This window comes from Pseudonocardia sp. 73-21 (genome assembly GCF_001899645.1).
Lineage (GTDB): Bacteria > Actinomycetota > Actinomycetes > Mycobacteriales > Pseudonocardiaceae > Pseudonocardia.
Map to the genome: position 1 here is coordinate 59,033 of NZ_MKVV01000111.1, position 56,502 is coordinate 115,534.

Annotated in this window: 56 protein-coding genes and 2 pseudogenes (2 of these 58 only partly in view); 35 read left to right on the forward strand and 23 right to left on the reverse strand. The window is 73.5% G+C overall.

Translation table 11 applies throughout. From position 1 onward, the window contains the following. The 3 genes in view from BGP03_RS35070 to mftE are tightly spaced (each overlapping or abutting the next) and all read left to right on the forward strand, a layout consistent with a single transcriptional unit that may run on beyond the window. Positions 1-743, forward strand: partial view of a mycofactocin system FadH/OYE family oxidoreductase 1 gene (locus tag BGP03_RS35070; RefSeq protein ID WP_298801039.1) — the final stretch only. It extends 1,252 nt beyond the left edge of the window; only the last 743 of its 1,995 coding nucleotides appear in the window; its start codon lies off the left edge, out of view; it ends in the stop codon at positions 741-743. Then, on the forward strand, positions 743-2,635 hold the full coding sequence (locus BGP03_RS35075) for a mycofactocin system FadH/OYE family oxidoreductase 2 (RefSeq protein WP_298801038.1): 1,893 nt from the start codon (positions 743-745) through the stop codon (positions 2,633-2,635). The genes BGP03_RS35070 and BGP03_RS35075 overlap by 1 nt, the downstream gene beginning before the upstream one ends. Beyond that, a complete protein-coding gene (gene mftE / locus BGP03_RS35080; RefSeq protein WP_298801037.1) occupies positions 2,632-3,330 on the forward strand; it encodes a mycofactocin biosynthesis peptidyl-dipeptidase MftE in 699 nt (232 codons plus the stop codon). Before BGP03_RS35075 ends, mftE begins: the two co-directional genes overlap by 4 nt. 103 nt (positions 3,331-3,433) lie before the next feature. On the opposite strand, the gene BGP03_RS35085 is transcribed toward mftE, so the two are convergent. After that, positions 3,434-4,576 (reverse strand): alkaline phosphatase family protein, encoded by a 1,143-nt coding sequence (locus tag BGP03_RS35085; RefSeq protein WP_298801036.1) that lies wholly within the window; start codon positions 4,574-4,576, stop codon positions 3,434-3,436. Between the two features lie 259 nt (positions 4,577-4,835). Here BGP03_RS35085 and mftF point away from each other — a divergent pair, with 259 nt between their 5' ends. From mftF to BGP03_RS35110, 5 genes are all read left to right on the forward strand, one after another. Next, positions 4,836-6,260 carry a mycofactocin biosynthesis glycosyltransferase MftF gene (gene mftF, locus BGP03_RS35090; protein WP_298801035.1) on the forward strand — a complete coding sequence of 475 codons (1,425 nt, stop codon included), beginning with the start codon at positions 4,836-4,838 and terminating at the stop codon, positions 6,258-6,260. A 232-nt stretch (positions 6,261-6,492) separates the two neighbouring features. Further along, positions 6,493-7,011 carry a (2Fe-2S)-binding protein gene (locus BGP03_RS35095; RefSeq protein WP_296373043.1) on the forward strand — a complete coding sequence of 173 codons (519 nt, stop codon included), beginning with the start codon at positions 6,493-6,495 and terminating at the stop codon, positions 7,009-7,011. After that, the gene (locus BGP03_RS35100; protein ID WP_296373045.1) at positions 7,012-9,498 is read left to right on the forward strand and encodes a xanthine dehydrogenase family protein molybdopterin-binding subunit; all 2,487 of its coding nucleotides are present in this window, start codon (positions 7,012-7,014) and stop codon (positions 9,496-9,498) included. Then, a complete protein-coding gene (locus BGP03_RS35105; RefSeq protein ID WP_296373047.1) occupies positions 9,495-10,346 on the forward strand; it encodes a xanthine dehydrogenase family protein subunit M in 852 nt (283 codons plus the stop codon). The genes BGP03_RS35100 and BGP03_RS35105 overlap by 4 nt, the downstream gene beginning before the upstream one ends. Before the next feature lie 75 nt (positions 10,347-10,421). Continuing rightward, a complete protein-coding gene (locus tag BGP03_RS35110) occupies positions 10,422-11,168 on the forward strand; it encodes an SRPBCC family protein (RefSeq protein WP_298801034.1) in 747 nt (248 codons plus the stop codon). Positions 11,169-11,277: 109 nt separating this feature from the next. Here BGP03_RS35110 and BGP03_RS35115 read toward each other — a convergent pair whose 3' ends face one another. Both BGP03_RS35115 and BGP03_RS35120 read right to left on the reverse strand, forming a co-directional pair. Further along, positions 11,278-11,919 (reverse strand): alpha-ketoglutarate-dependent dioxygenase AlkB, encoded by a 642-nt coding sequence (locus BGP03_RS35115; RefSeq protein WP_298801033.1) that lies wholly within the window; start codon positions 11,917-11,919, stop codon positions 11,278-11,280. After that, positions 11,919-12,578: pseudogene (locus BGP03_RS35120) on the reverse strand (2OG-Fe(II) oxygenase). Before BGP03_RS35120 ends, BGP03_RS35115 begins: the two are co-directional and overlap by 1 nt. A 321-nt stretch (positions 12,579-12,899) precedes the next feature. Here BGP03_RS35120 and BGP03_RS35125 point away from each other — a divergent pair. Then, positions 12,900-13,892 (forward strand): P1 family peptidase, encoded by a 993-nt coding sequence (locus BGP03_RS35125; protein WP_298801032.1) that lies wholly within the window; start codon positions 12,900-12,902, stop codon positions 13,890-13,892. A gap of 123 nt (positions 13,893-14,015) precedes the next feature. Here BGP03_RS35125 and BGP03_RS35130 read toward each other — a convergent pair whose 3' ends face one another. Further along, positions 14,016-14,630, reverse strand: a complete 615-nt coding sequence (locus BGP03_RS35130) for a QsdR family transcriptional regulator (protein WP_296373057.1) — start codon at positions 14,628-14,630, stop codon at positions 14,016-14,018. A 115-nt stretch (positions 14,631-14,745) separates the two neighbouring features. On the opposite strand from BGP03_RS35130, the gene BGP03_RS35135 reads away from it, so the two are divergent. Then, positions 14,746-15,807, forward strand: a complete 1,062-nt coding sequence (locus BGP03_RS35135) for an alpha/beta hydrolase fold domain-containing protein (RefSeq protein ID WP_298801031.1) — start codon at positions 14,746-14,748, stop codon at positions 15,805-15,807. A gap of 102 nt (positions 15,808-15,909) precedes the next feature. On the opposite strand, the gene BGP03_RS35140 is transcribed toward BGP03_RS35135, so the two are convergent. From BGP03_RS35140 to BGP03_RS35150, 3 genes are all read right to left on the reverse strand, one after another. Beyond that, positions 15,910-16,170 carry a MoaD/ThiS family protein gene (locus tag BGP03_RS35140; RefSeq protein ID WP_296373061.1) on the reverse strand — a complete coding sequence of 87 codons (261 nt, stop codon included), beginning with the start codon at positions 16,168-16,170 and terminating at the stop codon, positions 15,910-15,912. Positions 16,171-16,175: 5 nt separating this feature from the next. Continuing rightward, on the reverse strand, positions 16,176-17,237 hold the full coding sequence (gene moaA, locus BGP03_RS35145) for a GTP 3',8-cyclase MoaA (protein WP_296373063.1): 1,062 nt from the start codon (positions 17,235-17,237) through the stop codon (positions 16,176-16,178). Positions 17,238-17,374: 137 nt separating this feature from the next. Next, positions 17,375-18,592 (reverse strand): acyl-CoA dehydrogenase family protein, encoded by a 1,218-nt coding sequence (locus BGP03_RS35150; protein WP_296373065.1) that lies wholly within the window; start codon positions 18,590-18,592, stop codon positions 17,375-17,377. 148 nt (positions 18,593-18,740) lie between these two features. Between BGP03_RS35150 and BGP03_RS35155 the strand changes: the two genes are divergently transcribed. The 5 genes from BGP03_RS35155 (at position 18,741) to BGP03_RS35175 (ending at position 23,234) form a co-directional block, all read left to right on the forward strand. After that, positions 18,741-19,145 (forward strand): TOBE domain-containing protein, encoded by a 405-nt coding sequence (locus tag BGP03_RS35155; protein WP_296373068.1) that lies wholly within the window; start codon positions 18,741-18,743, stop codon positions 19,143-19,145. After that, positions 19,145-19,933, forward strand: a complete 789-nt coding sequence (modA, locus tag BGP03_RS35160; RefSeq protein ID WP_298801064.1) for a molybdate ABC transporter substrate-binding protein — start codon at positions 19,145-19,147, stop codon at positions 19,931-19,933. Before BGP03_RS35155 ends, modA begins: the two co-directional genes overlap by 1 nt. Continuing rightward, positions 19,930-20,763, forward strand: a complete 834-nt coding sequence (locus BGP03_RS35165; protein WP_298801029.1) for an ABC transporter permease — start codon at positions 19,930-19,932, stop codon at positions 20,761-20,763. The genes modA and BGP03_RS35165 overlap by 4 nt, the downstream gene beginning before the upstream one ends. Then, entirely contained in the window at positions 20,760-21,854 is a 1,095-nt protein-coding gene (locus tag BGP03_RS35170; RefSeq protein ID WP_298801028.1) for an ATP-binding cassette domain-containing protein, read from the forward strand. The genes BGP03_RS35165 and BGP03_RS35170 overlap by 4 nt, the downstream gene beginning before the upstream one ends. 219 nt (positions 21,855-22,073) lie before the next feature. Next, positions 22,074-23,234 carry a S8 family peptidase gene (locus BGP03_RS35175; protein ID WP_296373074.1) on the forward strand — a complete coding sequence of 387 codons (1,161 nt, stop codon included), beginning with the start codon at positions 22,074-22,076 and terminating at the stop codon, positions 23,232-23,234. Between the two features lie 127 nt (positions 23,235-23,361). Here the strand turns inward: BGP03_RS35175 and BGP03_RS35180 are convergent, their stop codons facing one another. The 8 genes from BGP03_RS35180 to serS form a co-directional block, all read right to left on the reverse strand. Next, positions 23,362-23,886: a DUF3558 family protein gene (locus tag BGP03_RS35180; RefSeq protein WP_296373077.1), complete on the reverse strand. Its 525-nt coding sequence runs from the start codon at positions 23,884-23,886 to the stop codon at positions 23,362-23,364. A gap of 30 nt (positions 23,887-23,916) precedes the next feature. After that, positions 23,917-24,504: an aldehyde dehydrogenase family protein gene (locus tag BGP03_RS35185; RefSeq protein ID WP_296373079.1), complete on the reverse strand. Its 588-nt coding sequence runs from the start codon at positions 24,502-24,504 to the stop codon at positions 23,917-23,919. A gap of 182 nt (positions 24,505-24,686) precedes the next feature. Further along, positions 24,687-24,953 (reverse strand): ferredoxin, encoded by a 267-nt coding sequence (locus BGP03_RS35190; protein ID WP_298801027.1) that lies wholly within the window; start codon positions 24,951-24,953, stop codon positions 24,687-24,689. Continuing rightward, entirely contained in the window at positions 24,950-26,236 is a 1,287-nt protein-coding gene (locus tag BGP03_RS35195; RefSeq protein ID WP_298801025.1) for an NADH-ubiquinone oxidoreductase-F iron-sulfur binding region domain-containing protein, read from the reverse strand. The genes BGP03_RS35190 and BGP03_RS35195 overlap by 4 nt, the downstream gene beginning before the upstream one ends. Continuing rightward, positions 26,233-26,787 carry a ferric reductase-like transmembrane domain-containing protein gene (locus tag BGP03_RS35200; RefSeq protein WP_298801024.1) on the reverse strand — a complete coding sequence of 185 codons (555 nt, stop codon included), beginning with the start codon at positions 26,785-26,787 and terminating at the stop codon, positions 26,233-26,235. The genes BGP03_RS35195 and BGP03_RS35200 overlap by 4 nt, the downstream gene beginning before the upstream one ends. An 11-nt stretch (positions 26,788-26,798) precedes the next feature. Beyond that, positions 26,799-27,737, reverse strand: a complete 939-nt coding sequence (locus tag BGP03_RS35205) for an FAD:protein FMN transferase (protein ID WP_298801023.1) — start codon at positions 27,735-27,737, stop codon at positions 26,799-26,801. Further along, entirely contained in the window at positions 27,734-28,237 is a 504-nt protein-coding gene (locus BGP03_RS35210; RefSeq protein WP_296373087.1) for a hypothetical protein, read from the reverse strand. The genes BGP03_RS35205 and BGP03_RS35210 overlap by 4 nt, the downstream gene beginning before the upstream one ends. A gap of 204 nt (positions 28,238-28,441) precedes the next feature. After that, entirely contained in the window at positions 28,442-29,707 is a 1,266-nt protein-coding gene (serS, locus tag BGP03_RS35215) for a serine--tRNA ligase (RefSeq protein ID WP_296373089.1), read from the reverse strand. Positions 29,708-29,791: 84 nt separating this feature from the next. Here serS and BGP03_RS35220 point away from each other — a divergent pair, with 84 nt between their 5' ends. Beyond that, on the forward strand, positions 29,792-31,459 hold the full coding sequence (locus BGP03_RS35220) for an AMP-binding protein (protein WP_298801021.1): 1,668 nt from the start codon (positions 29,792-29,794) through the stop codon (positions 31,457-31,459). A 321-nt stretch (positions 31,460-31,780) separates the two neighbouring features. Beyond that, positions 31,781-32,167, forward strand: coding sequence for a cold-shock protein (locus BGP03_RS35225; RefSeq protein WP_296373093.1), 387 nt, complete (start codon positions 31,781-31,783; stop codon positions 32,165-32,167). Between the two features lie 4 nt (positions 32,168-32,171). Here the strand turns inward: BGP03_RS35225 and BGP03_RS35230 are convergent, their stop codons facing one another. From BGP03_RS35230 to BGP03_RS35240, 3 genes are all read right to left on the reverse strand, one after another. Continuing rightward, a complete protein-coding gene (locus BGP03_RS35230) occupies positions 32,172-32,648 on the reverse strand; it encodes a DUF2771 family protein (protein ID WP_296373095.1) in 477 nt (158 codons plus the stop codon). 23 nt (positions 32,649-32,671) lie between these two features. Continuing rightward, the gene (locus tag BGP03_RS35235; protein WP_296373097.1) at positions 32,672-34,336 is read right to left on the reverse strand and encodes an MFS transporter; all 1,665 of its coding nucleotides are present in this window, start codon (positions 34,334-34,336) and stop codon (positions 32,672-32,674) included. 132 nt (positions 34,337-34,468) lie between these two features. Beyond that, positions 34,469-35,233, reverse strand: coding sequence for a glutaminyl-peptide cyclotransferase (locus BGP03_RS35240; RefSeq protein WP_296373099.1), 765 nt, complete (start codon positions 35,231-35,233; stop codon positions 34,469-34,471). A 27-nt stretch (positions 35,234-35,260) separates the two neighbouring features. Between BGP03_RS35240 and BGP03_RS35245 the strand changes: the two genes are divergently transcribed. The 7 genes from BGP03_RS35245 to BGP03_RS35275 all read left to right on the forward strand — a co-directional run bounded on the left by BGP03_RS35245 (position 35,261) and on the right by BGP03_RS35275 (position 44,174). Further along, on the forward strand, positions 35,261-36,049 hold the full coding sequence (locus BGP03_RS35245) for a DUF3027 domain-containing protein (RefSeq protein WP_298801020.1): 789 nt from the start codon (positions 35,261-35,263) through the stop codon (positions 36,047-36,049). Then, positions 36,046-38,895, forward strand: coding sequence for a hypothetical protein (locus tag BGP03_RS35250; RefSeq protein ID WP_296373102.1), 2,850 nt, complete (start codon positions 36,046-36,048; stop codon positions 38,893-38,895). The genes BGP03_RS35245 and BGP03_RS35250 overlap by 4 nt, the downstream gene beginning before the upstream one ends. Before the next feature lie 31 nt (positions 38,896-38,926). After that, on the forward strand, positions 38,927-40,246 hold the full coding sequence (mshA, locus tag BGP03_RS35255) for a D-inositol-3-phosphate glycosyltransferase (RefSeq protein WP_298801019.1): 1,320 nt from the start codon (positions 38,927-38,929) through the stop codon (positions 40,244-40,246). Beyond that, entirely contained in the window at positions 40,243-40,731 is a 489-nt protein-coding gene (locus BGP03_RS35260; RefSeq protein WP_296373107.1) for a YbjN domain-containing protein, read from the forward strand. Before mshA ends, BGP03_RS35260 begins: the two co-directional genes overlap by 4 nt. 81 nt (positions 40,732-40,812) lie before the next feature. Next, a complete protein-coding gene (locus tag BGP03_RS35265; protein ID WP_298801018.1) occupies positions 40,813-41,709 on the forward strand; it encodes a DUF4349 domain-containing protein in 897 nt (298 codons plus the stop codon). 290 nt (positions 41,710-41,999) lie between these two features. Beyond that, complete coding sequence (locus tag BGP03_RS35270) at positions 42,000-43,577, forward strand: AMP-binding protein (RefSeq protein ID WP_298801016.1); 1,578 nt, start codon at positions 42,000-42,002, stop codon at positions 43,575-43,577. 51 nt (positions 43,578-43,628) lie between these two features. After that, positions 43,629-44,174 carry a dihydrofolate reductase family protein gene (locus BGP03_RS35275; protein WP_296373111.1) on the forward strand — a complete coding sequence of 182 codons (546 nt, stop codon included), beginning with the start codon at positions 43,629-43,631 and terminating at the stop codon, positions 44,172-44,174. 425 nt (positions 44,175-44,599) lie between these two features. Here BGP03_RS35275 and BGP03_RS35280 read toward each other — a convergent pair whose 3' ends face one another. Both BGP03_RS35280 and BGP03_RS35285 read right to left on the reverse strand, forming a co-directional pair. Then, positions 44,600-45,058, reverse strand: coding sequence for a hypothetical protein (locus BGP03_RS35280; protein WP_296373112.1), 459 nt, complete (start codon positions 45,056-45,058; stop codon positions 44,600-44,602). A 62-nt stretch (positions 45,059-45,120) separates the two neighbouring features. Continuing rightward, a pseudogene (locus BGP03_RS35285) lies at positions 45,121-45,466 on the reverse strand (VOC family protein). 112 nt (positions 45,467-45,578) lie between these two features. On the opposite strand from BGP03_RS35285, the gene BGP03_RS35290 reads away from it, so the two are divergent. Together BGP03_RS35290 and BGP03_RS35295 are read left to right on the forward strand one after the other, a co-directional pair. Further along, entirely contained in the window at positions 45,579-46,034 is a 456-nt protein-coding gene (locus tag BGP03_RS35290; RefSeq protein WP_296373114.1) for a MarR family transcriptional regulator, read from the forward strand. 6 nt (positions 46,035-46,040) lie between these two features. Beyond that, positions 46,041-46,796 (forward strand): GntR family transcriptional regulator, encoded by a 756-nt coding sequence (locus BGP03_RS35295; RefSeq protein ID WP_296373117.1) that lies wholly within the window; start codon positions 46,041-46,043, stop codon positions 46,794-46,796. Here the strand turns inward: BGP03_RS35295 and BGP03_RS35300 are convergent. After that, positions 46,793-47,731 (reverse strand): sensor histidine kinase, encoded by a 939-nt coding sequence (locus BGP03_RS35300; protein WP_298801015.1) that lies wholly within the window; start codon positions 47,729-47,731, stop codon positions 46,793-46,795. The two genes, BGP03_RS35295 and BGP03_RS35300, sit on opposite strands and share 4 nt — an antisense overlap. Positions 47,732-47,820: 89 nt before the next feature. After that, positions 47,821-48,318: a VOC family protein gene (locus BGP03_RS35305; RefSeq protein WP_296373121.1), complete on the reverse strand. Its 498-nt coding sequence runs from the start codon at positions 48,316-48,318 to the stop codon at positions 47,821-47,823. A gap of 76 nt (positions 48,319-48,394) precedes the next feature. Here BGP03_RS35305 and BGP03_RS35310 point away from each other — a divergent pair, with 76 nt between their 5' ends. The 5 genes from BGP03_RS35310 (at position 48,395) to BGP03_RS35330 (ending at position 52,335) form a co-directional block, all read left to right on the forward strand. Continuing rightward, entirely contained in the window at positions 48,395-48,919 is a 525-nt protein-coding gene (locus tag BGP03_RS35310; RefSeq protein WP_296373123.1) for a MarR family transcriptional regulator, read from the forward strand. A 43-nt stretch (positions 48,920-48,962) separates the two neighbouring features. Continuing rightward, the gene (locus tag BGP03_RS35315) at positions 48,963-49,562 is read left to right on the forward strand and encodes an LpqN/LpqT family lipoprotein (protein ID WP_296373125.1); all 600 of its coding nucleotides are present in this window, start codon (positions 48,963-48,965) and stop codon (positions 49,560-49,562) included. 24 nt (positions 49,563-49,586) lie between these two features. Beyond that, on the forward strand, positions 49,587-50,324 hold the full coding sequence (locus BGP03_RS35320; protein ID WP_296373127.1) for a phosphoglyceromutase: 738 nt from the start codon (positions 49,587-49,589) through the stop codon (positions 50,322-50,324). Positions 50,325-50,431: 107 nt separating this feature from the next. Continuing rightward, the gene (locus tag BGP03_RS35325; protein ID WP_296373130.1) at positions 50,432-51,649 is read left to right on the forward strand and encodes an ATP-binding protein; all 1,218 of its coding nucleotides are present in this window, start codon (positions 50,432-50,434) and stop codon (positions 51,647-51,649) included. After that, positions 51,646-52,335 (forward strand): response regulator transcription factor, encoded by a 690-nt coding sequence (locus BGP03_RS35330; protein ID WP_296373132.1) that lies wholly within the window; start codon positions 51,646-51,648, stop codon positions 52,333-52,335. Before BGP03_RS35325 ends, BGP03_RS35330 begins: the two co-directional genes overlap by 4 nt. A gap of 64 nt (positions 52,336-52,399) precedes the next feature. On the opposite strand, the gene BGP03_RS35335 is transcribed toward BGP03_RS35330, so the two are convergent. Beyond that, positions 52,400-52,966 carry a hypothetical protein gene (locus tag BGP03_RS35335; RefSeq protein WP_298801014.1) on the reverse strand — a complete coding sequence of 189 codons (567 nt, stop codon included), beginning with the start codon at positions 52,964-52,966 and terminating at the stop codon, positions 52,400-52,402. Between the two features lie 263 nt (positions 52,967-53,229). On the opposite strand from BGP03_RS35335, the gene BGP03_RS35340 reads away from it, so the two are divergent. The 4 genes in view from BGP03_RS35340 to BGP03_RS35355 are tightly spaced (at most 33 nt apart) and all read left to right on the forward strand, a layout consistent with a single transcriptional unit that may run on beyond the window. Then, positions 53,230-54,258, forward strand: coding sequence for a Ppx/GppA phosphatase family protein (locus BGP03_RS35340; RefSeq protein ID WP_298801013.1), 1,029 nt, complete (start codon positions 53,230-53,232; stop codon positions 54,256-54,258). Further along, positions 54,255-55,409 (forward strand): hypothetical protein, encoded by a 1,155-nt coding sequence (locus BGP03_RS35345; protein ID WP_298801012.1) that lies wholly within the window; start codon positions 54,255-54,257, stop codon positions 55,407-55,409. The genes BGP03_RS35340 and BGP03_RS35345 overlap by 4 nt, the downstream gene beginning before the upstream one ends. Next, the gene (locus tag BGP03_RS35350) at positions 55,406-56,203 is read left to right on the forward strand and encodes a sugar phosphate isomerase/epimerase (protein WP_296373140.1); all 798 of its coding nucleotides are present in this window, start codon (positions 55,406-55,408) and stop codon (positions 56,201-56,203) included. The genes BGP03_RS35345 and BGP03_RS35350 overlap by 4 nt, the downstream gene beginning before the upstream one ends. 33 nt (positions 56,204-56,236) lie before the next feature. After that, positions 56,237-56,502: the 5' portion of a thioesterase family protein gene (locus tag BGP03_RS35355; protein ID WP_296373142.1), read on the forward strand. 553 nt of this gene lie beyond the right edge of the window; only the first 266 of its 819 coding nucleotides appear in the window; its start codon is at positions 56,237-56,239; its stop codon lies off the right edge, out of view.

A 56,502-nucleotide genomic window follows, 5' to 3' on the forward strand; every position in this document is an offset into this window, starting at 1 on the left:
TGGCAGAGCGGTCGGCCCGGCTCGGCGGTGCGGTGCTGCTCGCCGCCGCCGTCGCGGGCCGCCGCCGGATGGGCGTCCTGATCCCGTGGTGGGAGCGGGAGCTCGCGCGGCTCGGGGTGACGGTCGAGACCGGCGTGCACGTCGACGCCGCCGCCCTCGACGCGGCCGGACGCGACGGGACGGCCGTGCTGCTCGCGACCGGCTCCCGATCCGGCCTGCGCTCCTACGCCGCCGACGTCCCGGTGGTGACCGCCGCCGAGTTCGCGGCCGGGGCGGTGCTCCCGGACGGTCCGGTGGTCGTCCACGATCCCGTCGGGGACTGGACGGGCGTCGGCGCGGCCGAGCAGGTGGGCAGCCGGGCCGTGCTCGTCACCCCCGACCAGGTCGCGGGCACCCAGCTGTCGATCACCGGCGACCTGGCCCCCGCCACGGTCCGCCTCGACCGGGCCGGCGTGCGGCGCGAGCTCCTCTCGTCGCTCGTGGAGGTCCGCGGCGGCGTCGCGGTGCTGGAGCACGTCTGGACCGGCGGACGACGGGAGGTCCCCTGCGCGGCCGTGGTCGACTGCGGCCACCGGCTCCCCGACGACGCCCTCTGGCGCGCCCGTCCGCACCTGGTGCGGGCCGGTGACTGCGTGGCCCCCCGCACCCTGCACGAGGCGATCCGGGAGGGCCGCCGGGCCGCCGCCGAGGTCGTGCGCGGAAATCGGGGCCCTGGCCCCGATTTCCGCGCACAGGGGGTCTGATGCTCTTCACGCCGCTGCAGCTCGGGCCGCTCACCGTGCGCAACCGCATCGTCTTCACCGCCCACCTCACCAACGCCGCCGTGGACGGCCGGGCCACCGAACAGCACGCCGCGTACTACGCCGCGCGGGCCGCGGGCGGGGCCGGGATGATCATCACCGAGGAGCACTCGGTGCACCCGGCCGACCGGCCCTACGAGAAGCTGATCCGCGGCCACGACCCGGCCGCGATCCCCGGCTACCGCCGCCTCACCGCCGCCGTCCACGCGCACGGCGTGCCGGTGCTCGCGCAGCTCAACCACAACGGCGGTCAGTCGTCGGGGATGTACTCGCGGCTGCCGGTGTGGGCGCCCTCGCCGCTGGCCGACCCGTTGTTCCGCGAGGTGGCCAAGGAGATCACCGTCGTCGAGATCGCCGAGATCGTCGACGGCTACGCGCGCACGGCCGCGCACTGCGTCGAGGGCGGTTTCGACGGGGTGGAGCTGCAGTGCTCGCACGCGTCGCTGCTGCGCCAGTTCCTCTCCCCGCTCACCAACCTGCGCACCGACACCTACGGCACCGACCGGTCGCGGGTCGTCGCCGAGGTGGTGGCCGCCGTCCGCGACGCGATCGGCCCCGACCGCGTCCTCGGCGTACGACTCTGCGGCGACGAGGGCATGGCCGGCGGCATCACGATCGACGACGCCGTGGAGACCGCGCGCCGCGTCGAGCCCCACGTCGACTACCTCAACACCTCCATCGGCGTCGCCACCTCCACGCTGCACCTCATCGAGGCGTCGATGCACGTGCCGCGCGACTACGCCCACTCCATCCCGGCCGCGTTACGGAAGGCCGTGGCCCGGCCGGTGATCGGGGTCGGCCGGTTCGGCGACCACGAGCAGGCGCAGCGCGCGCTCGACGACGGCGTGTGCGACCTCGTCGGCGTCGTCCGCGGGCAGGTCGCCGACCCCGACTTCGCCCGCAGGGCCCCCGCGGAGATCCGCACGTGCTCGGCCTGCAACCAGGAGTGCGTCGGTCGGGTGGGGCTCAACCGCTGGCTCGGCTGCGCCCAGAACCCGCGCGCGGGACGGGAGTCCGTGCCGCTGCCACCCCTGGCCGTGCCGCGGCGGGTGCTCGTCGTCGGAGGAGGCCCGGCGGGGCTGCAGGCCGCGGCCACCGCCGCCTCCCGCGGCCACCGGGTCACGCTGTGCGAACGCTCGCAGCAGACCGGTGGGCAGGTCCGGCTCGCCGCCACCGCCCCGGGACGGGCCGAGCTCACGGCCATGGTCGACGCGCCGCTGGCCGAGTGCCTGCGACTCGGGGTCGAGGTGCGCACCGGCGTCGAGGTCGACGCCGCGCTGGTCGAACGGCTCGCGCCGGACGCGGTCGTGCTCGCCACCGGTGCGGTGCCCGAGCTGCCCGGCTGGGCCGCCGGCCTGGACCACGTCGTCGACGTCCGCCACGTGCTCGCCGGCGATGCGGCACCGTCCGGTCGCGTCCTGATCCCCGACGAGCTGGGCTTCCACCAGGCCACGTCGGTGGCGGAGCTGCTCGCCGCGCGCGGTTGCTCCGTCGAGATCATGACGCCGGGCATGGTCGTCGGGCAGGATCTGGGCATCACACTCGACATGGAGAACTTCCACCGCCGCGCGGCTGCGGCCGGCATCGCGCTGACCACGGACCGCATGGTGGTCGGCGCACGCGCCGGCGTGCTCGTCGACGTCCTGCACCACACCGTCGGGGCCACCGAGGAGCGGCGCTACGACTGGGTCGTCTGCGCGTCCCCGCCCCGGCCCGACGACGCGCTGTGGCACGCGGTCCGCGGCGTGCCCGTCCACCGCATCGGCGACTGCCTCGCCCCGCGCCGCGTGCACGCCGCGACGGTCGAGGGCGCCCGGGTCGGGGCGCAGCTGTGACCCGCCTGGGCGAGCGCACGTGGACCGAGCTCGAGGGCCACGGGCAGTACACGGTGGTCGTCCCCGTCGGGGCGCTGGAGCAGCACGGTCCGCACCTGCCGCTCGACACCGACGCCCGGATCGCCGCGGCCGTCGCCCGCCGGGCCACCCACGACGACCCGATGCTGCTGCTCGCGCCCCCGGTGGCCTACGGCGCGTCGGGCGAGCACCAGGGCTTCCCCGGCACCCTCTCGATCGGCCACGAGGCGCTGCGGACGGTGCTGGTGGAGCTGGGCCGGTCGGCGACGGAGTGGGCCACACGACTGCTGTTCGTCAACGGGCACGGCGGCAACCTCCCGACCGTTCCCGACGCCGTCGCGCAGCTGCGCCGGGAGGGCCGCGACGTCGCCTGGTTCGGCTGCGCCGTGCCGAACGGCGACGCCCACGCCGGCCACACCGAGACGTCCATCCTGCTCGCGCTCGACCCCGACGTCGTCCGGCTGGACTCCGTCGAGGTCGGCAACACCACGCCACTGCGGGAGCTGCTGTCGGTGCTCACCCGCGGCGGGGTGGCCGCCGCCAGCACCAACGGCGTGCTCGGCGACCCCCGCGGCTCCACCGCCGACGAGGGTGAGTTCCTGCTGGGCCTCATGGTCGGCGAGCTGCGCGACCGCGCCGCCCGCTGGAAGCCCGACGACCGCGGCCGCCTGGGCTGACCCCCCCACCCCCGCGAGTCGGGGCGTGCGTGCGCCCGAGTCGGGCCGTGCGTGCGCAGCCACAGCGCGACCCACACGCACGGGGACCCCGACTCGCGGCTCGTCAGGAGCGGTGGATCAACAGGGGGACCAGCTGTTCCTCCGTCGAGAGGGAGCCGTGCTGGCCGGGCAGCCTCGAGATGTAGGGCTCGGCCTCGGACCGGATCACGGCCGCCGTGCCGCGGGCCGCCACCACCACGTCCCCGATCCGGGACGCGAGGTGCGGGCCGAGCGGGCCGAACCAGCCCTCGGCCACCGCCTGGTCGCGCGGCACCACCCAGGCGGCGTCGCCCAGCACGGCCCGCCACGTCGCGAGCACGTCGTCGGCCGCACCGTCGCGGGCGTGGACGTGCCGCGACCGGGCGTCGCCGCCCAGCAGCAGGACGCCACGGCGCAGGTCGTCGTCGGTGTCGGCGTCCCAGGTGCGGTCGACCGCGACCATGCCGTGGTCGCCGGTGATCACGAGGACGGAGTCGGGCGGCAGCGCGCCGGCGATCGTCGACGCCAGGCCGTCGACCTGGCGGAGCTGGAAACGCCACGGCACGGTACCGGGACCGTGCAGGTGCCCCATGGTGTCCAGATCGGCGTGGTAGCCGTAGCAGAGCTGCCGCCCTTCGCCGCTCACCGCGTCGATCATCTTGGCGGCCAGGTCCCCGAGCGCGTCGGCGGCGCGGAACCGGCCGCCGCGCAGGGCCGCGCGGGTCAGGCCCGAGCCGCGGAAGAGCCGCTGCGTCACCGTGGTCACCTCGACGCCGGCGGCCGCGGCGCGCTCGAAGACGGTCGCGTGCGCCTGGATCTCCTCCGGGGGGAACCGTTCCCGCAGGTCCACGGACTTCCCGACGCCGTGCGCCGTCCAGCGCAGCGCGTCCATCACCTCGTCGTCGGAGACGCGGAAGGAGATGCCGAGGATGCCGTGCGCGCCCGGCGGCAGGCCCGTGCCCAGCGACGCGAGGCTGATCGCCGTGCTCGACGGGAAGCCGACGGTCAGCGGCCCGGCGTCGGTCAGGCCGGCCAGGAACGGGGCGTCGTGGGCGTGGGCGCGCAGCAGTTCGGTGCCGAGCCCGTCGATCAGGAGCAGTGCGGCGGCCCGCACGGGTTCGATCACCAGCTCGGACGCCGGCTCCGGTTCGCCGAGGGCCCGCAGCAGGGCGGGCAGTACCTCGGCCAGCGAGCGGCGACCGTAGTCGGGCAGCACCGGACTGGTCACACCCTCAGCGTGCCAGACGGGCGCACCTCCCGATGACCGTGGCCGGTCGCAGGGTGGCGCCCACGGAAGGGCCGTGACGTGCGTCGCGCGGTGATCACGCCGTGTCCGCCTAGGCTCCGGTGATGCGCACCGTGGCCTCCCCCCAGCTCCGCGTGCCCCCGTCCCACGCGCCGCTGACCGCGGTGATCACGGCCCACAGGTCGCTCCTGGAGATCCACCAGCGACCCTCTGCCCCTGATCGCGGCCGCGGGGGGTGGCCGTGAGCCCGGGGCCGGGGGACTCCTCGCTGCCCGTGGGCCTGCGCGTCGCCCTCGAGCGGCGGGCCCGCGTCGTCGACGACGGGGCGGTGCTGCTGGGTGGTGCGCCCCCGCGGATGCTGCACCTCTCGCGGGCGGCCCGGGACCTGCTGGCCGGTGGCGCGTTCGCCGTCACCGACGCCACGTCGCGCACGCTGGCCCGCACGCTGCTGGACGCCGGCATCGCCCACCCCGTCGACGTGCCGGCCGCCGCTGTCCCCACCCGCGAGGACGTCACCGTCGTCGTCCCGGTCAAGGACCGGGTGGCCGGGCTGGAGCGCCTGCTCGCCGTGGTGGGTCCGGCCGTCGTCGTGGACGACGGCTCCGCCGACCCCGCCGCGATCCGGGCCGTCGCGGAGAGCGTGGGCGGCACCGTCGTCCGGCACGCGGTCTCCCGTGGCCCCGCCGCCGCGCGCAACGCCGGCCTCGCCGCGGCCACCACGCCGCTCGTCGCGTTCCTCGACTCCGACGTCGTCCCGGACGAGGACTGGCTGGAGCCCCTGCTCGCGCAGTTCGCCGACCCGGCGGTGGGGCTGGTGGCGCCGCGGATCGTCGCGCTCGACCCCGGCCCGGGCTGGCTGCAGACCTACGAGGCCGTCCGGTCGTCGCTCGACCTGGGCCCGGACCCCGCGCTGGTGGTGCCCCGCTCCCGCGTCGCCTACGTGCCGAGCGCGGCGCTGCTCGTGCGCCGCGAGGCCGTGGGAGCCGGGTTCGACGAGGCCATGCACGTCGCCGAGGACGTCGACCTGGTCCTGCGCCTGCACGAGGCGGGCTGGCGGCTGCGCTACGAGCCGTCGTCGCGCGTGGCGCACGACCACCGCACCGACGCCCGCGCGTGGTGGCTGCGCAAGGCGTTCTACGGCACGGGTGCCGCCCCGTTGGCGCTGCGGCACCGCGGGTCGGTGCCGCCGATGGTGCTGAGCCCGTGGTCGGCCGCGGTCGGCGTGCTGGTGCTGCTCGGGCGGCCCCTCGCGGCGCTGGCGGTGAGCGCCGTCGCGGCGGAGCGCCTGTCCCGCAAGCTGCAACGGGTGCAGCACCCCCGCGCCACGGCGGCGCGGCTCATCGGCCTCGGCGCGGTGGGGGCGATCGCCCAGACCGCCGACGCCGTCACGCGCCACTACTGGCCCGTCGCGGCGCTCGCGTGCCTCGTGTCGCGGCGCGCCCGGCGGACCGTCGCGGTGGTGGCGGTGGCGGAGGGCGTCGTGGACTTCGTGCGCCACCGCGGTCGCGATCCGCGCGTCCGGCCGAGCCTGCCCGGGTACCTGCTGGCTCGCCGGCTCGACGACCTGGCCTACGGCGCTGGGTTGTGGTGGGGCGCGTGGCGCCACCGTACGTCGGAGCCGCTGCGGCCGGGCCGCATGTCGGCGAAAGCAGTCCGACAGGGTTAGTCCGAACGGTTGATAAAGTCGGCGTTCGGCTTCCGCTTCTGCGGAGCGGATGGCCGTGAGGATCCGCGCTCACGGATTCGACAGCGTCCTGTCGGGAAGTCGCCCCGGTGTGGACTGCCACCGTCCCGACGGACTGGTTGCAGCTGCCGATGATCAGCGGTGTGATGTGGTCGCCGCCACAACGGCGTGGTGGCATCGACACAGCAGTCGCGGCCCTAGGAGAGAGACTCATATGGCACAGGTCCGGGTCACCGTCGACGGCGTGAACTACGCCGACGACGTCGAGCCCCGCACGTTGTTGGTCCACTACCTGAGGGAACAGCTCGGCAAGACCGGCACCCTCGTCGGCTGCGACACCAGCAACTGCGGCGCATGCACCGTCCACCTCAACGGACAGAGCGTGAAGTCCTGCTCGGTGCTGGCCGTCCAGGCCGACGGCGCCGAGGTCACCACCATCGAGGGCGTTGCCCGCGACGGGAAGCTGCACCCCGTGCAGGAGGCCTTCAACGAGTTCCACGCCCTGCAGTGCGGGTACTGCACCCCCGGCATGATCATGCAGGCGATCGACCTGCTGGGCGACAACCCCGACCCCGACGAGCACGAGGTCCGTGAGGGCATCGAGGGCAACCTCTGCCGCTGCACGGGCTACCAGAACATCGTCCGCGCGGTGCAGGGCGCGGCCCAGGCCATGAAGCCGGGCGCCACCGCTGACCGAGGAGCCCCGGCCCCCGTGGCCGGAGGAGGCAACTAGATGACTGCTACCGCCGATCCCACCACGCTCGAAATCGGCAAGGCGCGCACCCGCAAGGAGGACGCGCGTCTCATCACCGGTCGGACCAAGTACACCGACTCGATCACCCCGCACGGCACCCTGCACCTGTCGGTCGTCCGCTCGCCGCTGGCGCACGCGACGATCACGGGCATCGACAAGTCCGCGGCCGAGGCCGCCCCCGGCGTCATCGGCGTGTACACCGCCGCCGACCTCGGCGTCGAGGCCGTCGGCCTCCCCTGCGCCTGGCCGATCACCCCGGACCAGAAGGCCCCGCAGCGTCCGCTGCTGGCCAGCAAGACCGTGCACTTCGCCGGTGAGGGCGTGGCCGTGGTCGTGGCCCGCACCGTCGCCGAGGCGCGCGACGCGGCCGACCTCGTCGAGATCGACTACGACCCGCTCGAGCCGGTCCTCGACATGGAGGCCGCCATCGCTCCCGGCGCCACCCTGGTGCACCCGGAGCTCGAGACCAACGAGAGCGCCACCTGGGTGTTCGACGCCGGCGCGGCCGGCACCGGTGGCAGCGTCGACGAGGCCATCGCGGCCGCGGAGGCCGACCCCGACTCGATCGTCCTCAAGCGCCGCTTCATCCAGCAGCGCCTCATCCCGGCGTTCATGGAGCCGCGCTCCGCGGTGTGCGACCCCTCCGGTGAGCAGATCACCCTCTGGGCCGCCACCCAGGTGCCGCACATCCTGCGCACCATGACCACCGTGACCCTCGGTGTGCCCGAGTCCAAGCTCCGCGTCATCGCCCCCGACGTGGGCGGCGGCTTCGGCGGCAAGATCGGCGTGCTGCCCGAGGAGATGCTCACCGTCGTCCTCGCCCAGAAGCTGGGCAAGCCGATCAAGTGGACCGAGACCCGGTCGGAGTCCCTGCTCGCCGCCCACCACGGCCGCGACCAGATCCAGGACATCACGATCACGGCGAAGAAGGACGGCACGGTCACCGGCCTCGACGTCCACCTGCTCGCCGACATGGGTGCCTACCTCGGCCTCGTCGGCCCGGGTGTGCCGATCCTCGGCGCGTTCATGTTCAACGCGATCTACAAGTTCCCGGCATACAAGTTCACGTGCACCAACGTCTTCACCACGAAGACGCTGACCGACGCCTACCGCGGCGCCGGACGCCCGGAGGCCACGTTCGCCGTCGAGCGGATCATGGACGAGCTGGCCGTCGAGCTCGGGCGCGACCCGATGGAGCTGCGCCAGCAGAACTGGATCAAGCACGAGGAGTTCCCGTTCACCACCGTCGTGGGTCTCACCTACGACACCGGGAACTACGAGCAGGCCACCGACCAGGCCATGGAGATGTTCGACTACGCCGGCCTGCGCCGTGAGCAGGAGGAGCGTCGCAAGAACAACGACCCCGTCCAGCTCGGCATCGGCATCTCGACGTTCACCGAGATGTGCGGCCTCGCGCCGTCCCGCGTGCTCGGCTCGCTGGCCTACGGCGCGGGCGGCTGGGAGGCCGCCAGCATCCGCATGCTGGCCACCGGCAAGGTCGAGGTCATCACCGGCGCCTCGGCGCACGGCCAGGGCCACGAGACGGCGTTCAGCCAGATCGTCGCCGACCAGCTGGGCGTGCCGTTCGAGGACGTCGAGATCCTGCACGGCGACACGCAGATCTCGCCCAAGGGCCTCGACACCTACGGCTCCCGCTCGCTCGCCGTCGGTGGCATCGCCATCGTCAAGGCGGCCGAGAAGGTCATCGCCAAGGCGAAGAAGCTGGCCGCGCACCTGCTCGAGGCGTCCGAGGACGACATCGAGTTCTCGGGCGGCAACTTCACGGTCCGCGGCACGGACAAGGGCAAGGCCATCCAGGAGCTGGCGTTCGCCGCGTTCATGGCGCACGACTACCCCGAGGACATGGAGCCGTCGCTCGACTCCGACGCCGTGTACGACCCGGAGAACTTCTCCTACCCGCACGGCACGCACCTCGCCGCCATCGAGATCGACACCGAGACGGGCCACGTCAACCTGCGCAAGTACGTCTGCGTGGACGACATCGGCAACGTCGTCAACCCGTTGATCGTCGAGGGTCAGGTGCACGGCGGTCTCGCGCAGGGCATCGCGCAGGCCCTGTTCGAGGAGGCGAACTACGACGACCAGGGCACCCTGGTCAACGGCACGTTCGTCGACTACACGCTGCCGTCGGCGGCCGACCTGCCGAGCTTCGACACCGCCACGGTGCCGAACCCGGCCGCGGCCACGTCGAACCCGCTGGGCGTCAAGGGCGTCGGCGAGGCGGGCACCATCGCCTCCACGCCCGCCATCGTCAACGGCGTGATCGACGCGCTGCGTCACCTGGGCGTCACCAACGTCGAGATGCCCTGCACCTCGCAGCGCGTGTGGCGGGCCATCCAGGACGCCAAGGGCAACGCCACGCAGGAGACGCCCATCGACACGCACTCGCCGGGCGCCGGCCTGGGCTCGATCGACCCGAACAACCCCCAGGGAGAGACAGAGTGATCCCCTCCAAGTTCGACTACGTCAAGCCGGCGTCGGTCGCCGACGCCATCACGGCGCTGCAGCAGGGCGGGGACGACGCGAAGATCCTGGCCGGCGGCCAGAGCCTGATCCCGGTGCTCCGGCTGCGCCTCGCGGCGCCGTCGGTGATCATCGACCTCGGCGGGATCGCGGAGCTCCGCGGCATCCGTGAGGACGGCGACCACATCGTGATCGGCGCGATGACGCCGTACCACGACATCATCCGCGACGACCTGGTCAAGCAGCACGTCGCGCTCCTGGCCCAGGCCACCGCCACGGTCGCCGACAACCAGGTCCGCCACCGCGGAACCCTGGGCGGCTCGCTGGCCCACGCCGACCCCGCGGGTGACCTCGGGGCCGTCGCGCTGGCGCTGGAGGCCGAGCTGGTCATCGCCGGCGCGTCGGGCAGCCGGACCGTCACCGCGAAGGACTTCTTCGTGGACTACTTCACCACCGCGCTCGGCGAGGGCGAGATCCTCACCGAGATCCGGTTCCCGAAGTACACGGGCTGGGGCAGCCACTACGAGAAGTTCAACCGCACCGCCCAGGCCTGGTCGATGTGCGCCGTCGCCGTGGCCGTCAAGGTCGACGGGGGCACCATCTCGGAGGCCCGCGTCGGGCTGACGAACATGGGCACCACGCCGATCCGCGCCGCCGGCGTGGAAGCGGCACTCGTCGGACAGTCGGCCAGCGCGGACGCCATCCGCGCCGCGGCCGAGCATGCGACCGAGGGCACGGCCGCTCCGAGTGACGCCGACGCCGCGGCCGACTACCGTGAGCACCTGGCCAAGGTGCTCACCGGCCGCGCGGTGCTGGCCGCTGCGGGCTGACGTTCGTTCCATCTGCGGACGCTCGCCCCGGGTCATCCGGGGCGAGCGTCCGCATTTCTGCTTTGAGGAGACCCCATGCAGTTGGAGAACAAGTTCACCATCGAGGCGCCCATCGAGAAGGCGTGGGAGGCCCTGAACACCCCGCAGACCATCGCGCCGTGCTTCCCGGGTGCCACCCTCACCGAGTACGAGGACGACACGTTCACCGGCACGGTGAAGGTGAAGCTGGGGCCGATCTCGCTCACCTACAAGGGCAAGGGCACCTACAAGGAGCGTGACGACGCCAACCACCGCGTCGTCATCGACGCCAGCGGTCGCGACTCCCGGGGCAACGGCACCGCCAACGCCACGGTCACCGGCACGATGGTGGCCGACGGCGCGGACAAGACCGTTGTCACGATGGTCACCGACATGACCATCACCGGCCGCCCGGCGCAGTTCGGCCGCGGCGTCATCTCCGACGTGGCCGACAAGATCATCGGTCAGTTCGCGGGCTGTGTCGCCGAGAAGCTGGCGCCCGGGCTGGAGGCCGCGGCTCCGGCCGGAGCCGCCACCCCCGCCGCCCCGGTGGCCGCCGCCGCGGGCAGCACCAACGGTGCCGCCACCGCCGGTACCGCCGCCACCGCGACGGCCACGGCGCCGGCGTCCGCCCCGGCCGCGAAGCCGGCGGCGGTGCCGTTCACTCCGATGAAGAGCAGCATCGACGCGATCGACCTGCTCGACACCGCCGGCTCACCGGTGCTCAAGCGCCTCGCCCCCGTGCTGGGTGGCGGCGTGCTGCTGTTCCTGATCATCTTCCTGATCCGCCGCGCCCGCGGCTGAGACACGCCCGACCCTTCTCGGCAGCAGAGCCACGTTCACGCCAGCTGGTTGCGTGAACGTGGCTCTGCTGCAAGTCGGGAGGAACGATCGGTCGGTCGTGGGCGGCCGGTCACCGAAGGCCCGAGACGCGCAGGGTGATGTTCAGCCGCCCGGCCGCCAACCCCGTGTCCGGCACGTCCACGGCGGGGAGCAGTTTCGGCACGCCGTGGTAGGCGAGCCTGCTCTCGTCGCCGAACACGACCAGATCGCCGGAGTGCAGCTCGACGTCCGTCCACGGCCGACCGCGGGTCTCGGTGTTGCCCAGCCGGAACAGGCACGGGGCGCCGATGCTCAACGACACCACGGGGTCCGGTGCGGCCTCGTCGCCGTCGCGGTGCAGGCCCATCCGCGCGTCGGCGTCGTAGTGGTTGATCAGGGCGATGTCGGGGTGGTACTCGCGGTGCTCGCCGTAGGCGTCGGCCAGGGCGGTGCGGCCGAGGTCGCCGAGCCACTCCGGGAACGCCGTCACCGGTGATCCGTCCTGGTCGTCCCTGGTGCGCGAGTAGCGGTACGGGTACCAGTGCCAGCCCAGGCAGACGGCGCGGACGGTCATCCGGCCGCCGTTGGGGAGCACCGCCGCCCGGATGCCCGGGCCCTCGCCCGCCCACTCCCGGCAGGCGACGACGAGCCGGCGCTGCTGGTCGAGGTCGAGCCAGTCCGGCACGTGCACCGCGCCGGGGGCGAGCACACGTCTCTCTCGTGGGAACAGCATCACCGGGCATTGTGGAAGATGACGCCCAGGACGTGTCGACTGCCCGTGTGCACCGCGCTCACGCCGTGCCGCAGCTGCACCCGCCGGTACCCCCGCGCGCCGGGTACCGGCCGGTGCCGCACCGGGAACACCACGGCCTCGCCCTGGCGCGGTCGGAGCACCACGGGCCGGGACTGCTGGCGTGGCCGCTGCTCCACGAACACGCTCTCGCCACCGGTGAAGTCCTCGTCCGGGCGGCTGAGCATCACGAGCAGCTGCAGCGGGAACGTGACGTCGCCGTAGACGTCCTGGTGCAGGCAGTTGTAGCCACCGGGCCCGTAGCGCAGCACGAGCGGTGTGGGGCGGTGCTGGCCCGCGGCGGCGCAGGTGGTGAGCAGGCCGTCGAGCTAGGTGGGGAAGGTCGGCTCGCCCAGCCGCTCCGCCCAGCGGTTCGCGACCGACGCGAGCCGCGGGTACCACTGTTCACGAAGTTCCTGGACCAACGGTGGGAGCGGATTGGCGAAGTAGCGGTAGCTGCCCTCCCCGAAGGCGTGCCGGGCCATGACCACGGTGCTGCGGAAGCGCGCGTCCTCGTCGAGCATGGCGGTCACCTCCGCGCACTGGTCGGGGGTCAGGACGTCGGGGACGGCGGCCACGCCGTCGGTGTCGAGCTCGTGCATGGGACACAGCCTGGCTGCGGCAGACCCGCGGGGCTGGCGGGAAACGGACGTCGACGGCCCTCGCGGGGGGGCCGTCGGCAACCGGGCCGGTGGCGTCGTCCACCCGGACCTCGTGCCGGACGCCGCTGTCCAGGGCGCCCCCGAGGTCGGCCCGGCCGATCGCGACGGGCAGCGGGCCGGGTGCCACGTCGACGTTCATGACGCGTCGGCGCCCTCGGCGAGCACCGCCGAGAACCTCACGCGCTCCCGCATGGCCGCGGCTGTCCTGCAGCGACGGGATCCCGGTGTCGCAGGTACGCACCGGCGCATGAGGATGGGGCCATGCGCCCCGGTACCCACAACGCGATCACCGACGTCGAGGGCTTACGCGTCGGGCACGCGTCCGTCGACGGCGGGCTGAGCGGCACCACGGTCGTCCTCGCCCCGCCCGGTGGCGCGGTCGGCGGCGTCGACGTGCGGGGTGCGGCTCCCGGCACCCGCGAGACCGACCTCCTCGACCCCCGCACCACCGTCCAGCGCGTGCACGCGATCGTGCTCAGCGGCGGCAGCGCGTACGGGCTCGCCGCGGCCACCGGCGTGATGGAACGGCTGGAGGCGGTGGGGGAGGGCTTCGCCGTGCCCGGCGGCCTGGTGCCGATCGTGCCCGCGGCCGTGGTGTTCGACCTCGGCCGTGGCGGTGACTTCGCCGCCCGCCCGGACGCCACCACCGGGGTGGCGGCCTACGACGTGGCCGCGGCCGGGCCCGTCGCCCAGGGCGTCGTGGGGGCCGGGAGGGGCACGGTCGCGGGCGGGCTCAAGGGTGGTGTCGGCACCGCCAGCACCGTGCTGCCCGACGGCTCGACGGTGGCGGCGCTCGCCGTCGTCAACGCGGTGGGCTCGGCCGTGGACCTGCGCACCGGCGGGCTGTACGGGGCACGGGTCGGGTTCGCCGACGAGTTCCCGCCCGTCGAGGTCGGGCCGGACGTGCTCGCGGCGCTGCGGGGGATCGCCCGGCCCGCACCGCCCGCCGCGGGCACCGCCACCACGCTGGCCGTGGTCGCGACGGACCTGACGCTGGACAAGGCGGGCTGCTCCCGGCTGGCGACGATGGGCCACGACGGCATGGCCCGCGCGCTCTCCCCGGTGCACACCGTGATGGACGGCGACGTGGTGTTCGGTCTCTCCACCGCCAGCCGCCCCGCGCCCGACCTCGCGACGCTGGTGGGCCTGCACGCGGCCGCGGCCGACGTGGTGTCGCGGGCGATCGCGCACGGGATGTGGGCGGCGGAGTCGGCGGGCGGGTTGCGCAGCTACCGGGAGGTGCTCGGCATCTGACGCTCCTCAGATGTGGCGCGGTTGATCTCCGTGACCTTCCATGGGGACTGACGTGTGGTGCGGTCTCCAGCGTGGAGCCATCCACGTTCCTGGCGGTAGCACAGGAAACGCGCGTGAACCTCGTCAGGCGTCCGGGTGTGCGGACGGGAGCAGCGCCTGGAGGACCCTTCCCGCGCGGTCCGCGTCCGGTTCCTCTCCCGTGATCACCGCGCGGTAGACGTAGGACTCCACCACGCGCACCACGGTGTAGGCGAGGTCGTCGGGCGGCACCGGGCTCGCGAGCCGTCCGGCTGCGGTCTCCCCGACGACCAGGTCGTGGACCAGCGCGATGAGCCGCTGCTGGTACCCGCCCGACTGCATCGTCAGCAGCCGCATCGCGAACTCGCCCTCCTCCGCCAGGAAGCGGCTCATCCCGGGGTGGGCGAGGACGTCGCGGACGAAGTCGGCCAGCACCGCGGCGAGCCGGGAACCCGGGCCGGTCGCCGGGCGGGCCAGGCCCCGCTCGATCGTGCGCCGGGTGAGCGACCAGATCACCTCGCACAGCAGGAGCTCGCGGGACCCGACCCAGCGGTAGAGCGTGGCCCGGTTGACCCCGAGCTCGCCGGCGAGTGCCTGCATGTCGAGCCGTTGCCCGGACTGGAACGCGCGACGGGCGGCCACGAACGCGTCGAGAGCCGTGCGTCGTTCGGCGTAGGCGCCGGCGAGCTGACGCTCCAGGGGCGTGACCGGCTCGCGCACGTCGCCCCCGATGCGTTGACAGTTGCTGTGGCCCCACTCACACTAGCGCGACACGCAAGCATCTGTGTCGCACGACGCGACAGATGGACCACGACATCTCGACGAGGAGAGCGTCATGACCACAGACCTGCCCGGCCGCCTGGGCGACCCGGACCTCACGATCGGTACCGACCCCCGCGCCGACCCCCGGATGGTCGCGGTGCTGACCGGCCTCGGCATCGACGGCCACGCCGACGGCGCGCCGCTCACCCCCGATGCCCCCCGCGAGGAGCTCCTCGGGTTCGTGGAGGCCGTCGAGGTCGGGTTCGAGGGCCTGTTCACCGCGTTGGCGCAGGGCTCACCGCCGCTCGACGGCGTCACGTCCGAGGTCGTCACGATCACCGGCGACGGCGGCCACGACATCACGCTGCACGTGCACCGCCCGTCCGGGGTGGAGGGCCCGCTGCCGTGCATCTACCAGGTGCACGGGGGTGGCATGGTCATGCTCGCCACCGCGGGGCCGCTCTACACGCGGTGGCGGCTGGAGCTCGCGGCGGCGGGTGCCGTCGTCGTCGGAGTGGAGTACCGCAACGGCGGCGGCGTCCTCGGTGCGCACCCCTTCCCCGCCGGGCTCGACGACTGCGCCGCCGGCCTCCGCTGGGTGTCGTCGCACCTGCAGGAGCTGGGGGCGACGAACGTCGTGGTCACCGGAGACTCGGGAGGCGGCAACCTCGCGCTCGCCCTGGCGATCAAGGCGAAGCGCGAGGGCTGGGTCGACGAGATCTCCGGCGTCTACGCGCAGTGCCCGTACATCGTCGGCGCGTGGGCGGAGTCAAGGCTCCCGTCGCTGCGGGAGAACGACCAGTACTGGCTCAACCGGAGCCTCTTCCCGCTGCTCGCGGAGGTCTACGACCCGGAGGGCGCGAACGCCGCCGAGCCCACCTGCTGGCCGCACCGCGCCACGGTCGCCGACGTGGAGGGCCTGCCGCCGCACGTCATCTCCTGCAACGAGCTCGATCCCCTGCGCGACGAGGGCATCGCCTACCACCGCCTGCTGCTCAAGGCGGGGGTCAGCTCGGTCGGGAAGATCAACCTGGGCCTCTGCCACGTGGGCGAGCTGCTGTTCCGCGGCGCTCTGCCGGACGTCTACCTGGCGGCGGTCCGTGACGTGACGGGCTTCGCCCGCTCACTGGCGTAGTCCGGGTCCGTACCGCTCGACGCCGTGGCGGCCGATGTGACGGCGCCCGTCCGCGGCACCGGCCCGGTGGAGGTCGTCCGGGAGACGCCCGCCGCCGGGCCGTCAGCCGCCGGCGAAGGGCGGCAGCACGTCGAGCGTCGACGCCCCGCTCACCGACGTGCTCCGGTCGCGGACGGCCACCTCGTCGAGCAGGTAGCTGCAGCGTTCCAGGACGCGGGCCAGCTCGGCACCGTGCTCGGCCCGGAGCGCCGCCAGCACGTCGTCGACGGTCGCACCCGCCTCGAGCTGGATCTTCTCGGCCTCGACCCCCGCGGCGGCGCGGGCCGCGGCGAAGTAGCGCACCTCGATCGTCACGGTGCTCATCCTCCTCAGCCCCCGATGGCGCTCATCGGGCGGTCCGGCTGCAGGAAGCCGGGGTCGTCGATGCCGTGGCCGGCGAGCTTGCCCCACATGGCGTCGCGCCAGGTGTCGGCGATCTCCGCGTCGGTCGAGCCGCCGCGGATCATCGCGCGCAGGTCGGTCTCGGTGCGGGCGAACAGGCACGAGCGGATCTGGCCGTCCGCTGTCAGCCGGGTGCGGTCGCACGCGCCGCAGAACGGCCGCGTGACCGAGGCGATGACGCCGACAACGGCCGGGCCGCCGTCGACGAGCCACTTCTCGGCCGGGGCACCGCCGCGCTCGGTCGGGTCGGGCGTGAGCGTGAACGCGGTGCGCAGCGACTCCATGATCTCGCCCGCGGTGACCATCTCGTTGCGCGCCCAGCCGTGCTGCGCGTCCAGCGGCATCTGCTCGATGAACCGCAGCTCGTAGCCGTGCTCGACGGCGAAGCGCAGCAGCGGCACGGCCTCGTCGTCGTTGAGGCCGCGCAGCAGCACCGTATTGATCTTGACGGGGCCGAGGCCGGCGGCGCGGGCGGCGGCGAGGCCCTCCAGGACGTCGGAGAGGCGGTCGCGGCGCGTGATGGTGGCGAAGCGCTCCTGCTGGAGCGTGTCCATCGAGACGTTGAGCCGGTTGACGCCGGCCGCGGCCAGGGACTCGGCGCGGCGGGCCAGGCCGATGCCGTTGGTGGTGAGCGAGATGTCGGGGCGCGGCTCCAGCGCCGCGGACGCCGCGATGATGCCCTCGAGGCCCTTGCGCAGCATCGGCTCGCCGCCGGTGAACCGCAGCTCCTCGATGCCCAGCTGGTTGACCGCGATGCCGATCAGCCGCACGAGCTCGTCGTCGGTGAGCTGCTCGTCGCGCGGCATCCAGTCGAGGCCCTCGGCGGGCATGCAGTAGGAGCAGCGCAGGTTGCAGCGGTCGGTGAGCGAGATGCGCAGGTCGGTGGCGACCCGGCCGAACGTGTCGACGAGACGGGGGTCTGCGGGCCGCGCCGGGTCCCGGGTGGTGACCCGCCGTACTGCGGGGAGGCCGATCTCGGTTGCCGTCACCCCACGAGCGTAACCGTAGAATCGGATCTTCCATCATCGCCCGAGCTGCGAAAACTCGCGTCTCCGCATCCGCGGACACCGCTGTCGGTGATCTCCGCAGATGCTGGGCAGCCAGGCCGGCCCGGCTGCCCAAAAGGTCAGCTGTGCCTGCCCAGCTCCTGGCGGGCCACCGTGCGCAGGTGGACCTCGTCGGGGCCGTCGGCGAGACGCAGGGCGCGCGCCCAGACGTAGAAGTAGGCCAGCGGGGTGTCGTCGCTCATGCCGGCACCGCCGTGGATCTGGATGGCCCGGTCGATGACGTCGCAGGCGATGCGCGGGGTGATCACCTTGATCGCGGCGATCTCGGTGGCCGCGCCCTTGGCCCCGTACTTGTCGATCAGCCAGGCCGTCTTGTAGACGAGCAGGCGGGCCTGCTCCACCTCGATGCGCGACTGCGCGATCTGCTCGCCGACCACGCCCTGCTGGGCCAGCGGCTTGCCGAACGCGACGCGCGACTGCGCCCGCGTCACCATCAGGTCGATCGCGCGCTCGGCCATGCCGATCAGGCGCATGCAGTGGTGGATGCGGCCGGGGCCCAACCGGGCCTGGGCGATGGCGAAGCCGCCGCCCTCCTCGCCGAGCACGTTGCCGACCGGCACCCGCACGTCCCGGAACTCCAGCTCGGAGTGGCCGTGCTGGTCCTGGTAGCCGAACGTCGGCAGGTGCCGGGTGATCGTCAGGCCGGGGGTGTCGCGGGGCACGAGCACCATCGACTGCTGGCGGTGCTTCGGCGCGTCGAGGTCGGTCTTGCCCATGACGATGAAGATCTTGCAGCGCTCGTCGGCGGCGCCGGAGATCCACCACTTCTTCCCGGAGATGACGTACTCCCCGTCATCTCCGGAGCCCTCGCGCCGGATGGTGGTCTGCACGTTCGTGGCGTCCGAGGAGGCCACGTCGGGCTCGGTCATCGCGAACCCGGACCGGATCTCGCCGGCCAGCAGCGGCTCGAGCCAGTCGGCCTTCTGCTCGGGCGTGCCGAAGAGATGGAGGGTCTCCATGTTGCCGGTGTCGGGCGCCTGGCAGTTGATGACCTCGGGCGCGATCACGGGCGACCAGCCGGACACCTCGGCGACCTGCGCGTACTCCAGGTTGGTCAGGCCCGAGACGTCGGGGAGGAAGAGGTTCCAGAGGCCGCGCGCCTTGGCCTCGGTCTTCAGCTCCTCGACGACGGGCGGCAGGTCCCACTCCTGCGGGGTGCCCCGGCGCTCCGCGCGGAAGGCGTCGTACCCGGCTTCGGCGGGCAGGACCTTCTCGTCGAGGAAGGCGCGCATGCGCTTGGTGTAGTCGGCAGCGACGGCGCTGGGTTCGAAGTCCACACCAGCACCCAACCACAACGTGCGGAGGCGCAGGTCGGCTGAGCATCGTAGCGAGCGCCGGCGAGTGAGGAGCGGAGGTCGATCGTAGCCGACCATCAGGCACGGCCCTGCTGGTCAAACTCGCAACTGCGCACTTAGTATCCGCATCGTGCCGCAGTTCAGGATCGCCGACGCCGCTCGTCTGCTGGGGGTCAGCGACGACACCGTCCGTCGCCGGGTGGACGCCGGCACGATCCCCGTCGAGGCCGACGCCTCGAACCGCAAGGTCATCGACGGTGCCGCCCTGGTCGCGTTCGCCCGCGACCACGCGCACACCGCGCCCGATCCCTCGGTGGTGCAGCGCTCCGCGCGCAACCGGCTGGTCGGGCTCGTCACCTCGGTCGTGACGGACACGGTGATGGCCCAGGTGGAGCTGCAGTGCGGGCCGCACCGCGTGGTGTCGCTGATGTCGAGCGAGGCCGTCCGCGATCTCGGGCTGGAGCCCGGCGTCCTGGCCGTGGCCGTGATCAAGTCGACGAACGTCGTCGTGGAAACCCCTGGAGGAAACCCGTGATGAAGCGTGTCCTGGCCACGGCCACGGCGGCGGGCCTCGCGCTCACGCTCGCGGCGTGCGGCTCGTCGTCCACCAGCAGCGGACCGGCCCCCGGCTCGAGCGCCCCCGAGGTGCGCACCCTGACCGTCCTCGCCGCTGCGTCGCTGACGGGCACCTTCAATGCCCTCAAGTCCCGGTTCGAGACGGACAACCCCGGCGTCACCGTGACGATCAGCTACGGCGGCTCGTCCGACCTGGCCCAGCAGATCGTGAACGGCTCGCCCGCCGACCTGTTCGCCGCGGCCAGCGACACCACGATGAGGACGGTCACGGACGCGAGCCTCACCACCGCCGCGCCCACGATCTTCGCCACCAACGTGCTGCAGATCGCAACGGTGCCCGGCAACCCGAAGAAGATCGTATCGTTCGCCGACCTCGCGAAGCCCGACCTGAAGGTCGTCGTCTGCGCGCCCGCGGTGCCCTGCGGGGCCGCCGCCGCGAAGGTCGAGAAGGCCACCGGGGTGACGCTCAAGCCGGTCAGCGAGGAGCCCGACGTCAAGTCGGTGCTGAGCAAGGTCGCCACGGGCAACGCCGACGCCGCGCTCGTCTACGTCACCGACGTGACGGCGGCCAAGGGCACCGTGCAGGGCGTCTCGTTCCCGGAGTCGAGCCAGGCCGTCACGAACTACCCGATCGCCGTGCTCAAGAACGCGAGGCAGGCCGACCTCGCGGCCAGGTTCCAGGAGCTCGTCACCGGTGAGCTGGGCCAGAAGACCTTGGCGGCGGCCGGGTTCGGCGCCAAGAAATGACGTCCGCCGGCCCGCTCGCACCCGCGCGGGAGGAGGAGCGGGCCGCCGCCGTCGCCCTGCCGGGCTGGCTCTGGCTCCCGGCCACGCTGGCGTTCGCGCTCATCGCGCTACCGGTGGTCGGCCTGCTGCTGAAGGCCGACTGGCCGCGCATCCCGGCGCTGCTGCTCAGCTCGGCGTCCGTGGACGCGCTGCTGCTCTCGCTGGAGACGGCGGCGGTGGCCACGGCGCTGTGCATCGCACTGGGCGGTCCGCTCGCGGTGGTGCTCGCCCGCGGCCGCCTGCGCGGGCTGCGGTTCCTGCGCTCGGTGGTGCTGCTGCCGCTGGTGCTGCCGCCGGTGGTGGGCGGGCTCGCGCTGCTCTACCTGCTGGGCCGCACCGGCCTCGTCGGCAAGGGCATCGACCTCGCCTTCGGGATCACGATCCCGTTCACCACCGCGTCGGTGATCATCGCCCAGACGTTCGTGGCGCTGCCGTTCCTCGTCGTCAGCCTGGAGGGCGCGATCCGGACGGCGGGTGAGCGCTACGAGGCCATCGCGGCCACGCTCGGCGCCACCCCGGCGCTCGCGTTCCGCCGGGTGACGGTGCCGCTCATCCTGCCCGGGCTGCTCTCGGGTGCGATCCTGGCGTTCGCCCGGGCGATGGGGGAGTTCGGCGCCACCATCACGTTCGCCGGCAGCCTGCAGGGCGTCACCCAGACGTTGCCCCTGCTCGTCTACCAGCAGCGGGAGGAGGACGTCGACGCCGCCGTGACCACCTCGTTGCTGCTGGTGGTGGTGTCGATCGTCGTCATCGCCGTCGCCCGTCCGCGGACCGTGCAGGGGGTGGCGTGACTCCGGGTCTCGACGCGCGGATCGTCGTCCGGCGTCCCGCCTTCACCCTCGACGTCGCGCTGAGCGCGGCGCCGGGTGAGGTGCTGGCCGTGCTCGGGCCCAACGGCTCGGGCAAGTCCACGCTGCTCTCCGTGCTCGCCGGGCTGCTGCACCCCGACGGCGGCCACGTCCGCATGGGCGACGAGATGATCACCGACGTCGGGTCGGGCGTGCACGTGGCCCCGCACCGGCGCGGGGTCGGGCTGCTGGCCCAGCAGGCGCTGCTGTTCCCGCACCTCACGGCGCTCGGCAACGTCGCGTTCGGCCCGCGGGCCCAGGGGGTGTCGCGTGCCGAGGCCGACGCCCGGGCCCGGGAGCTGCTCGCCGCCGTCGGCACGGCCGAGCTGGCCGACCGCAAGCCGTCCCAGATGTCCGGCGGGCAGCAGCAGCGCGTCGCGCTGGCGCGGGCGCTGGCCCCCGGCCCGGACCTCCTCCTGCTCGACGAACCCCTCGCCGCGCTGGACGTCGACTCCGCGCCGGCGATGCGGTCGCTGCTGCGGCGCGTCGTCCGCGACCGCAAGCAGACCGCGCTGCTCGTCACCCACTCCGCTCTCGACGCGCTGGTGCTCGCCGACCGCGTCATGGTGCTGACCGACGGGAGCCTGGTGGAGCAGGGCCCCACCCGTGACGTCCTGGCGCGGCCGCGCAGCCCGTTCACGGCGCGGATCGCGGGGCTCGATCTGGTCCCCGGTGTCGTCGGCCCGAACGGCCTGCGCACGGCCGACGGGCTGCTGGTCTCCGGTCACGCGGAGGGCGTGGACGAGGGTGATCCCGCGGTGGCGGTGTTCCCGCCGTCGGCGGTGGCGGTCTACGCGGAGAGGCCGTCGGGCAGCCCGCGCAACGTGCTGCCGGTGCGGCTGGCGGCGATCGAGCCCGTGGGCAACACGGTGCGGCTGCGGGCCGGGGCGGTTCCGGGTGGGCCGCAGTGGGTGGACGGCCTGGCCGCCGACGTGACGCCCGCGGCGGTGGCCGACCTCGCGGTGGAACCCGGTGCGGACCTGTGGTTCGTCGTGAAGGCCACCGAGGTCGGGATCCACCCTGCGAGCAGTTGACCCCCGCTTCCGCGGAACGTGGTGTTCAACCACGTCGCGGATGCGTGTTCCCCCGCCGCGCTGCCGCAGAAGACCGGCGACGTGTCGTGGAGCTGAAGGCCGTTCGGCCGGGATCCTGAACCTTCCGCGACCCAGCGTCACACCATGGAACCCTGACGTCACTCCAGCCCCTATCGTGTCTCTGGCCCCCCGCACACCGCGTGCGTACCGTCGCTCCACGTGACACGCCTGTTCCTGCGCTTCGCCCCTGTGGTGATCGCGCTCCAGATCGCCGCGGTGCTCGTGGGCACGGGCAGCGCCTCGGCTGCGAGCGCCCGGGTGGCGTACGTGGTGCACGCGGCCACACCGGCGGCGTCGGTGGCCGCGGCGGAGTCCGTCGGTGCGCAGCCGACCGCGACCTACGACAGCGCGTTCGCCGGCTTCGCCGCACCGCTCGACGCCACGCAGCTCGGCGAGGTCCGGACCGCGCCGGGGGTGCTCGGGGTGGAGCAGGACCGCCGCGTCACCCCGATCGAGCCGGCCGCCGTGACCCCCGCGATGACCGAGTCGGTCGAGCTGAACCCGCCCAACTGGGGCCTCGACCGCATCGACCAGCGCAACCTGCCCCTCGACGGGAAGTACACGACGAAGGCCACCGGCAAGGGCGTCACGGTCTACGTGCTCGACACGGGCGTGGACACCACCCACCCGGAGTTCGGCGGGCGCGCCACCCAGCCGCTGAACGCCGTCGACTCCACCGCAGGCGACTGCGACGGCCACGGCACGGTGGTGGCCGGCATCGCCGCGTCGTCGCAGCACGGGGTGGCGAAGGACGCGACCGTGCGCTCGGTGAAGGTGCTCGACTGCAACGGCTCAGGCACGCTCTCCACGCTGCTCTCCGGCATCGACTACGTCGCGAAGAACGCCTCCGGCCCGTCGGTGGCCGTGATGTCGTGGAGCTACGGCCCCTCGGACGTTCTGGTGGCCGCCGTGGCGAAGCTGGTGGCCCAGGGCGTGTTCGTGGCGTCGTCGGCGGGCAACACCGGCGCCGACGACTGCACGGTGGCCCCCCGCGCCGCCGTCGGGGTGCTGGTCGTGGCCAACTCGACGATCGACGACAAGCGCGCCCAGAGCTCGTCCACGGGCGGCTGCGTGGGCCTCTACGCGCCGGGCACGGGCATCGTCGCGCCGGTGCCGGGCGGGAAGACCGCCTCGTACACGGGCACGTCGATGGCGGCGCCGTTCGTCGCGGGGGTGGCGGCGCTCTACAAGCAGACGTTCGGTGACCAGCCCAGCGCGACGGTCAAGAAGTGGATCGAGGACCACGCCACCCCCGGCGTCATCGACGGGGGCGGCACGGGCGGCACCCCGAACCTGCTGCTCAACACGGGCGGTCTGTGATCGGATCTCCCGATGACGGGATTCGACCTCCTCCGCGACGGGATCGCCGCCGCAGGACCTGTCGGTCGACCCCGGCTGGTGGGCTCGCCCGTGCCGGCGGACTGCGTCCTGGCCGAGGGCCGGTGAGCTAGATCTTGGCCTTCACCGCCTGCGCCAGCTTCACGGCCGCGGCCTTGTCGCCGCCGTCCGTCGTCTCGTTCGTGGCGATCTGCACGGAGCACTTGCGGCCCTTCGCCGCGAAGTCCACCGCGCCCGCGAAGTACTGCATCCCGTCCGGCAGCGGCTCGACCTCGCCGAACGCCGGATCCTGAGCGGGCAGGCCGTTGATCGCGGTGTCGGTGTCGCCGATGTCGACGGAGACGGAGTACTCGTTGTCCTTGTTCGTCCAGACGCATCCGCCTCCGTCGGCCCCCGGTGCCGAGCTGGCCCGGCCGCCGTCGTTCTTCCCGATCAGGGCCTCGACGTCGGCGGCGGAGACCAGCGCGCAGGCGTCGAAGGGGGTGCCGCCGCCCCCGCCGCCGGCCGCTTCACCGGCGGCGGCCACCGCCGACGTGATCGACGAACCCTCGGGGCTCGCCGTGCCGATGACCGGCGTCGCCGCGCAGCCGCTCAGGATCAGCGCCAGCGCCGCGACGGGAAGAAAACGGGTCATTCCCCGAGATCGCCCGAACCCGATGTGGTGTTACTCGTACTTGCTCATGGCACCGTCGGCCGGGGTACCGCCCGCGAGCACCCGGGCGTGGTCGGCGACCCGGGACACGAGCCCGGCCACCGTGTCCAGCTGCGCCGCGTTGTTGATCGGCGGGATGTAGAGGTCCTCGGAGTCGGACTGCTCGTCGCGCGAGAGCAGCACGGTGGCGGCCTCGGCGGCCAGGGCGTCCGCGAGCTCGACGGCCAGGCTCTCGTGGGCGATCACGCGGGTGGCGGCCGTGCAGTCCTGCCCGGCGTTGAAGACCCCGGCGACGGCGATGTCGGCCGCCGCGCCGGCGATGTCGGCGTCCTCGAACACGACGATCGGCGCGTTGCCGCCCAGCTCCAGGTGCACCTTCGTGACGCGCTTGGAGGCGGCCTGCGCCACCGCCTTGGCCGCCGCGACGCTGCCGGTGATGGCCACCATCGCGGGGATGTCGTGGTCGGTGCTGGCCGGGGTGGGGTCCGACGGCTTGAGCACCAGCGTGTTGCCGTGGTTCGCGATCCCGCGCGAGACGGGGGCCCGGCACGTCACCGGGCCGTACGTCGACCGGCTGTGCACCGAGGAGTACACGCTCACGTTCACCGTGCCGCTGCGCCGCGGCGGGGGGTTCCTCGGCGTCGTCGGGGCCGACATCGTCAACAGCTGGCTGGAGCCCGCCTGCTACCGCTGCTGCACCGGATCGACCGACCGGCGGCGCTGGTCAACGCGGAGGGGGGCGCGTGGTGGTGGCCCACCACCCTCGCTGGTGACGGGGGCGGTCACCCGTGCCGGGGGAGCGACAGTGCACCCGATGGCCGGCCTGCCTCTCGGGGTGCTGGTACGGGAACGACGGACCGTTCGAGCTTCAGCGCGAGGGTGGGGCAGGCCGCCGCCGCGCGCTTCGCCGCCGCCTCGAGCTCCGGCGGCACCTCGTCGGGGTCCAGTAGCGGGTAGCCCCACTCGTCGAGCTCGACGAGCTCGGGCAGCAGCTCCGCGCAGAGGCCGTGGGCGTGGCACATGATCGGGTCGAGCCTCAGCGTGCTCACGCGGGGATCCGAAGGGGTGTCCAGAACGGGCCCTGCGCCGCGTGGCACGGCTCGCCGTGCGCGTGGGCGGCCACGTCGTCGGCGAACGTGTGCAGTGCGGTGACCGCGAGTCGGACGGCGCCGTCGGGATGGGAGCAGGCGCCGCGGCCGGGGATGACGCCGAGCCGCCGGTGCAGCTGCCCGGACACCGATCCGTCGCCGTACGCGAGCGCCTCCATGTCGTCGGCGACGGCGGGCAGCCCGAACATGCACGGCCCGCACTGGCCGGCCGACTCGTCGGCGAGGTGGCGCAGGATCCGGGCGGTCTCGGCGATGCCGCAGGCCCGCGCGGGCAGCGCCACCAGGGCGGCGACGCCCAGCGGGATGCCCACGTCACGGCAGGTCTCGTGGGCCAGCGGCAGCTCGGCGGCGTCGTCGATGGGCAGCCAGCTCCCGCCGAGCCCGCCGATCTGCACGGCCGCCAACGCCTCGGACTCGCCGCCCGCCAGCTCCAGGGCGTCGGAGAGCGGGAGCCCGGCCTCGATCTCGTAGACGCCGGGCCGGTTGACCGCGCCGCCGACCGTCACGAGCAGGGTGCCGGGCGAGTCGGGGGTGCCGGCCTCCCGGAACCAGGCGTCGCCGAAGCGGGCGACGAGAGCGATGTGGGCGAGGGTCTCGACGTTGTCCACCAGCGTCGGGCGCCCCCTCACCCCGCGCACCGACGGCCGTGTCGTGGTGGGCCGGGCGTCGCCGTTGTTGAGGAAGTTGACCAGCGCGGAGGCCTCGCTGGCGACGTAGCGGTCGGGCACCTCCACCACCTCGACGGCGACGGTGTCGCGGTCGCGCTCGTGCAGTGCCGCGTAGACGACGTCGATCAGGGGGCTGTCGCGGTGCACGCAGAGGATCGCCTCGCGGGCGCCGACGGCGTGGGCGGCGAGCGCGATGCCGTCGAGCACGAGGTGGGGGGAGCGGGCGAGCAGCGCCTGGTCCTTGGCGCTGGTGGGGTCGCCCTCGCAGCCGTTGGCGACCACGACGGCGCGGCCCTTCCCCGCGGCGACGGCGGCGAGCTTCTCGCCGGTGGGGAACCCGGCGCCACCGCGACCGCGCAAGCCTGCCCGAGCGACGGTGTCGATCAGCCGCTGGCGTCCCGGGCGGTTCGGGTAGACGGCCAGGGGGAGCGGGCCGAGGCGGTCCTCGTGCTCGTCGAGGTTCGCGGTGCGGGTGGGGTCCGCGTCGCGGGCGAACAGCCGGGCGACGTCGAGCGCTGTGCGGACGTGTGGCCGTGGGTCCATCGTCGCCGTCATCGGACGCTCCCGACGGCGCGACGCGCCACGGCATCGGGATGGCGGGTGAGCACCCGGCGGGCCGCGGCCCCGACCACCGCGACGCAGCAGGCGACGGTGAGCGCGATCACCCACCACAGCGTGCTGTCGCCGCCGCCGATGCCCAGCCCGTGCCAGACGACGACCGGGAACATCGCGTAGCTGGCGACGTGCACGCCACGCCACAGGCCCAGCGGGATCCGCCCGCGCAGCATGCTGGTGACCAGCACCGCGAGCAGCAGGTCGAACGCCACGGCGCCCAGCCCGAGCACGAACGGGTGGTAGACCGACGTGAACGGCACCACGGCGTCCAGCCAGGCGATCTTCGCGTACGGGTCGACGATCGCGGTGGCGATGTGCACGACGAGGAACGCGAGCGTGAGCAGCGACAGGTTGCGGTGCACCGCGTGCAGCGTGAACCGCGGCCATCCCGTGGAGGCCACCCGTCCCGAGTGGGACGCGCCGAGCACCACCGTCGCGGTGATCAGAAGCAGTGACACCAGCCCGGTCGCCCGGCTGGTGAACCAGAGCACCTGCCCCACCGTCAGCTCTCCTGTTCTGCGGGCCAGCCCGCGGTGTTCGTGATCTCCCCGGCGGCGGTGACGAGGCGGGCGGGTAGCCGGCGCTCGGCGAGCCAGCCCGGGGCGGCGTCGCCCATGACGATCGACGCCGTGGTGGCGATGTTGGCGTCGACGCAGGTGGCGGCGGCCGCGGTGACCGTCCGCCACACGGGGGAGGGCACGTCACCGGTGTGCGGGTCGACGATGTGGTGCACGGTGCGGCCGGCGCGGCGCCAGGTCCTCCGCGTGGTGCCGGACGTGGCCAGCCCGCCACCGGTGATCGTCACCGTGAGGTCGGGCTCGGCCTGGCTGTGGTCGTCGCCCACACCCAGGCGCCAGCCCTCCTCGGGGGCCGGGCCGGCGGCGCGGACGTCGCCCCCGACGCTGACGAGCACCCCGCACCCGGCCCGTTCGGCGGCCCGCAGGGCGATGCGGTCCACCACCATGGCCTTCGCGGTGGCGCCCAGGTCCAGCGTGACGCCGCGGGGCAGCAGCACCTCGCGGGTCTCCGGGTTCCAGGCCACCCGCCACCAGCCCGGCGCGGGGCGGGCGGGGGCCGCGGGTTCGGGGTGGTCGGCCGCCACGGCGGCGAAGTCCCGGTCGTAGCCCAGGGCCAGCACGGCGTCGCCGACGGTGGGGTCCACGAGGCCGTCGGTGAGGGCGGCGGCCCGCATCGCGACGGACAGGGCCTCGGCCAGCAGGGGGCTGACGACGACCGTGGAGCCGGCGCGGTCATGCAGCCGGGAGATCTCGGAGTCGGCGCGGAACCGGCTGCAGGCCTCGTCGACGGCGGTCAGCTCGCTGCGCAGCACGTCCTCGGCCCGGTCCAGCGCGCGGGGCTCGGTGACGACCAGCACCGCGGTGGTGCCCAGGGCCGTGAGCTCGATCCGGTCCGCGAGGCTGATCAGCTTCAGACCGGTCACGTCGCGCCCGACGTGGCGTGGGTCGTCGGGGCGGTGGTGGTGGCGTCCGTCGTGGGGGTCGTGCTGGCGACCTTCGGGGCCGAGGCCGGCGGGGCGACGGCGTCGGTCGTGGTGGTCACGACCTTCGGGGCGGCCTTCGTGGTGGTGGCGACGGGGGGAGCGGCGACGTGGGCCTGCGGGGCGACCTTCTGCGGTGCCGCGGGCCGGGGCGCGGCCTGGGGCGCGGGCTGGAGCGCGGGCTGGGCCGCCGTAACGGCGACGGGTGCAGGGGCCGCCGTCGCCGACGGGGTCGTCGCCGTCACGTCGGCCACGGGGGCCGCAGCGGGTGCCGCCGTCTCCGCGGCCGCCGTCGACTGGGCGAACAGGGCTCCGAACGTCACGGCGAGCGCGGTGCCGCCGACGGCGCTCAGCGACGTGGCCCCGACGATCCGGCGGCGTCCGGCGTCACGGGTGCGGGCTCCGTGGGTGGCGGCTGCCGGTGAGTGTCGCTGGGTCCTCATGGCGTCGGACGGTAATCAGCGCGGATTGCCGCGTCCGCATTCCTGAGAGTGGGGGTTGCGATCGACCCAGCGTCCGGCATGATCACCGCGACGAACGGCTGCCGTACCGCCGAACGCTGCGCGGCGTTGGTCCGTTCGGCGGTGATCGGTTCTCAGGTTGCCGATCACCGGGTCAGCGGCCGCGGCCTGCGGGCGAGCGGTGGCTCAGGAAGCGGTGAGCGTGTCGAACCCGGTGTAGGGGACGAGCGCCTCGGGGATGCGGACCGAGCCGTCGGGCTGCTGCCCCTGCTCCAGGAGGGCGACGAGCGTGCGTCCGATCGGGAGCCCCGAGGTGTTCAGGGTGCCCGCGAAGCCGCGCGTGCCGTCCTTGGCCTTGGTGCGGATGCCGGCGCGGCGGGCCTGGAACGTGCCGAAGTCCGACGCCGAGGCGATCTCGCGGTAGGCGTCCTGGCCGGGGAGCCACACCTCGATGTCGTAGGTCATCTGCGCCGAGAAGCCGGTGTCGCCCGCGGCGAGCTTCACCACGCGGTAGGTCAGCCCGAGGCCCTGCAGCACCGCCTCGGCGTGGCCGACCAGCAGCTCCAGCGCGTCGCGACTGGTGGCGGGGTCGACGAGGCGCACGAGCTCGACCTTCGAGAACTCGTGCAGCCGCACCAGGCCGCGGGTGTCGCGCCCGTACGAGCCGGCCTCCGAGCGGAAGCAGGGCGTGTGGGCGGTGTAGGCGAGCGGCAGGTCCTCCAGCGCCAGCGTCTCCTGCGCGTGCAGGTTCGTCAGCGGCACCTCGGCGGTGGGGATGAGGTAGAGCTCGCGGTCGTCGGTACCCGTCCTGAACAGGTCTTCCGCGAACTTCGGCAGCTGGCCGGTGCCGGTCATCGTGGCGCGGTTGACCAGCGTGGGCACCGAGAACTCGGTGTAGCCGTGCTGCTCGGCGAGGTCGAGGAAGTAGCGGGCGAGCGCGCGTTCCAGCTTGGCGCCCCGGCCCTTGAGCACGGCGAACCGCGGGCCCGAGAGCTTCGTGGCGCGGGTCAGGTCGAGGATGCCGAGCTTCTCGCCGAGGTCGACGTGGTCGAGCGGGTCGGCGATCTCCGGCTTCTCGCCCCACGTGCGGACGAGCTCGGCGTCGGCGTCCGAGGTGCCGTCGGGCAGCTCGTCGAGCGGCAGGTTCGGGATGCCGAGCAGCAGGTCCTGCAGCTCGGCGTCGAGCGCCCTGCTCTCCTCCTCGGCCGCCGCGACGACGCCCTTGAGGTCGCGCGCACGCTCCACCAGGGCCGGGCGCTCCTGCGGCGAGGCGCCCTTCACCGACGTGGCGACGCGCTTGGACTCCGCCCGGGCCTCGTCGCCACGCTGGATCGCGGAGTTGCGGCCCGCGAGCAGCTTGTCGAGCGAGGCGACGTCGAGCGCGTAGCCCTTGCGGGCCAGGCGGCGGACGGCGTCGGTGGTGGGGTCGAGCAGCGCGCGGGGATCGTGCATCGCCCCAGGGTATCGGGGCCGTTCGAACGGTTTCCTCCCCATCCGGAGGTGGCGTCCGCGCAGCGGTCGTCGCAAGATGCGTGTGTGTCCACAGCCACTCCCGCCCAGAGCGCTCCGGCGCAGCCCTCGTACGCCTCCGGAGTCTCCGACGTTCCCCTGCTCGGCGACACCATCGGCGACAACTTCGACCGCACCGTCGCCGCGTACCCCGACGGCGAGGCGATGGTGGAGATGCAGACGGGTCGGCGGTGGACCTGGTCGCAGCTGCAGGCCGACGTCGACACCGCCGCGCGCGGCCTGCTCGCCGCCGGGATGGCCAAGGGTGACCGGCTCGGGATCTGGGCTCCGAACCTCGCCGAGTGGACGATCACGCAGTACGCCACGGCCAAGATCGGCGTCATCCTGGTCACCGTCAACCCGGCCTACCGCACCCACGAGCTGGAGTACGTGCTCAACCAGGCCGGCATCTCGGTTCTGGTGGCGGCCACGAGCTTCAAGACATCCGACTACGCCGCGATGATCAAAGAGGTGCGGCCGAACTGCCCCGGTCTGCGCCAGGTGATCCTCATCGGCACCCCCGACTGGGACCAGCTCATGGCGTCCGGCACGACGGGTGACCTCGCCGCGGTGGGACGGGAGTTGGCCGCCGACGACCCCATCTGCATCCAGTACACCTCCGGCACCACGGGCTTCCCCAAGGGCGCCACGCTGAGCCACCACAACATCCTCAACAACGGCTACTTCGTGGGCCGGACCTGCGGCTACACCGACGTCGACCGCGTCTGCATCCCCGTGCCCTTCTACCACTGCTTCGGCATGGTGATGGGCAACCTGGCCTGCACCTCCAGCGGCGCGACGATGGTGATCCCCGGCCCCGGCTTCGAACCCAAGGCGACGCTGCACGCCGTCGCCGCCGAGCGGTGCACCTCGCTCTACGGCGTGCCGACGATGTTCATCGCGGAGCTCAACGACCCCACGTTCCCCGACTACGACCTGTCGTCGCTGCGCACGGGCATCATGGCCGGCTCCCCGTGCCCGGTGGAGATCATGAAGCAGGCCGTGGACCGGATGGGCATGTCCGAGGTGACGATCTGCTACGGCATGACCGAGACCTCGCCCGTCTCCACCCAGACCCGCGCCGACGACTCCCTGGAGCGCCGCGTCTCCACCGTCGGGCGGGTGCTGCCGCACCTGGAGGTCAAGGTCGTCGACCCCGAGACCGGCCTCACGCTGCCCCGCGGCGAACCCGGCGAGCTCTGCACCCGCGGCTACTCGGTGATGCTCGGCTACTGGGAGGAGCCGCAGAAGACGGCCGACGTCATCGACCGCGCCCGCTGGATGCACACCGGCGACATCGGGATCATGGACAGCGAGGGCTACCTCAACATCACCGGCCGCATCAAGGACATGGTGATCCGCGGCGGCGAGAACGTGTACCCCCGCGAGATCGAGGAGTTCCTCTACTCCCACCCCGACATCCTCGACGCCCAGGTCATCGGCGTGCCGGACGCCAAGTACGGCGAGGAGCTGTGCGTGTGGGTCACCCTGCGCGACGGCGCCGAGCCGCTGACGGCCGAGAAGGTCAAGGAGTTCGCCAGCGGCAAGCTGGCCCACTACAAGATCCCGCGCTACGTGATGGTGGTGGACGAGTTCCCCATGACGGTGACGGGGAAGGTCCGCAAGGTGGAGATGCGCGAGCGGAGCGTGGAGATGCTGGATCTCGGCGACGCGGCGGCGGTGAAGAACGCCTGAGCGCGAACACGGCTGACGCGAGCGCGAGCCCTCGTTCCCGGCGGTGGCTCGAGCTGCGGGCCCTGCCGGACCGGCGCCCACGATGTGCTGCCGGAGAGCACTGCCACCGGCGGGCGCTCTCCCGGCCGTGCTCCACCCACCGCATCGACCCACCTGGTCTTTGGTCGTGCATCCACCACCCCTACGGGACTAAGCTGGTCCCAGCGCGTCCCGGTGTCGCTCGGCGAGCCGATCAGCAGTATGCGGCGAACCAGATACCAGGGCGCGTTTGTCGTGCGGTCCTCACCGTGCGCGAAACGATCGAAGATGAAGGTGAAGACGGTGCCGAGCGGCAGGGTCAAGTGGTACGACGCCGACAAGGGGTTCGGCTTCCTCGCGCAGGACGGCGGCGAGGACGTCTACGTCCGGAAGGCGGCACTGCCCGCGGGCGTGGAGTCGTTGAAGCAGGGCCAGCGCGTCGAGTTCGGTATGGCCGAGGGACGGCGGGGCCCGCAGGCGCTGTCGGTGCGTCTGATCGAAGCACCTCCGTCCGCGGTCGAGGGCACGCGCCGGCCCGCCGAGGATCTGCACAGCCTCATCGAGGACATGATCAGGCTGCTCGAGGACAAGGTGCAGCCCGACCTCCGTCGCGGCCGCTACCCCGACCGCAAGGCGTCGAAGCTGGCCGCCGAGGTCGTCCGCGCCGTGGCCCGCGACCTCGACGGCTGATCGACTACTGGGCCTTCGTCGTCAGCACCCAGCTCGCCCGGATGGGGAACTCCAGCTCTCCCGTCTGCGGGTTGGCCTGCGGCGGGGGCCCGTACTGCTGCACCTGCGCGGCCAGCAGCCGGTCGGTGGCCCCCGGGAGCTGCAGGCTGTAGGTCTTCTGCGCGTTCACGTTGAACACGGGGCTGCGGCCGTCGGTCTGCGCGCCCTTGCCGTCGCGGTAGCTGAACACCACCTGCCACGGCGTCGACGAGATCTCCTCGGGCACGTCGATCTGCAACGGCGTGCCCACCGGCACCGCCAGCTCGACGGGGGCGCCGGCGTCGGAGTTGCAGTGGGTCAGGTCGATGTCGCAGTACTGCGTCGGCTTCGCGACGACGCTCGTGGCGCCGGCCGTGAAGGTGACGTCCGGGTGTGGCGTGGATCCGCTGCACCCCGCCACCAGGAGAGCGGCGGCCAGTACGGGAAGCAGTCGGCGGAGCACCCGATCAGCCTACGGAGACGGTGTCAGGTCCCGGTGCGGACGGTGGTCGCGTCGCCGGAGCGGCCGCGCGGGCCCAGGAACGGCAGCAGGGTGTGACCCCGGCTGATCAGCACCGTCTGCAGGGCAGGCAGCGCCACCGCTACGGCGACGACGGTGAACCCCAGCCAGTACGTGTCGTGCGGGAGCAGGACGCCCAGCGCGCCGCCGAACACCCACGCGAGCTGCAGGACCGTCTCCGACCGCCCGAACGCCGACGCGCGCGACTCCTCCGGGAGGTCGCGCTGGATCACCGCGTCCAGGCAGACCTTGGCCAGCGCGCTGACCGTGGCTCCCACGAGCCCGACCGCCGCGGCCGTGGCGATGCCCGGCAGGACCGCGGCCAGCACGGCGACGGCCACGGCCAGCGTGACCGCGATGACGATCATCAGATCGGAGTTGGCGATGAAGCGCGGACGGGAACCGGCCGCGTTGCCGGCGAACGAACCCACCCCCGCCGCCGCGCCCACGATGCCGATGAGGAACAGCTGGTGGGCGGCGTCCATGCCGGGTTCGCTCTTGACGACGAACGCCACGAACAGCGTGAGGAACCCCGTGAGCACACGGATGGAGCCGTTGCCCCACAGCGCGAGGACCACCCCGCGCCCCATGGGCCGGCGTCTGCCCCGGCGCGTGCTGCGCAGCTGGGCCGGGACCTCGCCGGCGGTGGACTCCACCCACCTCGGGATGCGCAGGCACAGCAGGAACCCGGCGACCGCCAGCGCGGCGGTGAAGATCAGCGCGCCCGGTGAGTCGAACAGGTAGGCGACCCCGGCCGTGATGCCGCCGAACACCCCGCCCGCCACCAACCCGAACGTGGTGAGCCGCGAGTTGGTGGTGACGAGCGTGATGGTGGGTGGCAGGACCCGCGGCGTGACCGCCGCCTTGAGCACGACGAACGACTTGCTCAGCACCAGCGTGCCCAGCGCGGCCGGGTAGAGCAGCCACGTGTGGTAGTTGAACGCCATCACCACCGCGAGCACGGCGCGCCCGGCGAACGAGACGGCGAGCGCGGCGCGCCGACCGCGCTGCAGCCGGTCGAGCAGCGGGCCGATCACCGGCGCGACCACGGCGAACGGTGCCGCGGTGATCGCCAGGTAGAGCGCGACGTTGGTGATGCTCTCGGCCTTGGCCGCGGCGAAGAACAGCGTGTTGGCCAGCGCGACGGCCACCGCGGCGTCGACCGCGTAGGTCATCATCGTGGCGTAGGTGAGTGCGGTGAGCCCGGAGCGGTCGGCGCCGTCGGCCGTGGCGGCGCGCTGGAACGCCCGGATGCCGTTGCCGGCGAGCTCCCGGCTGCGCATCGCGGCCACGCGCGTGACGGTGACCTTGCGCGGCATCTGCGGGGTGGGCCGCTCGTCGGGCCGCGGTTCCTCGGTGACGGGCGGCGGTCCGGCCGCCGACCACGGCACCTCGTCGCGGGCGTCCGGGGGAGGCGTCCAGGGCTGGGGCGGCGGGGTGCGGCGGTGGGCCGCGGGGTCGTAGTCGGGGTCGTCGTGCCACGGGTAGCGCCGACGTGGGGCGTACGGGTCCTGCGGCGGCTCGACGGGCATCGGCCGCGGCGGCTGCGGCGGCGGGGAGCCGTCGACGGTGGCCCACTTCCGCCGCACGCGGAGCCCGCGTCGGGGTTCGGGTTTCTCGGGTCGGGCCACGACGTCCATTCTGTCTGATGGGTACCGCCGCCGACACGGGTTCGGGCACACACGCCGGGCGGCTCCCCGGATCGTGCCGACTCGCGCACCCGAAACCGCCGACTCGCGCGCGGGAAACCGCCGACTCGCGGGTCAGGGGGTGAGGCGGACCCGGAATGTCGTCGGCCAGAACTTGCCCGTCAGCAGGTACTCGCCGTCGCCCACCGCCGCGATGCCGTTGAGGACGTCCGTGTTCGCCCGCTGCTCGGGGGTCAGCAGGCCGGACGCGTCGACGAGCGCCGTGACGCGGCCGGTGGCGGGGTCGATGCGCACGATCCGGTCGGTCTTCCAGACGTTGGCCCAGACCTGGCCACCGCTGCAGTCGAGCTCGTTCAGGTCGTCCACCGGCTGCCCGTCGAGCGTGACGGCCACCGAGCCGGTCGGGGCGAACGTGGTGGGGTCCTGGAAGTGCAGCTCGGCGGTGCCGTCGCTGCGGACCAAACGCGTGCCGTCGAAGCAGAGGCCCCAGCCCTCGTCGTCGAGAGGGAGCTGTCGCACCAGCGCGAGGGTGGCGCGGTCCCACTCCAGCACCGTCCGGTCCTGGTAGGTGAGCTGCCAGACGCGGTCGCCCACCACCGAGAGGCCCTCGCCGAACAGCTGCCCCGGCAGCGGCACGGCGCGACGGACGGCGCCGGTGGACGGGTCCAGCTCACGCAGCTGCGACTTCCCCGCGAGCCCCGTGCTCTCCCAGAGCACGCCCCGGTCCACCTCGAAACCCTCGGTGAACGCCGACGTGTCGTGCGGGATCTCGGCCAGCACCTGCGGACGCAGGACCGGCACCGTCGACGGCGGCGCGGCCGCCCCGCAGCCCGCCATGGCGAGCACCAGCGCACCGGCCAGCGCGCGCCCGAAGGTCATGGCCCGCAGGGTGGCACAATCCCCAGGGTGAACACCGTCGACCCGCCCGCCCTCCTCGTGGACGCGGTGGCCCTCGCGCGCGCCGCCGCCGTGGAGGAGGCCACCGCCGACCTCGGATCCGACCTGGCCGCCACGGCCGTCGGTGCGCACATCGAGGCGGTCGAGGAAGACCCCGGCGCCGTCACGCACTACTTCGAGGCCACCCAGGGCGGCTACCGAGGGTGGCGCTGGTCGGTCACGCTGTCCAGCGGCGGGGTCGACGCGCCGGCCACCGTCAGCGAGGTCGTGCTGCTGCCCGGCCCCGACGCGCTCGTCGCGCCCGCGTGGCTGCCGTGGGACGAGCGGATCCGGCCCGGTGACCTGGGCGTCGGCGACCTGCTGCCCCCGCCCGAGGGTGACGAGCGCCTGGTGCCCGCCTACGTCGCGTCCGACGATCCCGCGGTCGAGGACGTCGCGGTCGAGATCGGGCTGGGCCGGGAGAAGGTGCTCTCCCGGCTCGGCCGCGAGGAAGCCGCCCAGCGCTGGCACGACGGCCCGCACGGCCCCGGAGCGGACATGGCCCGCGCCGCCCCCGGCCAGTGCGGCACCTGCGGCTTCTTCCTGTCGCTCGCCGGTTCGCTGCGGGGCTCGTTCGGCGTCTGCGGCAACGAGTACGCCCCGGCCGACGGCGCCGTCGTCGAGGTCGGGTTCGGCTGCGGCGCCCACTCCGACGTGCAGGTCGAGGTCACCTCGCCGGTCGCCGTCGCGGAGCTGGTCTACGACGACGGGGTGGATCTCGAGGTCGCCGAGCCGGCCGCCGCCCCCGACCAGGAGTGACCGACCCCTTCGGCACGGAGGCACTGCGCACCGCCGTCCTCGACGCGTGGGCCGCCTCGCCCACCCGGTTCCGCGAGGACGCCAACGCCGAGGAGGACCTGCGCCTCGGCGGCTACGCCGACGCCTGGTTCGTCGAGCTGGCCCAGAACGCCGCCGACGTGTCGGACGGCGCCGGGCGGTTGCGCGTCCGCGTGACCGACGGGGAGCTGCGCGTCGCCAACACCGGCACGCCGCTGACCCCGGCCGGCGTCGCGGCGCTGGCCTCCCTGCGCGCGTCGGCGAAACGGGACGACGCGGGCTCGGTCGGCCGGTTCGGCGTCGGGTTCGCGGCGGTGCTGGCCGTGTCCGACGCGCCGCGCGTGGTGAGCACGACGGGCGCGGTCGCGTTCTCGGCGGCGCGCACGGTGGAGGCGGTCGGGGCGATGGCGGGTCCGGCCGCCGAGCTGGCCCGCCGCGACGAGCCCCCGGTGCTGCGGCTGGTCTGGCCGGTGGACGAGGAGCCCCCGGCGACCTACGCCACGGAGGTCCGGCTTCCGCTGCGCCCGTCGGCCGCCGTCGCCGCCCTGCTGGAGCACGCCCGCACCACCGCCCCCGACCTGCTGCTGGCGCTGCCCGGGCTCGTCGAGATCGACCTCGACGGCACGGTCCTGCGCCGCACCGAGGACGCCGGCGTGGTGCGGATCGGTGTGCAGAGCTGGCGGGTCGCGCGCCGCACCGGCCTCCTCGACGCCGCCACGCACGATGCCGCCGCCGAGCAGCGCGACCGGCGCGCATGGTCGGTCACGTGGGCGCTGCCGCTCGACGCCCCGCTTCCCGACGACGAGGTCGCCCACGCCCCGACGGCCACGGGGGAGCGCCTGAACCTGCCGGCCCGGCTGATCGCGACGCTGCCCCTGGAGCCCGACCGGCGCCGCGTCCGCAAGGGCCCGGCCACCGAACAGGTCCTCGACGCCGCGGCGGCCACCTATCTCGACCTGGTCCGCGCCACCGCCCCCGCCGACCGGCTCGCGCTGGTGCCCGAGCCCGGCTTCCCGCGCTCCGAGCTCGACGGCCGGCTGCGTGACCTCCTGATCCACGCCCTGCGGGGCGCGGCCTGGCTGCCCGCGGCGGGCGGCGGGGAGCTGGCACCCGGCCGTGCGGAATGGCTGGACCTGCCCGGTGACCGTCTTCCGGGGCTGCTCGCCGAAGCCGGCGGGTTCGAGCGGTTGCTCGCCCCGCCGGTCGTGCCCACCCCGCTCGCCGAGCTGGGCGCCCACCGCCTCGGCGCGGCCGAGCTCGTGGAGCGGTTGTTCGGGGTCGACCGCCCGCCGTCGTGGTGGCGCACCCTCTACGGCGAGCTGGAGCCGCTCGTCGAGACCGTCCCCGGCCTCGTCGACGACCTGCGCGCCCTGCCCGTGCCGCTCGCCGGGGGACGCACCGCGTCCGGCCCGGCCACGGCGCTGCTGCCCGTCGGGGACGACCACGGTCTCGCGGAGCTGGGGCTCACCGGCCTGCACATCGCCGACCCCGACGCCGTGCACCCGCTGCTGCGCCGGCTCGGCGCCACCGACGCCGACGCGTCCGCGCTGCTGGAGCACCCGGCGCTCGCCGACGCCGTCGACCGCTCCGTGGACGACGCCGACGCCGGCCTCGACACGGCGTCGCTGGCCGAGGCGGTGCTCGCACTGGTCGGCGAGCTCGGCAGCGCCCCCGCAGCGCTCGCCGCCCTGGCGCTCCCGGACGACGAGGGCCGCCCGTCGCGCGCCGACGAGCTCGTCCTGCCCGACGCGGCCGTGCGGCCCCTGCTCGCCGCGGACAGTCCGATGGGCGTGCTCGACGCGTCCTGGGCGGAGCGGTTCCCGCGTCCGGTGCTGACGGCGGTCGGCGTGCTCGACGGGTTCGCGCTGGTGGTCGACGAGGCGCCGGTCGGCCCCGACCACGACCTCGACGACGAGGAGCGCTGGTGGGACACCCTCGACGCCCCGCCCGCCCGGCTCGTGGCCGTCCGCGACCTGGACCTCGTCGACGACGACGCCTGGCCCGACGCGCTGGCCCTGCTCGCCGCCGACCGCGACACCCGCGCGGCGGTCACCGCCCCGGCCTCGTACACGGCATGGTGGCTCGCGCGGCACGCCCGCCTGGACGGCCACCGCCCCGGCCACTGGCGCCTCCCGTCCGCCGAGACCCTGGCGGCGCTCTACGACGCCGTTCCGCGAGTCGGGGTCTGCGTGCGACCGAGTCGCGAGATCGATGACAACTTCCTCACCGCCGTCGGCGTCCGGGCCGGCCTGCGCATCGCCGACGCCCGCGCCGCCGACGACCTGCTCGCCCGCCTCGCCGACCCGGCCCGCCGGCCCGCCGCCGCGCTCGTCGCCGACGCGCACGTCGCGCTGGCCGACGCGGTGGCCGCCGGCCGCGTCGACGCCGCCGATCTCGACCTGCCCGAGCACGTCCGCGCCCTGGACGGCAGCGTCGCCCACGTCGACGTCGCGATGGTGCTGGACGCCCCGTGGCCGGCGGCGGTGCTCCCGGCGAACGACCTGGTGATCGGCGGCGACCCGGTCGCGCTGGCCGAGCTGCTCGACCTGCCGTCGGCCACCGAGGTGGTGGCCGCCGACGTGCACGGCGAGGGTTCGTTCACGGCCTGGGCCGAGCTGGGCGAGGTCGTCGTGGCGTGTCACACGTTGGGCATCAGGGTGCCGCCCGGTGGGTTCCAGCACCACGACGAGCTGTGGGTGACGGTCACGAGACCCGTGACCGGCCGGTTCCGCGTCCCGACCTGGGTCGACGCGCAGGGCCGGTGGCACGCCGAGGACCCCCTGCGGGCCCTGCTCGGGCTGCTCGCCGCCGAGGAGGTTGACAGGTGAACCACCCCCTGCGCGTGCTACACAGGGAACCGTGAGCGTCCACAGCATCGGGGCGGTGCGGAACCCTCCCCGACGGGTCTGTCTGCTGACCGTCCACACCTCCCCCCTCGAGCAGCCGGGTACCGGTGACGCCGGGGGCATGAACGTCTACATCGAGCAGACCGCCCGACGCATGGCCCAGCGCGGCGTCGAGGTCGAGATCTTCACGCGCGCCACGTCGTCGGAGCAGGCACCGGTGGCCGAGCTGACCCCCGGTGTGCTCGTCCGGCACGTCGCCGCGGGCCCGTTCGAGGGGCTCGGGAAGAACGACCTGCCCAGCCAGCTCTGCGCGTTCACCGCGGGTGTCCTGCGCACCGAGGCGCGCCACGAGCCCGGCTACTACGACGTCGTGCACTCCCACTACTGGCTCTCGGGTCAGGTCGGCTGGCTCGCCCGCGACCGCTGGGGCGTGCCGCTGGTGCACAGCGCCCACACGCTCGCGCGCGTCAAGAACATCGCGCTCGCCGAGGGCGACACCCCCGAGCCGGTGGTGCGCGTGATCGGCGAGGACCAGGTGGTGGCCGAGGCCGACCGCCTCGTCGCCAACACCGACGAGGAGGCCCGCCAGCTCGTCGACCTCTACGGCGCCGACCCCGGAAGGATCGCGACCATCCCTCCGGGCGTCGACCTGGAGCGGTTCACGCCGGGTGACCGGGCGGCCTCCCGGTGTGCGCTGGAGCTGGCCCCCGACGCCGTGGTGTTCGCGTTCGTCGGCCGGATCCAGCCCCTGAAGGCTCCCGACGTGCTGTTGCGCGCCGCGGCCGAGATGCTCGTGCGCGACCCCGGTCTCCGCTCCCGGCTCGTCGTGCTGGTGGCGGGGGGTCCGTCCGGTAGCGGGCTCGCCGAGCCCACGGCGCTGCAGGAGCTCGCCGGGTCGCTGGGCATCTCCGACGTCGTGCGCTTCCTGCCGCCGCAGGGCGGCCAGGGCCTCGTCGACGTCTACCGCGCGGCCGACGTCGTCGCCGTCCCGAGCCACAACGAGTCGTTCGGGCTCGTCGCGCTGGAGGCCCAGGCCGTCGGCACGCCCGTGGTCGCGGCGCGCGTCGGCGGGCTGCCCGTCGCGGTGGCCGACGGCCGGTCCGGGCTGCTGGTGCCCGGCCACGGTGCCGGTGTCTGGGCCGACGCGCTGCGCGCGGCGCTGGCCCGCCGCGACGAGCTGGGCCGCGGCGCGGTCACGCACGCCCGCCGCTTCTCCTGGGACCGCACCGCCGACGCCCTGCTCGACACCTACGCCGTCGCGGCGGGGGAGTTCGCCGACCGGCAGGCCGTCGACGTGCCGTCCCCCGTGGCCGCGGGGATGATCCGGGGATGAAGACCGAAGAGCAGGTGGACGGGATCGTCGCGGCGGCGCTGGCGGAGATGGAGGTCGACCACCACCGGCGCGAGCCGGGCCAGTTCCTCGTCACGCTGCCCGGCACCAACCGGCTGCAGACCCACTGCTGGCTCGTGGTGCGCGACCACTCCCTGTTCGTCCAGGCCTTCGTCTGTCGTCAGCCTGACGAGAACCACGAGGGCGTGTACCGGTTCCTGCTGCAGCGCAACGCCCGGCTCTACGGCGTGCACTACACGCTCGACCGGATCGGTGACATCCACCTCGTCGGCCGGATGGCGCTGGATTCCGTCACGCCCGACGAGATCGACCGGGTTCTCGGCCAGGCCCTCGAGGCCGCCGACGGCGACTTCAACACCCTGCTGGAGCTGGGCTTCGCGAGCTCCATCCGCCGCGAGTACGCCTGGCGCTCCGAGCGGGGCGAGTCGCTGGCCAACCTGAAGGCCTTCGAGCACCTCTTCACCTGATCGTGACCCTGCGGGGCCAACCCCGTCGGGGCTCCGGTCCGTCCTCTCCCCGACCCCGGGCGCACCGGGGACGAGGAGGCGATGACGGTGCGGATCACGAGGCCGGTTCTGGCCGGGGTGGTGGCGGGTGCGGTGCTCCTCGCGGGGGCGGTGGCCTGCACGGCCGGTGGGGGCGATGGTGCGGCGTCCACGTCCACGTCCACGTCCGCGTCCTCGTCGGAACCGGCCCAGGGCGCGGTCCCGGACGCGGCCCGTGCGGCGGCGCCCGCCGCACCCGCGCAGGCGCCCGACCGGCCGATCAGCACCGAGCGGTCGCTGGTGCGCACCGCGCAGCTCTCCCTCGACGTCGACGACCCGGTGGTCGCGACCCGGAAGGTGCGCGCGGCCGTCGCCGGCATCGGCGGCACCGTCACCCAGGAGCAGTCCGGCGACGACACCAGCCGGCTGACGCTGCGGGTGCCCGCGGCCGCGCTCGACAGGCTGATCGAGGACGTCGCGGCGTTCGGACACGCCACCGCGCGGTCCGCCCAGGTCGTCGACGCGACGGACCAGGTGATCGACCTGGGTGCACGGGTCGCGAGTCAGCAGGCCAGCGTGGTGCGGGTGCGCACGCTGCTCGACCAGGCGAGGTCGATCGGCGACATCGTCTCGATCGAGTCCGAGCTCTCCCGCCGTGAGGCCGACCTCGACTCCCTCACCGGTCGCCTCGCCGCGCTGAAGGACCAGGTGGCGCTGTCCACCCTGACCGTCGACCTCACCCGGGTCGCGACGCCCCCGGTGCAGGCGTCCCGGAGCTCGGGGTTCCTCGCCGGTCTCGGTAGCGGGTGGGACGGGCTGAAGGCGCTCGGGTCGGCCACGGGAGCGGTGGTCGGGTTCCTGCTCCCGTTCCTGCCGGTGCTGGCCCTGCTCGCCGGGATCGGCTGGTGCGGCCGCCGGGTGCTGCGCAACCGCCGTGGGGCGGAGCGGCCCGGGATCTGAGGGGGAGTCATGAACTCGGGCCACTCCGCTCGAACCACCTCAGGGACGCCCGATCGGGGGGTACCGGACGGACCTGGGCGCCGGGCACGGCGAGGAGACGCCGTTCCCGGACCGACCGGGCGGGTGGGGCCCGCCGACGGTAGGTGACGGCCACCCTGACAGCCCGTCAGTGATCGAACAACCCTTTCGAGCTAACCCGTTCGGGTAATTCAGCCGGAGTCCTGCTGAAGTTGTGGTCGACATAACATGGGTGATCAGTCCGGCTCGGCCATTCGCAAGGGAGCGCCCACATGCCCGTCCGCAGCCCGTACCCCGACGTCGAGATCGCCGAGGTCCCGCTGTTCGACTTCCTGTTCGGCGACTTCGGTGACCGTGCCGACTCCCCGGCGTTCCTCGACGGTGGGAGCGGGGTCGCCATCACGTTCCGTGAGCTCAAGGGCATGGTCGAGAAGATCGCGGCCGCGCTCGTGGAGCGCGGGATCGTCGCCGGCGACGTCGTCGGCATCCTCTCGCCCAACACGCCGTACTACGCCGCGGTCTTCCACGGCATCCTGCGCGCCAACGCGATCGTCACGAGCGCCAACTCGCTCTACACCGCGGGCGAGCTGGCCCACCAGCTCACCGACTCGGGCGCCAAGCTCCTGTTCACCGTCTCCCCGTTCCTCGAGACCGCCCGCAAGGCCGTGGCCGAGGCGGGTATGGCCGCCGACTCGATCATCGTGCTGGACAGCGCCGACGGCGTGACGTCGCTGGCGGACCTGCTGGCCACCATCGCCTCGCCGCCCGCGCAGACCGTCGGCGCGCACGACACCGCGGTGCTGCCGTACTCGTCGGGCACCACGGGCCGGGCCAAGGGCGTGATCCTCACGCACCGCAACCTGGTGGCGAACCTGCAGCAGATCGCCGCGATGAGCGGCCACGTCACCCAGGGCACCAAGATCCTCGCGGTGCTGCCGTTCTTCCACATCTACGGCATGACCGTGATGATGAACCAGGGCCTGCACCGGCGCGCCACCGTCGTCACGATGCCGAAGTTCGACCTCGTCGAGTTCCTGCGGATCGTCTCCGAGTACCAGGTCGACCGGATCTACATCGCGCCGCCGGTGGCCGTCGCCCTGGCCAAGCACCCGATCGTCGACTCCTACGACCTGTCGTGCATCGACATCATCTTCTCCGGCGCCGCCCCGCTCGACGCCGAGCTCGGGCACGCGATGGGCAAGCGCCTGAACGCCACGGTCCTGCAGGGCTACGGCATGACGGAGCTGTCACCGGTGAGCCACTGCATGCCCGACGACCGCCCCGACATCGACCTCAACTCGTCGGGCTTCGCCCTGCCCAACATCGTCTGCAAGCTGGTGGACCCGGACACCGGCCAGGAGGTGGGCCCCGGCGGGCGCGGCGAGCTGTGGGTCAAGGGTCCCAACGTGATGAGCGGCTACCTCAACAACCCCGAGGCCACCGCGATCACGCTGGACGACGAGGGCTACCTGCACACCGGTGACGTCGCCGAGGTCACCTCGGACGGTGTCTTCTCGATCGTCGACCGCGTCAAGGAGCTGATCAAGTACAAGGGATACCAGGTGCCGCCGGCCGAGCTGGAGGCGCTGCTGCTCACCCACGACAAGGTGGCCGACGTGGCCGTCATCGGGGTGAAGGACGCCGAGGGCGAGGAGGTGCCCAAGGCGTTCGTGGTGCGGCAGGAGTCCGGCGCCGACCTCACGGCCGAGGACGTCATGACGTTCGTGGCCGAGCGGATCGCCCCGCACAAGAAGATCCGGGTCGTGGAGTTCATCGACCAGATCCCGAAGTCGGCCAGTGGCAAGATCCTGCGCAAGGACCTCCGCGCCCGCGAAGCGGCCCGGAGCTAGGGCCGCCGACGACACCGATGAGTTCGTGACGTGCTGCGGGTCGTATCCGTTATGAGTGGTACGGGTGCCCTCCTGGGCAAGGTGGTCGTGAACCGGGCGATGTCGTTGGACGGCTTCATCGCCGGCCCCGACAACGCGATGGACTGGGTGATCGAGTACTTCAGGGACGACCCGTTCCCCGAGGTCATGGAGGCCACCGGCGCCATGCTCGTCGGCCGGGGCACCTACGAGGTCGCCAGGCGGATGCCCCCTCCGGGGGACGACGGCTACGACGGGGGACCGGTGTTCGTCCTGACGCACCGGCCGCCCGACGAGCCGGAGCAGGGCGTCACGTTCCTCACCTGCGACCTCGCGGAGGCCATCGCCACGGCGCGCGCCGCCGCGGGCGGGAAGAACCTGGAGATCCTCGGTGCCGACGTGGCCGGTCAGTGCCTGCAGCGGGGGCTCGTCGACGAGGTCCTGGTGTACGTGCTGCCCGTGCTCCTCGGGGACGGCGTGCGCTTCTCGCCCCCGGGCCTCGGCCGGATCGACCTGGAACCGTTCAGCACCACGCAGTCGGGTCTCGTGACGATGCTGCGCTTCCGCGTGCGGAGGTAGGCCGCGGTGTCGTTGTGACCGGTGAAGCGTCGCGTCGGAGGGGACCTGGCCGGGATCCCCGCGGCGGTTGGTGATCACCGTGGTCCCGTGGCGTTCCCCTTACCGTCCGGCAACCGTCTCCGGTGCGGCGGCCCGGTCTCCGCACCCACTGTCCATGTGACGTTCACGGCAACGGCCGCTCGCCTCCGAGGGGGACGTCGCCGCGTTCGAGGGGTCGGTGCGCAGCCATCGCGGCCTCGTCTGGGTAGAGCAGCGACTGTTGGGCTGTCGGCGGCCCGGAGCGGTCCCGGGTGAGCAGGCAGACGACGGCCGCGAGAGCCGGCCCCGGTGCGCGAGGGGCAGCGCCTGACGACCCGCCGGCGGCTGGGCGATCGACCGTGCCGAGCTGCTCGACACGCCCTGCTGCACCACGCCCGGGTTCCCCGTCACGGAGCAGGACCGTCGGCGCCCGTGAGCGTCCGGGCGGCCGCGGAGTCGGCCGCCGAGCCGGCGTCGAGGTGGGCCGTCGTCCATCGGGTCCGGGGGTGCTCGCGGGCGTCGTGCTGCGTGCGCACCCACCGCGCCGCGTCCACCGCCCGCCCGTGCAGCGACGGTTCCCGCTGGTGCGGGGAGTCGGCGGCCCACAGCCCGCGCCCGTCGTCGATCTGGGGCCAGACCGTGCCGATCGCGGCCCGGTCGCCGCAGGCCGCCTGCGGGCAGCGGATGGCCAGCGCCGGGGAGTCGGGGCCGGGTCGGCCCGGGTCCGCCGCCCGGTACCGGGGCAGGGGCTGCCAGGCGCCGTCGCGGAACACCTCCGCGCCGTCCCCGATCCTCCGTACCGAACCCGGGCGGGGTGCCGTCCGCGGCAGCAGTCGACGCAGCAGGGCCACGATCCACTGCTGCACGGCGATCCGGCCCCCTCGACTGGTCCCGGGGAGCGCCCGCTCCCCGGGACCAGTGTGCGTCCCTACAGGTACGGGCGCGTGATCATCTCGAGCCCGTACCCGGACGAGGGGTCCTTGAAGGAGACGCCGCGACCGCCGTGCTCCGTGTTGGTCTCGCCGGGTCGTCGCATCTGCGGATCGGCCCAGTGCACGATGCCGCGGTCACGGAGCCGCCGGTAGGCCCGGTCGAACAGCTCGTCGTCCACGAGGAACGCGTAGTGCTGCATCTGGATCTCCCGCGTCGAGCTGGACCTTCGTGAACGGGCCCTAGGAGGGCGCCTCGGCGAGTTCGAACAGCTCGCGGGAGAAGGCGGCGGACGCCTGGCGGTCCCGGGTGGCGATGATCGTGTGGTTGAAGGTGACGGGCACGGCCATCACTCTGGTCGCTGCCGCTCGCTCCGCCCCAGCACGGTGACGGCCGCGCCGGCGACAGCGTGGAGGCGGGATGCGCCGCGCGGGCCCCTCGGCATACGGTGTAGAGATGTCACAGCCGGGGCCGGTGCGGTCCACCACTCTGGACGAGCAGCTGTGCTTCGCGCTCTACACCGCCTCGCGCGCGATGACGAGCTGCTACCGGCCGATGCTGGACACGCTGGGCATCACCTATCCGCAGTACCTGGTGATGCTGGTGCTGTGGGAGCGGGGTGACACCCCCGTCACGGGCATCGGGCACGCGCTGCAGCTGGAGACGGGCACGCTGTCGCCGCTGCTCAAGAGGCTCGAGGCCACCGGCCTGGTCACCCGCACGCGCCAGACGGGCGACGAGCGCTCGGTGCTGGTAGCGCTCACAGCGGAGGGGCGTGCGCTGGAGGCCCGCTCCGTCGCGGTCCAGAACCACGTCGGCGGGGCCACCGGCATGACCCGCGCGGAGATCGACGAGCTGCGCGCCACGCTGCACGAGCTCACGGGCCGCCTGCGTACCACGGGTGAGCGCTGATCCCCCGTGACCGCACGGACGCTCGACCGGCTCGGCGCACAACCGCTCTGGGAACAGCTGCTCGCCGACCTCCGACACCGCCTCGACCTCGACGAGTTCGCCGAGGCCTTTCCCGGTGAGCTCGCGCTCGTGGCCGAGTACGGAGTCAGCCGGCACACGGTGCGCGAGGCGGTCCGGCGGCTGCGCGACGAGGGTCTGGTGATCGCCGGCCGCGGGCGTACCCCGCGCCGGGCCGAGCCCGCCTCCATCGAGCAACCGCTCGGCGAGGCCTACAGCCTCTTCACCGCCGTCGAGGCCACCGGGCAGGTGCAGCGCAGCGTCGTACGCACCCTCGACGTCCGGGCCGACGGGGTGGTCGCCGCCCGGCTGGGCCTGGAGGAGTCGACCCCGCTGGTGCACCTCGAACGGCTCCGCCTGGCCGACTCCGACCCGCTGGCCGTCGACCGCGTCTGGTTGCCGGAGAGGCTGGCCGCGCCGCTGCTGGAGGTCGACTTCGGTCGCACCGCGCTCTACGCCGAGTACGCCGCGCGCTGCGGGGTCCGGGTCACCGGGGGCAGCGAGCGCATCCGCGCCGTGGTGCCGGACGCGTCGCAGCGCATGCTGCTCGGGATCGGCGAGGGGGTGGCCGCGCTCGCGATCGACCGGCTCGGGTGCTCGGGCGACCAGCCCGTCGAGTGGCGCCAGACGCTCGTGCGCGCCGACCGGTTCAGCGTCACGGCCCGGTTCTCCACGCGCGACGGGTACCGGGTGGACGGCGCCTAACCGGGCAGTGCCAGGTGGATCCGCACCACCGTGCCGTCCCGGCGTCGGTGCACGCGCACCAGGTCGCACAGCTGGTGCACCGCGTAGAGCCCGTGCCCGGCCTCGTGCGGCTCGGGCGGACGGCGTCCGGCCAGTGGATCGGTGATGCGCCCGCCGTCCTGCACCTGGCAGACGACGTGCCCGTCGGCCGTCCAGATGGTGAGCAGCCCGGACCCGCCGGCGTGCAGCAACGTGTTGACCACCAGCTCCTGCACGGCCGAGCGCAGGTCGGCGATCCGCTCGGGCCGCATACCCTTGCGCTCGGCGTAGGAGTGGACGAACCGGCGGGCGGTGCCGGGACCGGTGGACGGACCGATCACCAGCACGTCGGCCTCCGGCGGCGCAGGCGTCAGCGGCCGGTCGAACCAGGCGGCCACCGCCAGTGGATCGGTGTAGCCGGGGCTCTCCCAGCGCTCGCCGCCCGAGTTGAGCGTCGGGTGGGTGCGGGTGGCATCGGTCAGCACCGACCGGTCGAGCCGCCGGACGTCGTAGGGGCACAGGACGTACGCGGACGTGTCCGCCAGCGCCACGTTGATCAGCGCCTCGTGCTCCGCGCACGCCGGGTACTCGTCGCCGCTGCGGCCCGCCCAGATCGGCTCTCCGATGATCCGGACCGGACGCTCCCCGTGCTCGGCGACGAACGCCCGGAGCACCCCGCCGATGATCCGTCCGGGATTGCGCCCGGCCGCCCCCATGTCGGCGGTGCGCACCCGCGCGGACTCGGTGGCGTTGAGGGCCGAGCGCACGAGCCCCAGACCGGGCTGGGGAACGGCGACGAGCACCGGCTCGGCGCTGTCGAGGCCGTCGCGGATGAAGGCGAGCAGGCCGGCCCGGTAGCTGGCCGCGTCGGTGTAGAAGAGCGCGTCGTGCCGGAACGGTGGAGCGTCAACACTCACGGAGGAGGTCTCCCGTCGGAGGTGGCGCCGGTCACACTACCTCTCCGAAGGGAGAGGTGGTGCAGGCGGACGGCCCAACTCCGGGATGATCAGACCGACACGCCGACGCCGCCCCGCGTCCCGGCGCCGTAGCGCGCGATCTCGGCCTCGATGTCGAGGGGCAGGGTGGTCATCGCGACGTCGGACGGGATCAGGTCGGCGGGCACCAGCCAGCTGACCTCGAACTCGATGCCGTCGGGATCGCGGGCGTACAGGGCCTTGGTGGTGCCGTGGTCCGACGCCCCGGCGAGGGCTCCGTGCTCGCGCAGCACGCCGGCGATGCGGCGGAGCTCGGCGAGGGTGTCGACCTCCCAGGCGAGGTGGTAGAGCCCGACCGTCGTGCGTCCGGCCTGCGTGTCGCCCGCACCGGCGCCCATCGCGAACAGGCCCAGGTCGTGGTCGTTCGTGGAGCCCTCGGCCTGCAGGAACGCGGCGCGGCCCGGCATGCCGGCGACGACGCGGAACCCGAGCGCGTCGGAGTAGAAGGCGACGCTGCGGTCGACGTCGCGGACGTAGAGCACGGCGTGGTTGAGGCGCTGGACCGGCATGGTGACTCCTGATTGTTGAATGCTAAAGCTTTACGGTAGAGCAGAACGCATGAAAGTTCAAATGTCCTCCCGTACGATGGGGGATGTGGACGGAACGAACGAGCGGTGGCTCACTCCCGACGAGCTCGACGCCTGGATGCACTACGTGGCCACGTCCACGCTGCTCGAGTCCGCCCTCGACCGTCAGCTGCAGCGCGACTCCGGGATGCCCCACGCGTACTACCAGATCCTCGCGATGCTCTCGGAGGTCCCGAACCGCACACTGCGCATGAGCGACCTCGCCGCGGTCACGCAGAGCTCGCAGAGCCGGCTCTCCCACGCGGTCAGCCGGCTGGAGCGCAACGGCTGGGTGCAGCGCATGCCCTGCGCCGACGACCGGCGCAGCACGCTCGCGCACCTGACCGAGGCCGGTTTCACCGCGCTCGCCGCGGCCGCGCCCGGCCACGTGCGCACCGTGCGTGAGCACCTGTTCGACAAGCTCACCTGCGAGCAGGTCGGCCAGCTGCGCGCGATCCTGTCCACCGTCCTGTCCGGGCTGGCGGAGGAGGGCGGCCCGGTACCGATGCCGGGCGTCGCGGCGCGGCAGGACGCCCCCGCATGATCGTGGCTGGCGTCGGCTCGGCCGGTGAGCGATCATCGCCGTGGTGAGCCGCCTGCTGCTGCCCCTCGTGACGGTCCTCGCGCTCGCCCTCGCCGCGTGCGGCACCACCGTCACCGGAACGCCTGCGCCGCTCCCGGCCCCGTCGGGCGTCGCGGCGCCGAGCGTCGACCCGGTCCCTGCCGGTGACCGGTTCTCCGACGCCGAGGGGCGCTTCACGATCGCGCCGCCGAAGGGATGGAAGGCCGACACCAGCGGGGCTCAGAACACGGCCGTCGTGTTCGTGGCCCCCACGCCGACCCGCACGGCGGCCGGCAGCTTCAGCGCGAACATCAACGTGCTCGTCGTGCCGTCGAACGCCGACCTGCCCGCCACGGTCGTCGGTGCCCGCAACGAGCTCCGCGGCCTCACCGGCTACACCTCCACCGTCGACGAGGACGCCGCCCTGTTCGGCGGCACGCAGGCCCACCTGCTCGGTGGCACGTTCACCGACACGAAGTCCGGGCTCGAGCTGCGCAACCTGCAGCTGTTCGCGGTGCAGGGCGGCTCCACCACCGTCGTCACGGGCACGGCGGCCGCGCAGGGCTGGGACGCCTACGCGTCGGTGTTCGACATGGCGTTGCGCACGCTGACGGTCGGTGGCTGAGCGGCGGCTGGCAGAGTTGCCGCCATGGGAACCCTGGTGCTGCTGCGACACGGCCAGAGCGTGTGGAACGCCGAGAACCTGTTCACCGGATGGGTGGACGTGCCCCTCTCCGAGACGGGCGAGCAGGAGGCCCGCCGCGGCGGCGCGCTCCTCGAGGAGCAGGGGGTGCTGCCCGACGTGGTGCACACGTCACTGCTGCGTCGCGCGATCTCCACCGCCAACCTCGCCCTCGACGCCTGCGACCGGCACTGGATCCCGGTGAAGCGCTCCTTCAGGCTCAACGAGCGCCACTACGGCGCGCTGCAGGGCAAGAACAAGAAGCAGACGCTCGACGAGTTCGGCGAGGAGCAGTTCATGCTCTGGCGCCGCTCGTACGACACGCCGCCGCCGCCCATCGAGGCCGGGTCGGAGTTCGCCCAGGACGGTGATCCCCGCTACGCCGGCATCGACCCGCTGCCCGCCACCGAGTGCCTCGCCGACGTCGTGAAGCGGTTCGTCCCGTACTGGGAGTCGGCGGTCGTGCCGGACCTGCAGGCCGGCAAGGTCGTGCTGCTCGCCGCCCACGGCAACTCGCTGCGCGCGCTCGTCAAGCACCTCGACGGGATCTCCGACGACGACATCGCCGGCCTCAACATCCCCACCGGCATCCCGCTGCGCTACGACCTCGACGAGTCGTTCCGGCCTGTCGTGCCGGGTGGCACCTACCTCGACCCGGACGCCGCCGCCGAGGCCGCTGCGGCGGTGGCGAACCAGGGCCGGTGAACGTCGTGTGAACGGCGGCGGAAATGTACTGATCCGGAACGTCGCCAGCATCACGACCGGGACCGTGAACTGGCCTTGAGGTGGGTGTTGCTGCCTACGATGCGCCCATGACCGCACTGGTCTGGGCGTTGATCGCGGCCGGAACTCTCGTCGTCGGCTTCGCCGTCGGCCTCCGGGCGGGCCGTCGGCGTGTGGCCGCCGCTCCCGTCCGGGTGGAACCGACCCCCGGTCCGCCCATGGCCGATCTCCTGCAGCGTGTCTTCCGCTCCACCGACGAGGGCCTCGCCGTGCTCAACCGCGGCGGCGACGTCGTGCTGCACAACGCCCGCGCCGCCGAGCTCGGCGTCGTCCGGGCCGGGCAGGCCGACGCCCGTGCCGCCGCGGCGTGCCAGAAGGTGCTGCAGACGGGCGCGGCCTCGGCCGTCGACCTCTCGCCGCTCGACCACCGCGGTCGCCAGCCCGCCGCGGTGCTCGCGCACGTCCGGCCGCTGGGCGACGGGTTCACGATGGTGGAGGCCGGCGACACCTCCGACGCCGTGCGCCTGGAGGCCACCCGTCGCGACTTCGTGGCGAACGTCAGCCACGAGCTCAAGACCCCCGTCGGCGCGATGGGCCTGCTCGCGGAGGCCGTGCTCGACGCCGCCGACGATCCAGCCGAGGTCCGCCGCTTCGGCACGAAGATCCTCAACGAGGCCACCCGGCTCGGGAACCTCGTCACCGAGCTGATCGCGCTCTCCCGGCTCACCGGGGCCGAGCGGCTGCCGGAGCTGTCGGTGGTGGACGTCGACGAGGTGGTGCGCGAGGCGCTGGCCCGCGCCCGGCTCTCGGCCGAGGCCGCCAACATCGAGATCATCGTGGACCGGCCCACCGGCCTCGAGGTGGAGGGCGACCTGACCCTGCTGGTCACGGCGCTGTCCAACCTCGTCGAGAACGCCATCGCCTACTCACCTCCCGACGCGTCGGTGTCGGTGTCGCGACGCCTGGTGGGCGGCACCGTGGAGATCGCCGTCACCGACCGGGGCATCGGCATCGCCCCCGAGCACCAGAAGCGCGTCTTCGAGCGGTTCTTCCGCGTCGACCCCGCCCGCTCGCGGGCCACCGGCGGCACCGGCCTGGGCCTGGCGATCGTCAAGCACGTGCTGGCCAACCACGGCGGCGACGTCCGGCTGTGGAGCAGCCCGGGCACCGGCTCGACGTTCACGATGCGGCTGCCGGTCCGCGAGGAGGAGCCCGATCCCGGCGACGGGATCGAGGCGCCGGAGACTTCTGACGCCACCCGGCGTCACGCCGCCACGCGGCATGCCGAACTCGGAGGAGTGACATGACCAGGGTGCTCATCGTGGAGGACGAGGAGTCGTTCGCCGACCCGCTCGCCTTCCTGCTGCGCAAGGAGGGCTTCACCACCGCCGTGGCCGCCACCGGCCAGGACGCGCTGGAGGAGTTCGACCGCAACGGCGCCGACATCGTGCTGCTCGACCTCATGCTCCCCGGCATGAGCGGCACCGACGTCTGCAAGGCCCTGCGCACCCGCTCCGCCGTCCCGGTGATCATGGTGACGGCCCGCGACAGCGAGATCGACAAGGTCGTGGGCCTGGAGCTGGGTGCCGACGACTACGTGACGAAGCCGTACTCGGCCCGGGAGCTCATCGCCCGCGTGCGGGCCGTGCTGCGCCGCGGCGGCGAGACCGGCACCGAGGTGGACGGCCTGCCCGGCGTGCTCGAGGCCGGCCCGGTGCGGATGGACGTGGAGCGGCACGTCGTGAGCGTCAACGGCTCGGACGTGGCCCTGCCGCTCAAGGAGTTCGACCTGCTGGAGTACCTGCTGCGCAACGTGGGCCGCGTGCTCACCCGCGGGCAGCTGATCGACCGGGTGTGGGGCGCCGACTACGTGGGCGACACCAAGACCCTCGACGTGCACGTCAAGCGCCTGCGCAGCAAGGTGGAGGGCGACCCCGGCGCCCCGAAGCACCTGGTGACGGTGCGCGGCCTGGGCTACAAGTTCGAGAGCTGAGCGGCGGTCCCCGGAACGCGCTGATCAAGGCACAGACGTCGCCAGCCGATCTCCGGGGACGACATCAGCGCCTTGATCGGCGCTCGATGGCGGCGGCCACCTGGCCCGTCAGCGCCGCGCTGCGGCCGTAGATGTCCGCGTCCGTTGTGGAGAACATCGCCCAGTCGTCGTCCTGGAGCCAGTTGTGGCGGCGCCGGTCGGACCGGCGCTCGTCTTCGCCCTCGTGGCTCTCCTCCCCGTCGTACTCCAGGCCGACCTTGGCCTTCTCCCACCCGAGATCGAGCCAACGGCGTGGCCGTCCGCGGGCGTCGAGCACCGGGAGCTGCAGCGTCGGTCGTGGGAGGCCGGCGTCGTGGCAGATCAGCCGCATGCGGGACTCCTGCGGGGAGTCGGGCCCGGTGGCCGCCAGCGGGATGAGCTCCCTGGCCTGTCGGACACCCGGGAGGCCGTCGTGCCGTACGAGCTCGCGGGTCAGGGACTCCGGGGTGCAGACGCCGGCGATGAGCGTCGCGTCGAGCACGGGCAGGACGTCGAGGCGGGGCAGGAGCCGGGCGAGGTCGACGGCCGTGCGGTCGGCACAGGTTCGGCACAGGTGAGGAGCGCGCCGCACCACAGCCGGGTCAGGTCGCACGGGGCGAGGGTCTCGCACGCGACGACGATCAGGGCAGCTGTGGGGGCCTTCTCGTGACCTGTGGACAGAGCGATCCCCATGTGGACAACTCGCCGGACGACCCCCGCCGCGCCCATTCGTGGTGATCCGCAGGCGACATCTGCGCCTTGATCAACGCGGGTGGCGCTGACAGGGGAGACACAGGTTGCTGTGGGTAGCTAGCGGTCGCTGGTTGTAGCGGGTTGGGTCACGAAGACGTCACGGCGGGGGCGTAGCCTGACCGCGTGCGCCTGGGTGTGCTCGACGTCGGCTCCAACACCGTCCACCTTCTCGTGGTGGACGCGCAGCGTGGGGGGCACCCCACACCCATGACGTCGGAGAAGGACGAGCTCCGCCTCGCGGAGAACCTCGACGCGTCGGGTGCCATCACCCGGGCCGGGGCCGACGCGCTCGTGCGCACCGTCCTGAAGGCCAACGCGTCGGCCGCCGAGGCCGGGTGCACCGACCTCCTGGCGTTCGCCACCTCGGCGCTGCGCGACGCCAGGAACTCCGCCGAGGTGCTGGCCCGGGTCCGCGACGAGACGGGCGTCGCGCTGCAGGTGCTGCCCGGCGAGGACGAGGCCCGCTACACGTTCCTGGCGGTGCGCCGCTGGTACGGCTGGTCGGCGGGGCGGCTGCTGGTGCTCGACATCGGCGGCGGCTCCCTGGAGCTGGCCGCGGGCCGCGACGAGCATCCCGCGGCCGCCGCGTCGCTGCCGCTGGGGGCGGGCCGCCTCACCCGCGACTGGTTCCGGTCCGACCCCCCGTCGCGCCGGGAGATCGACACGCTCCGCGCCCACCTCGACGAGCAGCTGGAGCCCGCCGCGCGGCGGTTGCGCCGGGTCGGTGCGCCGGAGCTGGCCGTCGGCACGTCCAAGACGTTCCGCTCGCTGGCCCGGCTCACCGGCGCGGCCCCGTCCAGCGCGGGCCCGCGGGCCCGGCGCCGGCTCACCGACGTCGGGCTGCGCCAGCTCGGGGCGTTCATCACGCGGATGTCGGCGGGCGACCTGGCCGAGCTGGAGGGCGTGAGCCCCAGCCGGGCCCACCAGCTGGTGGCCGGGGCCCTGGTGGCGGAGGCGTCGATGCGGGCGCTGCGCGTCACCGAGCTCGAGATCTGCCCGTGGGCCCTGCGCGAGGGCGTCATCCTCCGCAGGCTCGACACGCTCGAGACGTCGAGCAGGACCGACGGCTTGGCACAGACCGACCGCTCGGCGCAGGACGCGCCGGCAGCTCTTGGACGCTTGACGAGCTACGAGGCACGGTGTACCGGATGAGTTCCGAGACCGACCACCCCCGCCAGCGCACCGTCGCCGAGCTGCTCGCGCAGCACGGCGACACCGGTGCGACCGGTCGTCGACGCCGTCGCCGCGAGGCCGACGGTGACGACGACGCCCCCCAGGCTGCGAACGGGGTCGCGGCCGGGCCCGCTGCATGGGCGGCCGCCCCGCCGCCCGCGCCGGACCGCTCGGTGCTCAGGCAACCGGTGCCCCGGGATCAGCCGCCCCGGGAGCAGACGCCGTGGAGCCCGGCCCCGCGCGACTCGTTCCCGCGCGAGAAGCTGCCGCCGCGGCAGGCCGCTCCGCGGTCGTTCGCGCCCGAACCCGCACCGGAGCCGCCTGCGCGCAACGGCACGGCCGCGTCCTCGCCGTCCTCGCCGTCCGCGCCGTCCGCGCCGTCCGCGCCGTCCGCGCCGTCCTCCCCGACGATGGCCGCGCCCGCGGTGCCCCCGGTCACGGGCCGGCGCCGCAAGCCCGAGCCGGAGGCCGCGCCGGTCCGCGAGAACCCCACCGACCACATCCCGCGCTACCGCGAGGACCGCACGGGCGTCATCGATCCTGGCCTGACCGGCCCGATCGACCAGCAGCAGCTTCTGGGCCTGAGCAAGCCGCCGGTGATCGAGGAGCCGGCCGCCGAGCAGCCCGACGACGACGGCGGCCCCGCCACGATGGTCGGTGTGGCCCCGGCCGGCGCCGAGTCGTGGCACCGCGTCCGCACCGGCCGCCCGGCTCCCGACGTCGACGCCGGCCCGCCCACCCAGGCCGCGTCGCCGCTGGACTTCGACGACCGGCCGGCCGGCCTGGACCTCGACGACGACGAGCCGGACGACCTCGACGATCTCGACGACGACCGGTCGGCCCGCCGCAAGGGGTCCGCGGACGCCTCGCCCGGTCAGGCCTGGGCAGCGGTCGTGGCCCAGTGGATCGTCGGGGCCATCGGCGGCGCGGCCCTGTGGGTCGGCTTCCGCTTCCTGTGGCGCGAGCTGCCGGTCGTGGCGCTGGCGGCGGCCGTGCTCGTCACGGTCGGGCTGGTGCTCGTGGTCCGGGCGCTGCTGCGCAACAACGACATGCGCACCACGGTGTTCGCCGTGCTGGTCGGGCTGCTCCTGACCGTGTCACCAGCGATTCTGGTACTACTGGGCAGGTGACGACCCCACCCGTCGCCCTCTCCACGGCATCGGTCTACCCGGAGCCCGTCCGGGCGGCGTTCGAGATCGCCGCCGGCCTGGGCTACGACGGCGTCGAGCTGATGGTCTGGTCCGATCCGATCAGCCAGAACCCGGCCGCGGTCACCCGGCTCGTGCAGGAGTACGGCGTGCCCGTGCTGGCCGTGCACGCCCCCTGCCTGGCCGTCACGCAGCGGGTATGGGGCTCCGACCCGGTCGAGCGCATCCGCCGGTCCGTCGACGCGGCCGAGCAGTTCGGGGCCCGCACCGTCGTGCTGCACCCTCCGTTCCGCTGGCAGCGGCGCTACGCCGCCACGTTCGCCGCCGAGGTGGCGAGGGCCGGTGAGTACGCGGGCGTCGCACTCGCGGTGGAGAACATGTTCCCCGTCACCCGGGGTGGCTTCCGCTCGGTGCCCTACAGCCCGGGGTTCGACCCCACCGAGGTCGGGCACGAGCACTACACGCTCGACCTCTCCCACACCGCCGCCGCCGGGTCCGACGCCATCGCCATGCTCGACCGGATGGGCTCGAACCTCGCCCACATCCACCTCGCCGACGGCAGCGGGGGCCCGCGCGACGAGCACCTCGTGCCGGGACGGGGCACCCAGCCGTGCGCCGAGGTGTGCCAGCGGCTCGCCGACTCCGACTTCGCCGGCGTGGTCGTGCTCGAGATCAGCACCCGGCGCTGCCGCACCCGCTACGAGCGGATGACGCTGCTCGCGGAGTCACTGCTGTTCGCCCGGTTCCACCTGCAGCCCGTGAGCGCACTCTCGTAGATCGCGCCTCCACGTGCGTGGTAGACGTTGACCATGCAGCCCGCCCCCGCCGCCACCCTGTTCCGCGACGCGATCGGGGTCGAGCCGCTCGGGGACGGTCGCTACGGCGCGGAGCTCGGCACGGTGTGGACGGTGGGTCCGAAGGCCCACGGCGGGATACTGCTGGTGCTGCTGGCCCAGGCCGGCATCGCCCGCCTGGGCGCGGACGTGCCCGATCCCGATCCGCTGGCCATCGCCGCCGACTTCCTGAGGGCTCCCGAACCCGGTCCCGTCGAGCTCGCCACCGAGGTCATCAAGCT

Coding starts and splice junctions, on each gene's coding strand:
- BGP03_RS35270 (WP_298801016.1), top strand. CDS start 42,000: ATGCCCGTCCGCAGCCCGTACCCCGACGTCGAGATCGCCGAGGTCCCG.
- BGP03_RS35330 (WP_296373132.1), top strand. CDS start 51,646: ATGACCAGGGTGCTCATCGTGGAGGACGAGGAGTCGTTCGCCGACCCG.
- BGP03_RS35290 (WP_296373114.1), top strand. CDS start 45,579: ATGTCACAGCCGGGGCCGGTGCGGTCCACCACTCTGGACGAGCAGCTG.
- BGP03_RS35135 (WP_298801031.1), top strand. CDS start 14,746: ATGACCACAGACCTGCCCGGCCGCCTGGGCGACCCGGACCTCACGATC.
- BGP03_RS35305 (WP_296373121.1), bottom strand. CDS start 48,318: ATGCCGGTCCAGCGCCTCAACCACGCCGTGCTCTACGTCCGCGACGTC.
- BGP03_RS35260 (WP_296373107.1), top strand. CDS start 40,243: ATGAAGACCGAAGAGCAGGTGGACGGGATCGTCGCGGCGGCGCTGGCG.
- modA (WP_298801064.1), top strand. CDS start 19,145: ATGAAGCGTGTCCTGGCCACGGCCACGGCGGCGGGCCTCGCGCTCACG.
- BGP03_RS35125 (WP_298801032.1), top strand. CDS start 12,900: ATGCGCCCCGGTACCCACAACGCGATCACCGACGTCGAGGGCTTACGC.
- BGP03_RS35195 (WP_298801025.1), bottom strand. CDS start 26,236: ATGACGGCGACGATGGACCCACGGCCACACGTCCGCACAGCGCTCGAC.
- BGP03_RS35165 (WP_298801029.1), top strand. CDS start 19,930: ATGACGTCCGCCGGCCCGCTCGCACCCGCGCGGGAGGAGGAGCGGGCC.
- BGP03_RS35110 (WP_298801034.1), top strand. CDS start 10,422: ATGCAGTTGGAGAACAAGTTCACCATCGAGGCGCCCATCGAGAAGGCG.
- BGP03_RS35345 (WP_298801012.1), top strand. CDS start 54,255: ATGAGTTCCGAGACCGACCACCCCCGCCAGCGCACCGTCGCCGAGCTG.
- BGP03_RS35265 (WP_298801018.1), top strand. CDS start 40,813: ATGACGGTGCGGATCACGAGGCCGGTTCTGGCCGGGGTGGTGGCGGGT.
- BGP03_RS35180 (WP_296373077.1), bottom strand. CDS start 23,886: ATGACCCGTTTTCTTCCCGTCGCGGCGCTGGCGCTGATCCTGAGCGGC.
- BGP03_RS35320 (WP_296373127.1), top strand. CDS start 49,587: ATGGGAACCCTGGTGCTGCTGCGACACGGCCAGAGCGTGTGGAACGCC.
- BGP03_RS35210 (WP_296373087.1), bottom strand. CDS start 28,237: ATGAGGACCCAGCGACACTCACCGGCAGCCGCCACCCACGGAGCCCGC.
- BGP03_RS35140 (WP_296373061.1), bottom strand. CDS start 16,170: ATGAGCACCGTGACGATCGAGGTGCGCTACTTCGCCGCGGCCCGCGCC.
- BGP03_RS35095 (WP_296373043.1), top strand. CDS start 6,493: ATGGCACAGGTCCGGGTCACCGTCGACGGCGTGAACTACGCCGACGAC.
- BGP03_RS35075 (WP_298801038.1), top strand. CDS start 743: ATGCTCTTCACGCCGCTGCAGCTCGGGCCGCTCACCGTGCGCAACCGC.
- serS (WP_296373089.1), bottom strand. CDS start 29,707: ATGCACGATCCCCGCGCGCTGCTCGACCCCACCACCGACGCCGTCCGC.
- BGP03_RS35275 (WP_296373111.1), top strand. CDS start 43,629: ATGAGTGGTACGGGTGCCCTCCTGGGCAAGGTGGTCGTGAACCGGGCG.
- BGP03_RS35310 (WP_296373123.1), top strand. CDS start 48,395: ATGGGGGATGTGGACGGAACGAACGAGCGGTGGCTCACTCCCGACGAG.
- BGP03_RS35240 (WP_296373099.1), bottom strand. CDS start 35,233: ATGACCTTCGGGCGCGCGCTGGCCGGTGCGCTGGTGCTCGCCATGGCG.
- BGP03_RS35325 (WP_296373130.1), top strand. CDS start 50,432: ATGACCGCACTGGTCTGGGCGTTGATCGCGGCCGGAACTCTCGTCGTC.
- BGP03_RS35100 (WP_296373045.1), top strand. CDS start 7,012: ATGACTGCTACCGCCGATCCCACCACGCTCGAAATCGGCAAGGCGCGC.
- BGP03_RS35115 (WP_298801033.1), bottom strand. CDS start 11,919: ATGCTGTTCCCACGAGAGAGACGTGTGCTCGCCCCCGGCGCGGTGCAC.